This is a genomic window from Nocardia niigatensis NBRC 100131, from assembly GCF_000308655.1.
In the GTDB taxonomy this organism is placed as follows: Bacteria; Actinomycetota; Actinomycetes; order Mycobacteriales; family Mycobacteriaceae; genus Nocardia; species Nocardia niigatensis.
The window spans coordinates 1-55792 of record NZ_BAGC01000026.1; the positions used below are offsets into that span (position 1 = coordinate 1).

General features: G+C 69.4%; 58 protein-coding genes and 2 pseudogenes. 38 read left to right on the top strand and 22 right to left on the bottom strand.

Going from position 1 to position 55792, the window contains the following annotated elements:
- A pseudogene (locus ON33_RS43125) lies at positions 1-144 on the bottom strand (SAM-dependent methyltransferase); the annotation flags it as partial.
- Positions 145-206: 62 nt separating this feature from the next.
- A complete protein-coding gene (locus ON33_RS07100) occupies positions 207-1601 on the bottom strand; it encodes an alpha/beta hydrolase family protein (RefSeq protein ID WP_040856787.1) in 1395 nt (464 codons plus the stop codon).
- A 179-nt stretch (positions 1602-1780) separates the two neighbouring features.
- Here ON33_RS07100 and ON33_RS07105 point away from each other — a divergent pair, with 179 nt between their 5' ends.
- Positions 1781-3031 (top strand): serine hydrolase domain-containing protein, encoded by a 1251-nt coding sequence (locus tag ON33_RS07105; RefSeq protein WP_040856997.1) that lies wholly within the window; start codon positions 1781-1783, stop codon positions 3029-3031.
- A gap of 89 nt (positions 3032-3120) precedes the next feature.
- Positions 3121-6672: a DNA polymerase III subunit alpha gene (dnaE, locus tag ON33_RS07110; RefSeq protein ID WP_040856789.1), complete on the top strand. Its 3552-nt coding sequence runs from the start codon at positions 3121-3123 to the stop codon at positions 6670-6672.
- A gap of 98 nt (positions 6673-6770) precedes the next feature.
- Here the strand turns inward: dnaE and ON33_RS07115 are convergent, their stop codons facing one another.
- Positions 6771-6989 carry a hypothetical protein gene (locus ON33_RS07115; protein WP_040856790.1) on the bottom strand — a complete coding sequence of 73 codons (219 nt, stop codon included), beginning with the start codon at positions 6987-6989 and terminating at the stop codon, positions 6771-6773.
- Positions 6990-7075: 86 nt separating this feature from the next.
- Here ON33_RS07115 and ON33_RS07120 point away from each other — a divergent pair, with 86 nt between their 5' ends.
- Positions 7076-7513, top strand: coding sequence for a nitroreductase family deazaflavin-dependent oxidoreductase (locus ON33_RS07120; RefSeq protein WP_040856999.1), 438 nt, complete (start codon positions 7076-7078; stop codon positions 7511-7513).
- Between the two features lie 67 nt (positions 7514-7580).
- Positions 7581-8936: a threonine ammonia-lyase IlvA gene (gene ilvA, locus ON33_RS07125; RefSeq protein ID WP_051151738.1), complete on the top strand. Its 1356-nt coding sequence runs from the start codon at positions 7581-7583 to the stop codon at positions 8934-8936.
- A gap of 65 nt (positions 8937-9001) precedes the next feature.
- Here the strand turns inward: ilvA and ON33_RS07130 are convergent, their stop codons facing one another.
- Positions 9002-9676 (bottom strand): response regulator transcription factor, encoded by a 675-nt coding sequence (locus ON33_RS07130; protein WP_040856792.1) that lies wholly within the window; start codon positions 9674-9676, stop codon positions 9002-9004.
- A 206-nt stretch (positions 9677-9882) separates the two neighbouring features.
- Here ON33_RS07130 and ON33_RS07135 point away from each other — a divergent pair, with 206 nt between their 5' ends.
- Positions 9883-10155, top strand: coding sequence for a hypothetical protein (locus ON33_RS07135; RefSeq protein WP_040856793.1), 273 nt, complete (start codon positions 9883-9885; stop codon positions 10153-10155).
- 190 nt (positions 10156-10345) lie between these two features.
- On the opposite strand, the gene treY is transcribed toward ON33_RS07135, so the two are convergent.
- From treY to ON33_RS07150, 3 genes are read right to left on the bottom strand one after another with little or no spacing between them, the layout of a single operon-like run.
- Entirely contained in the window at positions 10346-12754 is a 2409-nt protein-coding gene (gene treY / locus ON33_RS07140) for a malto-oligosyltrehalose synthase (RefSeq protein WP_051151777.1), read from the bottom strand.
- An 11-nt stretch (positions 12755-12765) separates the two neighbouring features.
- A complete protein-coding gene (gene glgX / locus ON33_RS07145) occupies positions 12766-14877 on the bottom strand; it encodes a glycogen debranching protein GlgX (RefSeq protein ID WP_040856794.1) in 2112 nt (703 codons plus the stop codon).
- Between the two features lie 10 nt (positions 14878-14887).
- Entirely contained in the window at positions 14888-15859 is a 972-nt protein-coding gene (locus tag ON33_RS07150) for a bifunctional helix-turn-helix transcriptional regulator/GNAT family N-acetyltransferase (protein ID WP_051151739.1), read from the bottom strand.
- A 157-nt stretch (positions 15860-16016) separates the two neighbouring features.
- On the opposite strand from ON33_RS07150, the gene ON33_RS07155 reads away from it, so the two are divergent.
- Complete coding sequence (locus ON33_RS07155; RefSeq protein ID WP_040857003.1) at positions 16017-17279, top strand: adenosylmethionine--8-amino-7-oxononanoate transaminase; 1263 nt, start codon at positions 16017-16019, stop codon at positions 17277-17279.
- Positions 17280-17306: 27 nt separating this feature from the next.
- Here ON33_RS07155 and ON33_RS07160 read toward each other — a convergent pair whose 3' ends face one another.
- Positions 17307-17600, bottom strand: a complete 294-nt coding sequence (locus ON33_RS07160; RefSeq protein WP_051151741.1) for a hypothetical protein — start codon at positions 17598-17600, stop codon at positions 17307-17309.
- 105 nt (positions 17601-17705) lie between these two features.
- On the opposite strand from ON33_RS07160, the gene ON33_RS07165 reads away from it, so the two are divergent.
- From ON33_RS07165 to ON33_RS07190, 6 genes are all read left to right on the top strand, one after another.
- Positions 17706-18860 (top strand): 8-amino-7-oxononanoate synthase, encoded by a 1155-nt coding sequence (locus ON33_RS07165; RefSeq protein WP_040856795.1) that lies wholly within the window; start codon positions 17706-17708, stop codon positions 18858-18860.
- On the top strand, positions 18857-19546 hold the full coding sequence (bioD, locus tag ON33_RS07170) for a dethiobiotin synthase (RefSeq protein ID WP_245550330.1): 690 nt from the start codon (positions 18857-18859) through the stop codon (positions 19544-19546). The genes ON33_RS07165 and bioD overlap by 4 nt, the downstream gene beginning before the upstream one ends.
- A 96-nt stretch (positions 19547-19642) precedes the next feature.
- Complete coding sequence (locus tag ON33_RS07175) at positions 19643-20332, top strand: response regulator transcription factor (protein ID WP_245550332.1); 690 nt, start codon at positions 19643-19645, stop codon at positions 20330-20332.
- Complete coding sequence (locus ON33_RS07180) at positions 20329-21660, top strand: sensor histidine kinase (RefSeq protein WP_083868675.1); 1332 nt, start codon at positions 20329-20331, stop codon at positions 21658-21660. The genes ON33_RS07175 and ON33_RS07180 overlap by 4 nt, the downstream gene beginning before the upstream one ends.
- 30 nt (positions 21661-21690) lie before the next feature.
- A complete protein-coding gene (locus tag ON33_RS07185; RefSeq protein WP_040856798.1) occupies positions 21691-22158 on the top strand; it encodes an SRPBCC domain-containing protein in 468 nt (155 codons plus the stop codon).
- Between the two features lie 137 nt (positions 22159-22295).
- Entirely contained in the window at positions 22296-23444 is a 1149-nt protein-coding gene (locus tag ON33_RS07190; protein ID WP_040856799.1) for an alpha/beta fold hydrolase, read from the top strand.
- 73 nt (positions 23445-23517) lie between these two features.
- On the opposite strand, the gene ON33_RS07195 is transcribed toward ON33_RS07190, so the two are convergent.
- Positions 23518-24102 carry a TetR/AcrR family transcriptional regulator C-terminal domain-containing protein gene (locus ON33_RS07195; RefSeq protein WP_040856800.1) on the bottom strand — a complete coding sequence of 195 codons (585 nt, stop codon included), beginning with the start codon at positions 24100-24102 and terminating at the stop codon, positions 23518-23520.
- A 111-nt stretch (positions 24103-24213) separates the two neighbouring features.
- Between ON33_RS07195 and bioB the strand changes: the two genes are divergently transcribed.
- The 4 genes from bioB (at position 24214) to ON33_RS42210 (ending at position 26527) form a co-directional block, all read left to right on the top strand.
- Positions 24214-25251 (top strand): biotin synthase BioB, encoded by a 1038-nt coding sequence (gene bioB, locus ON33_RS07200; RefSeq protein ID WP_040856801.1) that lies wholly within the window; start codon positions 24214-24216, stop codon positions 25249-25251.
- Between the two features lie 96 nt (positions 25252-25347).
- The gene (gene bsaP, locus ON33_RS07205; protein WP_040857010.1) at positions 25348-25563 is read left to right on the top strand and encodes a biotin synthase auxiliary protein BsaP; all 216 of its coding nucleotides are present in this window, start codon (positions 25348-25350) and stop codon (positions 25561-25563) included.
- Positions 25563-26267: a DUF2567 domain-containing protein gene (locus ON33_RS07210; protein ID WP_063710952.1), complete on the top strand. Its 705-nt coding sequence runs from the start codon at positions 25563-25565 to the stop codon at positions 26265-26267. The genes bsaP and ON33_RS07210 overlap by 1 nt, the downstream gene beginning before the upstream one ends.
- An 89-nt stretch (positions 26268-26356) precedes the next feature.
- On the top strand, positions 26357-26527 hold the full coding sequence (locus tag ON33_RS42210) for a hypothetical protein (protein ID WP_169336785.1): 171 nt from the start codon (positions 26357-26359) through the stop codon (positions 26525-26527).
- A gap of 176 nt (positions 26528-26703) precedes the next feature.
- Here ON33_RS42210 and ON33_RS42680 read toward each other — a convergent pair whose 3' ends face one another.
- A complete protein-coding gene (locus ON33_RS42680) occupies positions 26704-27516 on the bottom strand; it encodes an alpha/beta fold hydrolase (protein WP_051151779.1) in 813 nt (270 codons plus the stop codon).
- A 564-nt stretch (positions 27517-28080) separates the two neighbouring features.
- Here ON33_RS42680 and ON33_RS07220 point away from each other — a divergent pair.
- Positions 28081-28911 carry a helix-turn-helix domain-containing protein gene (locus tag ON33_RS07220; protein WP_040857016.1) on the top strand — a complete coding sequence of 277 codons (831 nt, stop codon included), beginning with the start codon at positions 28081-28083 and terminating at the stop codon, positions 28909-28911.
- A gap of 56 nt (positions 28912-28967) precedes the next feature.
- Positions 28968-29966: a methyltransferase gene (locus tag ON33_RS07225; protein ID WP_040856802.1), complete on the top strand. Its 999-nt coding sequence runs from the start codon at positions 28968-28970 to the stop codon at positions 29964-29966.
- A gap of 51 nt (positions 29967-30017) precedes the next feature.
- On the opposite strand, the gene ON33_RS07230 is transcribed toward ON33_RS07225, so the two are convergent.
- Both ON33_RS07230 and ON33_RS07235 read right to left on the bottom strand, forming a co-directional pair.
- Positions 30018-30506 carry a nucleotidyltransferase domain-containing protein gene (locus ON33_RS07230; protein ID WP_040856803.1) on the bottom strand — a complete coding sequence of 163 codons (489 nt, stop codon included), beginning with the start codon at positions 30504-30506 and terminating at the stop codon, positions 30018-30020.
- Positions 30507-30547: 41 nt separating this feature from the next.
- Positions 30548-31306, bottom strand: coding sequence for an NUDIX hydrolase (locus ON33_RS07235; RefSeq protein WP_040856804.1), 759 nt, complete (start codon positions 31304-31306; stop codon positions 30548-30550).
- 76 nt (positions 31307-31382) lie between these two features.
- On the opposite strand from ON33_RS07235, the gene nadA reads away from it, so the two are divergent.
- From nadA to nadC, 3 genes are all read left to right on the top strand, one after another.
- The gene (gene nadA, locus ON33_RS07240; RefSeq protein WP_245550334.1) at positions 31383-32423 is read left to right on the top strand and encodes a quinolinate synthase NadA; all 1041 of its coding nucleotides are present in this window, start codon (positions 31383-31385) and stop codon (positions 32421-32423) included.
- 33 nt (positions 32424-32456) lie between these two features.
- Positions 32457-34211 (top strand): L-aspartate oxidase, encoded by a 1755-nt coding sequence (locus ON33_RS07245; protein WP_040856805.1) that lies wholly within the window; start codon positions 32457-32459, stop codon positions 34209-34211.
- 121 nt (positions 34212-34332) lie between these two features.
- Positions 34333-35193: a carboxylating nicotinate-nucleotide diphosphorylase gene (gene nadC / locus ON33_RS07250; RefSeq protein WP_040856806.1), complete on the top strand. Its 861-nt coding sequence runs from the start codon at positions 34333-34335 to the stop codon at positions 35191-35193.
- Positions 35194-35253: 60 nt separating this feature from the next.
- Here the strand turns inward: nadC and ON33_RS07255 are convergent, their stop codons facing one another.
- From ON33_RS07255 to ON33_RS07265, 3 genes are all read right to left on the bottom strand, one after another.
- Positions 35254-35436: a hypothetical protein gene (locus ON33_RS07255; protein ID WP_040856808.1), complete on the bottom strand. Its 183-nt coding sequence runs from the start codon at positions 35434-35436 to the stop codon at positions 35254-35256.
- Between the two features lie 84 nt (positions 35437-35520).
- Complete coding sequence (locus ON33_RS07260) at positions 35521-36006, bottom strand: tellurite resistance TerB family protein (protein ID WP_051151743.1); 486 nt, start codon at positions 36004-36006, stop codon at positions 35521-35523.
- A gap of 277 nt (positions 36007-36283) precedes the next feature.
- Positions 36284-37462 carry a winged helix DNA-binding domain-containing protein gene (locus ON33_RS07265; protein WP_040856810.1) on the bottom strand — a complete coding sequence of 393 codons (1179 nt, stop codon included), beginning with the start codon at positions 37460-37462 and terminating at the stop codon, positions 36284-36286.
- Between the two features lie 217 nt (positions 37463-37679).
- Between ON33_RS07265 and ON33_RS07270 the strand changes: the two genes are divergently transcribed.
- From ON33_RS07270 to ON33_RS07285, 4 genes are all read left to right on the top strand, one after another.
- Positions 37680-38543 (top strand): alpha/beta hydrolase family protein, encoded by an 864-nt coding sequence (locus tag ON33_RS07270; RefSeq protein ID WP_245550336.1) that lies wholly within the window; start codon positions 37680-37682, stop codon positions 38541-38543.
- Between the two features lie 115 nt (positions 38544-38658).
- Positions 38659-39603, top strand: coding sequence for an NAD-dependent epimerase/dehydratase family protein (locus ON33_RS07275; RefSeq protein WP_040856814.1), 945 nt, complete (start codon positions 38659-38661; stop codon positions 39601-39603).
- A 104-nt stretch (positions 39604-39707) separates the two neighbouring features.
- The gene (locus ON33_RS07280; RefSeq protein ID WP_040856816.1) at positions 39708-40574 is read left to right on the top strand and encodes an arylamine N-acetyltransferase family protein; all 867 of its coding nucleotides are present in this window, start codon (positions 39708-39710) and stop codon (positions 40572-40574) included.
- 267 nt (positions 40575-40841) lie between these two features.
- Positions 40842-42413 (top strand): protein kinase domain-containing protein, encoded by a 1572-nt coding sequence (locus ON33_RS07285; protein WP_040856818.1) that lies wholly within the window; start codon positions 40842-40844, stop codon positions 42411-42413.
- A 77-nt stretch (positions 42414-42490) separates the two neighbouring features.
- Here the strand turns inward: ON33_RS07285 and ON33_RS39415 are convergent, their stop codons facing one another.
- Entirely contained in the window at positions 42491-42823 is a 333-nt protein-coding gene (locus tag ON33_RS39415) for an MmyB family transcriptional regulator (RefSeq protein WP_051151744.1), read from the bottom strand.
- On the opposite strand from ON33_RS39415, the gene ON33_RS43930 reads away from it, so the two are divergent.
- The 8 genes and pseudogenes from ON33_RS43930 to hisH all read left to right on the top strand — a co-directional run bounded on the left by ON33_RS43930 (position 42807) and on the right by hisH (position 48710).
- Positions 42807-43355 (top strand): aldo/keto reductase, encoded by a 549-nt coding sequence (locus ON33_RS43930; protein WP_051151745.1) that lies wholly within the window; start codon positions 42807-42809, stop codon positions 43353-43355. The genes ON33_RS39415 and ON33_RS43930 overlap by 17 nt on opposite strands.
- A gap of 100 nt (positions 43356-43455) precedes the next feature.
- Positions 43456-43521 (top strand): annotated as a pseudogene (locus tag ON33_RS44355) (hypothetical protein); the annotation flags it as partial.
- A gap of 71 nt (positions 43522-43592) precedes the next feature.
- Entirely contained in the window at positions 43593-43889 is a 297-nt protein-coding gene (locus tag ON33_RS07295; RefSeq protein WP_040856820.1) for a DUF6412 domain-containing protein, read from the top strand.
- A 105-nt stretch (positions 43890-43994) separates the two neighbouring features.
- Positions 43995-44771 carry a membrane protein insertase YidC gene (yidC, locus tag ON33_RS07300; protein WP_040856821.1) on the top strand — a complete coding sequence of 259 codons (777 nt, stop codon included), beginning with the start codon at positions 43995-43997 and terminating at the stop codon, positions 44769-44771.
- Positions 44772-44966: 195 nt separating this feature from the next.
- Positions 44967-46304: a histidinol dehydrogenase gene (gene hisD, locus ON33_RS07305; RefSeq protein WP_040856823.1), complete on the top strand. Its 1338-nt coding sequence runs from the start codon at positions 44967-44969 to the stop codon at positions 46302-46304.
- A gap of 29 nt (positions 46305-46333) precedes the next feature.
- Positions 46334-47455, top strand: a complete 1122-nt coding sequence (locus tag ON33_RS07310; RefSeq protein ID WP_040857021.1) for a histidinol-phosphate transaminase — start codon at positions 46334-46336, stop codon at positions 47453-47455.
- Entirely contained in the window at positions 47452-48075 is a 624-nt protein-coding gene (gene hisB / locus ON33_RS07315; RefSeq protein ID WP_040856824.1) for an imidazoleglycerol-phosphate dehydratase HisB, read from the top strand. The genes ON33_RS07310 and hisB overlap by 4 nt, the downstream gene beginning before the upstream one ends.
- Entirely contained in the window at positions 48072-48710 is a 639-nt protein-coding gene (gene hisH / locus ON33_RS07320; protein ID WP_040856826.1) for an imidazole glycerol phosphate synthase subunit HisH, read from the top strand. Before hisB ends, hisH begins: the two co-directional genes overlap by 4 nt.
- Before the next feature lie 55 nt (positions 48711-48765).
- Here the strand turns inward: hisH and ON33_RS38015 are convergent, their stop codons facing one another.
- Positions 48766-49239 (bottom strand): nuclear transport factor 2 family protein, encoded by a 474-nt coding sequence (locus tag ON33_RS38015; RefSeq protein ID WP_051151746.1) that lies wholly within the window; start codon positions 49237-49239, stop codon positions 48766-48768.
- A gap of 99 nt (positions 49240-49338) precedes the next feature.
- Between ON33_RS38015 and ON33_RS07330 the strand changes: the two genes are divergently transcribed.
- Positions 49339-49794 carry a MarR family winged helix-turn-helix transcriptional regulator gene (locus tag ON33_RS07330; RefSeq protein WP_040856828.1) on the top strand — a complete coding sequence of 152 codons (456 nt, stop codon included), beginning with the start codon at positions 49339-49341 and terminating at the stop codon, positions 49792-49794.
- Positions 49795-49822: 28 nt separating this feature from the next.
- Here ON33_RS07330 and ON33_RS39425 read toward each other — a convergent pair whose 3' ends face one another.
- Positions 49823-50494 (bottom strand): LppP/LprE family lipoprotein, encoded by a 672-nt coding sequence (locus tag ON33_RS39425; protein ID WP_083868680.1) that lies wholly within the window; start codon positions 50492-50494, stop codon positions 49823-49825.
- Between the two features lie 159 nt (positions 50495-50653).
- Between ON33_RS39425 and priA the strand changes: the two genes are divergently transcribed.
- The 4 genes from priA to hisI are packed head-to-tail and all read left to right on the top strand — an operon-like array spanning position 50654 to position 53336.
- The gene (priA, locus tag ON33_RS07340; RefSeq protein ID WP_040856830.1) at positions 50654-51385 is read left to right on the top strand and encodes a bifunctional 1-(5-phosphoribosyl)-5-((5-phosphoribosylamino)methylideneamino)imidazole-4-carboxamide isomerase/phosphoribosylanthranilate isomerase PriA; all 732 of its coding nucleotides are present in this window, start codon (positions 50654-50656) and stop codon (positions 51383-51385) included.
- A 6-nt stretch (positions 51386-51391) separates the two neighbouring features.
- Positions 51392-52210 (top strand): inositol monophosphatase family protein, encoded by an 819-nt coding sequence (locus ON33_RS07345; protein WP_040856832.1) that lies wholly within the window; start codon positions 51392-51394, stop codon positions 52208-52210.
- Positions 52207-52980 (top strand): imidazole glycerol phosphate synthase subunit HisF, encoded by a 774-nt coding sequence (gene hisF / locus ON33_RS07350; protein ID WP_040856834.1) that lies wholly within the window; start codon positions 52207-52209, stop codon positions 52978-52980. The genes ON33_RS07345 and hisF overlap by 4 nt, the downstream gene beginning before the upstream one ends.
- Positions 52977-53336 (top strand): phosphoribosyl-AMP cyclohydrolase, encoded by a 360-nt coding sequence (gene hisI, locus ON33_RS07355; protein WP_040856836.1) that lies wholly within the window; start codon positions 52977-52979, stop codon positions 53334-53336. Before hisF ends, hisI begins: the two co-directional genes overlap by 4 nt.
- Here hisI and ON33_RS07360 read toward each other — a convergent pair.
- The 4 genes from ON33_RS07360 to ON33_RS07375 form a co-directional block, all read right to left on the bottom strand.
- Complete coding sequence (locus tag ON33_RS07360) at positions 53333-53839, bottom strand: MarR family winged helix-turn-helix transcriptional regulator (RefSeq protein ID WP_051151749.1); 507 nt, start codon at positions 53837-53839, stop codon at positions 53333-53335. The two genes, hisI and ON33_RS07360, sit on opposite strands and share 4 nt — an antisense overlap.
- Before the next feature lie 180 nt (positions 53840-54019).
- Positions 54020-54622, bottom strand: a complete 603-nt coding sequence (locus ON33_RS07365; protein ID WP_063710953.1) for a hypothetical protein — start codon at positions 54620-54622, stop codon at positions 54020-54022.
- A 99-nt stretch (positions 54623-54721) separates the two neighbouring features.
- Complete coding sequence (locus ON33_RS07370; RefSeq protein WP_040856837.1) at positions 54722-55177, bottom strand: peroxiredoxin; 456 nt, start codon at positions 55175-55177, stop codon at positions 54722-54724.
- Between the two features lie 132 nt (positions 55178-55309).
- Positions 55310-55615, bottom strand: a complete 306-nt coding sequence (locus ON33_RS07375; protein ID WP_040856839.1) for a hypothetical protein — start codon at positions 55613-55615, stop codon at positions 55310-55312.
- Positions 55616-55792 lie beyond the last annotated feature (177 nt).

Genomic DNA, 55792 nt, shown 5'->3' on the forward strand with positions numbered 1-55792 from the left:
CACATTGCGCCCGGATCCGAACCCGATCTCGACCACGCGTCCGTGCAGCCCGGCGCAGGCCAGCCGCCGCTCGGCGTCCATCTGCTTCGAACCACAGCACAGGTCGACCAGTCTCGGCAGTACCCGGTCTTCGTAAATTCCCACCCCACCACTCTGGCAATCGGAGCGCGCGACCGCCACTAATTCGGGCAATGTGGGTGAATCGGTCAGTGCGTCGGCGGGAAGCGCTGCGTCAGCCAGTCCGTCACGAAGGTCAGCACCTGCGGATCGATGGTGGTCTCGATGGTGGCGTACTCGTCGGGCGTGCCCTTGCCGGCGGGCTGCATCAGGTGATTCAGCCCGTCGAAGACGTGCACGGTCGCGTCCGGATCGGCGGCCAGCAGCGTGCGCGCCGGGCCCTCGCTCTGGGCCGCGGGCACCTGGAGATCCTTGCTGCCGTAGAAGGCCAGCACCGGCACCCGCAGCGCCGACAGCGCCGGCGCCGGGTCGTAGCCCGCCAGCGCCGCCATGTACGGCGTCACCAGCTGGTCGATGTCCGCGTCGGACAGCTTCTTGTCGGCGGGCAGGCCGTCGTTGTGCTGTCGCACATAGGTCTTGGCGGCCTCCAGATCGCCGGAACGCAGCAGCGTCGACAGTGTGGACGAGAAGGACACCTGCTTGTCGACCTCCTCGGGCGTCGCGCCCCGCGCGGCGAGGATCAGCCGGTTCTGTTCCAGCAGCACATCCGAACCCGGCACCGCCGGACCCGCCATCATGATCACGAACGCCACCCCGCTGCCGGGCCGCTCGGCGTACAGCGGGGCGAGGTACCCGCCCTCGCTGTGCCCGAGCAGGCCGATCCGCTTGGCGTCGATCTCCGGCCGCCCGCGCAGGAAGGCCATGCCGGCGCCGACGTCGTCGGTGAGATCCGTGTAGCTGGAGGTGTCCAGATTCCCGCCGGTCTTGCCGACGCCGCGCTTGTCGGTGCGCAGCACCGCGTACCCCGCGCGGGTCAGGGTGTCGGCCAGCAGCAGGAACGGCTTGTGGCCCACGATTTCCTCATTGCGGTCATTGGGCCCGCTGCCGTTGATCAGCACCACGGTCGGGAACGGCCCGCCGGAGTTCGGCTCGGTCAACGTCCCGGCGATGGTGATGCCCCCGCTGGGGAAGCTGACATCCTCGGACTTGTACGGGAACGGCGGCTTCGGCTCCTGCGGCCGCGGCGGGCCCTCGACCTTGCCGCGCGTCAGGTTCAGCGGAAACGTCTTGCCGGACTGGGTGAACCGCCCCGGGATGCTGTCGGAGCCCTTGTCGTACTTGCCCTGGAACGAGGGATCGCCGGGAATCTTGGTAATGGTCCAGGCCACGCCGTCGGCGTCGTTCTTCATCCCGCTCAGCGGGGCGGCGTCGACACCCTGCGCGGGAATGTCGATGGTGGCCTTGTCCTCGCTGGTGAAGCTGACCCCCACGGCCAGCGGGTGGTCGGGTACCTCGATGGTTCCGTGCCAGTCCCCGGTCACCCCGAGGGGCGCGGCCTGCGGCGGCTTCGACGACGAACATCCGGCCAGCACGAGTGCGATCACGACCAGCACCGCCGAAGCCAGCGACCACGACTTTCGCATTGCCACAGCCTACGCAGCGGCGGCCGGCTCACTCCGGGACTCGCTCTGATCTCGGAAAACCTCGAGTCGGTAACGCTCAGGTCACTACCCGGCCACCCGCAATAACCATGGAGCCAAACGGAATAACGCTCCAGGTGTCGTCATTGCCCGTGACACTGGTCACTCGTATTGTGGAATCTGTGAGCAATGACGCTTCCCCCTCGGGTCTCGTGGACCTGCCCGCTTCCGTGGGCGGATACGCGGCCGCCGAATTCGGTCCGCTGGTGCGCACTTTCGCGCGGATGGTAGGTGGTCACCCGGGCGCGGGAGGCGCGCTCACGGTGCACCTGCGCGGGGAACCACTGGTCGAGATCTGGACCGGGGACGCCGCGCCGCGCCGGTCCTGGGACGCCGACACCGGCGCCATCGTCTTCTCCGCCACCAAAGGCATTGCGGCCACGGTCATCCACCGGCTCGCCGACCGCGGCCTCATCGACTACGACGCCCCGGTCGCCCACTACTGGCCGGAATTCGCCGCCAACGGCAAGGGGCGGATCACGGTGCGGCACGTGCTGTCCCACCGCGCCGGGCTGTACGGGCTGCCCGCCATCGCCCGCGGCCTCGACGACGTGCTCGACCACCGCATGATGGAAGATCAACTGGCCGCCGCGAAACCCGATCATCTGCTGGGCAAGCCGACCTATCACGCGCTGACCTTCGGCTGGCTGGTGGCGGGCCTGGCCCGCGCGGTCACCGGCCGCGGTATGGCCGAGCTGTTCCGCACCGAGGTCGCCGAACCGCTGGGCGTCGAGGGCATCCACCTCGGGCGTCCGCCGGCCGGGTCGGCGACCACTGCCGCACTGCTGCACGGCAACAAGCTGTCGGCGGCCGGCTCCAGCTACGGCTCGCTGATGCTGGGCCGCGCCTACTCGCTGCCCGGCCCGCTGGGCGCCGTCGCCCGCGCCCTGTTCCTGCCCGGCCTGGACCAGCTGGTGGAGGGCGAGGATCCGCCCATCCTGCGCACCGAACTGGGCGCGGGCAACGGTGTGTGCACCGCGAACGGCCTGGCCACGGTGTACGGCGCGCTCGCCAACGACGGCATGCACGAGGGCCGTCGTTTCCTCTCGCCGGAGACCATCCGGGCGTTGCGTCACGTGGAGACATATCGGCTCGACCACGCCCTGTTCTACATCCCGATGATGTGGCACATGGGGTATCACTCGCTGCCCGTTCCGGGAGCCCACGCGGGCTTCGGGCACATCGGCCTGGGCGGATCGTTCGGCTGGGCCGAACCCCGCCTGGGACTCTCGGTCGGATTCGTCCACAATCGGCTCGGTATCGGGGCGATGAGTCTGGACCAGATCGCATCGGCATGGGTGCTGCCGCTGGTGGTGCGGGGCGCTTACGCGGCGCGCCGCACCACTACCCTCGCCCAGCCCGCGGCCGCCTGAGCACGACACGCAGGAGCCGCCACGCCGATCACCGGTGGCGCCTCCGCGTGGCTTCGGAACTAGTCGGTGGGGCCGCATAGTATGTCCGGGTGTCAGCCTCGTCGGGATCATTTGTCCATCTCCACAACCACACCGAGTACTCGATGCTCGACGGCGCGGCGAAGATCACGCCCTTGTTCAAAGAGGCGACCCGACTGGGCATGACCGCAGTCGGCATGTCCGACCACGGCAACATGTACGGCGCCTCCGAGTTCTACAACTCCGCCAAGAAACAGGGCATCAAGCCGATCATCGGTATCGAGGCTTACATCGCGCCGGAGTCGCGGTTCAACACCAAGCGCGTGCTGTGGGGCGACCCGTCGCAGAAGGGCGACGACGTCTCGGGTTCGGGTTCCTACACCCACATGACCATGGTCGCGGAGAACGCGACCGGTCTGCGCAATCTGTTCAAGCTGTCGAGCCTCGCCTCCATCGAAGGCCAGCTGGGCAAGTGGGCGCGGATGGACGCCGACATCATCGCCGAGCACGCCGAGGGCATCATCGCCACCACCGGCTGCCCGTCGGGCGAGGTGCAGACCCGCCTGCGCCTGGGCCACGAGCGCGAGGCCCTCGAGGCCGCGGCCAAGTGGCAGGAGATCTTCGGTCCCGAGAACTTCTTCCTCGAGATCATGGACCACGGCCTGTCCATCGAACGCCGGGTGCGCGAGGGCCTGCTGGAGGTCGGCAAGAAGCTGGGCATCCCGCCGCTCGCCACCAACGACTGCCACTACGTGCACGAGCACGACGCGGGCAATCACGAAGCGCTGCTGTGCATTCAGACCGGCAAGACGCTCTCGGACCCGACCCGCTTCAAGTTCGACGGCTCCGGCTACTACCTCAAGTCCGCCGAGGAGATGCGAGCCATCTGGGACGCGGAAGTCCCTGGCGCGTGCGACAACACGGTCCTGATCGGCGAACGCGTCCAGTCCTACGACGACGTCTGGGCGCACCGCGACCGGATGCCGATCTTCCCGGTTCCCGAGGGCTACACCCAGGCCACCTGGCTCGAGCACGAGGTCATGAAGGGCCTGGACCGCCGCTTCCCGAGCGGGCCGCCGCAGGAGTACATCACCCGCGCCAAGTACGAGCTCGGCGTCATCAACGAAATGGGTTTCCCCGCCTACTTCCTCGTCGTCGGTGACCTCATCACCTACGCCCGCTCGGTCGGCATCAATGTCGGCCCGGGCCGTGGTTCGGCGGCCGGCTCGCTGGTCGCCTACGCCATGGGCATCACGAACATCGACCCGATTCCGCACGGTCTGCTGTTCGAGCGCTTCCTCAACCCGGAGCGCGTGTCCATGCCCGATATCGATATCGACTTCGACGATCGCCGCCGCGGTGAAATGGTCCGCTACGCGACCGACAAGTGGGGCAGCGACCGCGTCGCCCAGGTGATCACCTTCGGTACGATTAAAACCAAAGCGGCACTGAAGGACTCGGCCCGCGTCCAGTTCGGCCAGCCCGGTTTCGCCATCGCGGACCAGATCTCGAAGGCGCTGCCGCCGCCGATCATGGCCAAGGACATTCCGCTCTCGGGCATCATGGACCCCGAGCACGAGCGGTACAAAGAGGCGGCCGAGGTCCGCGAGCTCATCAACACCAATCCGGACGTCAACAAGATCTACGAGACCGCCCGCGGTCTCGAAGGTCTGATCCGCAACGCCGGTGTGCACGCCTGTGCCGTCATCATGTCCAGCGAGCCGCTGACCGACGCGATCCCGGTGTGGAAGCGCGCGCAGGACGGCGCCATCATCACCGGCTGGGACTACCCGTCGTGTGAGGCCATCGGCCTGCTGAAGATGGACTTCCTGGGTCTGCGCAACCTGACGGTCATCGGTGACGCGCTGGTCAATATCAAGGCCAACCGCGGCATCGAACTCGACCTGGACACGCTGCCCCTGGAAGACCCCGCCACCTACGAGTTGCTCGCCCGCGGTGACACCCTCGGCGTGTTCCAGCTCGACGGTGGCGCCATGCGAGATCTGCTGCGCCGCATGGTCCCCACCGGCTTCGAGGACATCGTCGCCGTGCTCGCGCTCTACCGCCCCGGCCCCATGGGCATGAACGCGCACAACGACTACGCCGACCGCAAGAACGGGCGGCAAGAGGTCAAGCCCATTCACCCGGAGCTCGAGGAGCCCCTCGCGGACATCCTGCGCGATACCTACGGCCTGATCGTGTATCAGGAGCAGATCATGCAGATCGCGCAGAAGGTCGCCGGGTACTCCCTCGGCCGAGCCGACATTCTGCGCCGCGCCATGGGTAAGAAGAAGGCCGAAGTCCTCGAGGCCGAATTCGAAGGCTTCGAAAAGGGCATGCTGGAGAACGGTTTCACCAAGCCCGCCATCAAGGCGCTGTGGGACACGATTCTCCCGTTCGCCGGTTACGCGTTCAACAAGTCGCACGCCGCCGGATACGGCCTGGTGTCGTTCTGGACCGCGTACCTGAAGGCCAACTACCCCGCCGAGTACATGGCCGGTCTGCTCACCTCCGTCGGTGACGACAAGGACAAGGCTGCCGTCTATCTGGCCGACTGCCGCCGCCTGGGCATCCAGGTGCTGCCGCCCGACGTCAACGAGTCCGAACTCGAATTCGCCTCGGTGGGCAATGACATTCGCTTCGGCATGGGCGCCGTCCGCAACGTCGGCGCGAACGTGGTCGCCTCGATCATCGCGGCACGCAAGGAGAAGTCGAAGTTCACCGACTTCTCCGACTACCTCAACAAGATCGACGCCATCGCCTGCACCAAGAAGGTCACCGAATCCCTCATCAAGGCAGGCGCTTTCGACTCGCTCGGGCATCCGCGCAAGGGTTTGCTGCTGGTGCACTCCGATGCCATCGACGCGGTCATGTCGACCAAGAAGGCCGAGGCCATCGGCCAGTTCGACCTCTTCGGCGGCCTCGACGACGGCGACGACTCCCTCGCCAGCGTCTTCAATGTGAAGGTCCCCGACGAGGAATGGGAGACCAAGCACAAGCTCGCCCTGGAGCGAGAGATGCTGGGCCTCTATGTGTCCGGGCACCCGCTCAACGGCGTCGAGCACGTCCTGGCCGCCCAGTCCGACACCCAGATCCCCGCCATTCTCGAAGGCGACGTCAAGGACGGCGCGCAGGTCACCATCGGCGGCATCTTCGCCAATGTCACCCGCCGCGTGAACAAGAACGGCCTGCCCTGGGCCTCGGCCCAGCTCGAGGACCTCACCGGTGGTATCGAGGTGCTGTTCTTCCCACAGTCCTACTCGGTCTACGGCATGGATGTCACCGAGGACGCCATCGTCCTGGTGAAGGCCCGCGTCAGCGCCCGCGACGACCGCGTCTCGCTCATCGCCAACGACCTCGTGGTGCCGGACCTTTCGTCGATCGGCGTGGACAAGCCGCTGTCGGTGGTCATCCCGACACGCCTGTGCACGCCGGACAAGATCGGCGAGCTCAAGCGCGTGCTGTCCCGGCATCCGGGCACCGCCGACGTTCACATCAAGCACGTCGGCTCCCGGGATCGCACCACCATGCTCAAGGTGGCCGACAACCTGCGGGTCTCGACCTCCTCGGCCCTCATGGGTGACCTGAAGGCCCTCCTCGGACCGGGCTGCCTGGGGGTCTGACCTCGGTACCGGATACGCGTATGCCCCTCACTCCGGTGTGGGGCATACGTCGTTTCGGAGCCAGGTGGGATCGCCGAGAACCGCTTCAGCGGAACGGTTCAGCCGCGCGTCGCGCCGATGATCCAGCGCAGCGCCGCGATCACCGCCGCGCCGAGCACCGCGGCCTGCGCCGACCCGGTGACGAGGGCGAGCGTGAGACAGACCACCACACCGGAGAACAAGGCTTCCAGCTTGTAGACCGGCCATGCCGTCCCGGCGATGTCCACGGAAGCATGCGAGCGGAGCCGCTCGGTGTCCGTAGGGTGAACCACTGCCATACGGTAAGGGTAGTCGGTGAACCAAAGTTCGGGCAACCGAAACCTCTGTCGGGAACAACACGGCAACAGGGGTGGTTGTCGAGGTCATGCCACTTCACGGAGAGTACGAACCCAGCCCGTCCGACTGGTCGCGGGAGCAGGCCGAGCAGTACGAGAACTCCGGGGGCGCCGAGGCGCACACCCTGCGCGGCGTCCCGATCATTCTGGTGACCACCCGCGGCAACAAGTCCGGCAAGCTCCGTAAGACCCCGCTCATGCGGGTCGAGCACGAGGGCGAGTACGCGGCGGTCGCCTCGCTGGGCGGCGCGCCCAAGCACCCGGTCTGGTACTGGAACATCAAGGCCGACCCGCATGTGGAACTGCGCGATCGTGATGTGGTCAAGGACTACGACGCTCGCGAGGTCACCGGTGACGAGAAGGCCCTGTGGTGGAAGCGGGCCGTCGAAGTCTGGCCCGACTACGCCGAATATCAGAAGAAGACCGACCGGGAGATCCCGCTGTTCGTTCTCACGCCGCGCCCCTGAATCCGGCTTCGGCGCTTTTCTCGGCGCTGCCGCAGTCCCGCCGCGTGCGCCCAGCTAGCATGTTCGGGTGTCTGATCCGCTTGTAGTTGCCGAGAAAGTGTCCGGTCCGCTGCCCGAATTGACGGCGGACGAGATCGATGCGGCCGCGAAGCGAATTTCGGACATTATCGAGCCGACGCCGCTGCAACGGATTCCGCGGCTGTCGGCGCTGACCGGGGCCGAGGTCTACCTCAAGCGGGAGGATCTCACCGCGGTCCGCTCCTACAAGCTGCGCGGCGCCTACAACCTCATGACGCAGCTGACCGCCACCGAGAAGGCGGCGGGCGTGGTCACCGCGAGCGCGGGAAACCACGCGCAGGGCGTGGCCTTCGCGTGCAACGCCATGGGCGTCTCGGGCCGCATCTACGTGCCGACCACCACCCCGAAGCAGAAGCGCGACCGTATCCGGGTCCACGGCGGCGAATTCGTGGAGCTGATCGCCGTCGGCGACACCTATGACGCGGCCGCCGCGGCCGCCGCCGACGATGTGGCCCGCACCGGGGCGACCATGGTGCCGCCCTTCGACGATCCACGCACCGCGGCCGGTCAGGGCACCATCGCCGCCGAGTTCCTCGAGCAGCTCGGCAGCGAGCCCGATCTGGTGGTGGTTCCGGTGGGCGGGGGTGGCTGCCTGGCGGGCATCGCCACCTATCTGCGGGAACGTTCGCCGCACAGCGCGATTCTGGCGGTGGAGCCGTCGGGCGCGGCGTCCATGACGGCCGCGCTGGTGGCCGGTGGCCCGGTGACGCTGCCCGAGATCGATCCGTTCGTGGACGGCGCGGCCGTGCGCCGGGTCGGCGCGGTCGGCTATCAGGCGGTGGTGCGTTTCGGCGGCCAGGTCCGCTCGCACGCCTCGCTGCCTCTACTGACCAGCACCGAAACCCAATCGGGCGCAGGCTCTTTCCGCATGCTGCACGTGGACGAGGGCGCCATCTGCACCGCCATGCTGGAGCTGTACCAGAACGAGGGCATCGTCGCCGAGCCGGCGGGCGCGCTGGCGACGGCGGCGCTGCGTGAGATCGAGATCGAGCCGGGTTCGACGGTGGTGGTGCTGCTCTCGGGCGGCAACAACGACGTCTCCCGCTACGGCGAGGTCATCGAGCGCTCGCTGGTGCATCAGGGCCTGAAACACTATTTTCTGGTGGACTTCCCGCAGGAGCCCGGCGCGCTGCGCCGCTTCCTGGACGAGGTGCTGGGCCCCGATGACGACATCACCGTGTTCGAGTACGTCAAGCGCAACAACCGGGAAACCGGCGCCGCGCTGGTCGGTATCGAGCTGGGCACCCCGGCGGGGCTGGAGCCGCTGCTGAAGCGGATGGACGAGTCGCCGATCCAGTGCGAACGGCTGGACCCGAACTCACCCGCCTACCGGTATCTGACGTGACCGGTGGCCCGTGTGATCCGACCCCTCGTTCGGATCACACGGGTCCGGTTGCCCCGCTGGGGCTTTCAGGCGTGCAGGAGATATCCCGCCGCCGAGCTGTGGATGATCCGCGGCCGGCCGAGCTTGCGGTCCAGGCGCGTGATCACCTCGTCCACACCCGCGGTCGAGCCGGAATCGCTGCAGTGGGCGGCGATCTCGGCCGGGGTGACGAGGGTTCCGGCGCGCGCGGCCAGCAGTTCCAGTGCGCAGAATTCGCGGGTGGTCATGGTCAGCAGGATTCCGCCGCGCCGCACCCGCCGGCGTAATCGGTCCACCATCAGATCCCCGATGGTGAGCACCGAATGCTGCGACCGCCGCGGCGAGCACAGCGCCCGTACCCGGGCGGCGAGCTCACCCAGGGAGAACGGCTTGGCCAGATAGTCGTCCGCACCGCCGGCGTAGCCCTCGCGGCGTTCGGCGGGGCTGTCGCGGGCGGTGATCAGCAGCGCGGGTGTGCGGTCACCCGATTCCCGTTGCCGCCGAACCAGTTCCAGTCCGTCGCCGTCGGGGAGCCCGCGGTCCACGATGAGGCAGTCGTAGATCCGCACCCCGCACTGTGCGGCGGCGTCGGTGATGGTGCGGGTCAGATCGACGAGGAAGCCGGCCGCCCGCAGTCCGTCCGCGACCCGCTCGCCCAGCCGCTCGTCGTCCTCACAGACCAGGACACATACGCTGCGGGCGCTCACTCCATCGTCGGACATGCGGTCACCGTGCCACAGGGATCGTGAACGAATCGTGAGCGATCGCGGCATGCACGCGGGGCGTCAACAGTGCACGTGAGGGTACTTGTGAGGGCCCGCGCGGGGGTTGACGGCCGGCCTTCGATCACGACCGCCTGGACACCCTGCTCGGCAAGTGCCCGTTCGATGCCACGCACCTGCACGATTCGCTGAGCGTCGGCTTCCAGGTGCTGAACTACGCCCGCCTGGCCACCGGCTGGCGCAGTTCGCGGTTCTACTGGGATTCCTGGCGCAAACTGCTGCAGCCCGAGGACCAGGACAGCTACCTGGCCGCCACGGTTCCGGACCGGAAGGGCTACCGCCCGGCCGATATTCACCGTTGGTGCGAGCAGCGGCGGGGTCCGGTGCCGCCCGGTCTCATCGAGCCCGTCGACGAGGTCCCGGTGTCACGCACTGCCGGGGGCGACGAGGACGGCGGTCCGGAAAGGTCCGCCGCCTGACCGGCATGCGCCACGCTCAGCCGACCCGCGCCGGCCGGACCGTCCTGCCGATTGCGGGCCGGCCGTCACCGAGGACGGAGTCTTCGGTCCGCGGACCGCCGCCGCCATGAACCGGCAGGTCTATCGGGACGACGGCAGCGCTCGATCACCCTGTCGCACAGTCGCTTCGGAGCCGGTTTCTTCGTAGCGGTCAGCGCACCAGCAGCGCGACCGGCAGCCGGGCGAACAGCTTCTCCAGCCGGGCGCGCCCCGAGAAGGTGTGGCCGGTGAGCCGGTCGGTCCAATGTCCCTGCGGCAGGTCCAGTACCGTGTCCGCCCATCCGCCCGCCTCGTCGAGCCGGATGCTGTGGCGGGTGACGGCCACGATCACCTCGGGGGTCTCGCCGCTGCGGCCACGGGCATAGGAGAGCAGGTGCTGGGCGCGGTCGCCGGAGGCGAACAGCGGGATGTAGGCGCCGCCGACGAAGCAGTCCGGGCGTTCGCGGCGCAGCCACAGCGCGTATGCCACGATCCACATCTTGACCGCGCCGGTCGGATCGAGATCCGGTGTGCCGGTGAGGGATTGCAGCAGCAGCGAACGGTGGGTGAAGTCCACCGGGCGGCGGTTGTCGGGATCGACGAGCGCGTCCTCCCACAGCTCGCAGCCCTGATAGATGTCGGGGATGCCGGGTCCGCACAGTTGCAGCAGTTTCTGCGCCAGCGCGTCGGTCCAGGCGTGCCCGGCCAGATCGGCCACGAACTCGCCGAGTTCGGCGCCGACGGGCCCGTCGATGACGGCGTCGATCCAGCGGTGCACCGCCGTCTCGAACTCGATATCCGGTTCCTCCCAGGAGGATTGGGTGCCGGCCTCGCGCACCGCCTTCTCCGCGAACTGGTGCAGCCGCTCGCGCAGTCCGGGCACGGCCGCGGCCGGGCGGCCGTCGGCGGGCCACACCCCGAACATGTTCTGCAACAGGAACAGGGTGGTAGCGCCGTCGGGTCCGGGTGCGATCTCCTCCCAGGTGCTGACCGAGCGCGCCCAGATGTCGGGCACCTGTGAGAGCATGCCGATGCGGGCGCGCACGTCCTCGCCGCGCTTGGTGTCGTGGGTGGACAGCGTGGTCATGGTGGCCGGCCAGCGTTGTGCGCGTTCGGCATTGGCGAGATGGAACTCGATGGGCGAGCAGCCGAAGCGGGCCGGGTCGGCGCCCATCTCCTGTAGCGATACCAGTCGTGCGGCGCGGTAGAACATGGTGTCCTCCACGGCTTTCGCGCTCATGGCCCCGCCCACCTGATGGAAGCGGGTGGCGGCCTCGCCGCCGGTGGCCAGCGCGGTCACCAGCACCTGCAGCGGCGCGGTCAGCTCGGCATTGCGCCGCGCCACCTCCGCGACCACCGCGCCGACCATGCCTGCCAGCGGCGCGTAGTCGGTGCGGTAGACCGGCATGAACGACAGCACCTCGACCGCGGCATTGGTGAGCGCCATGGTGTCGAAGGCGTCGGCGTGCGCGTCGCGTTTGACCGCGGCGACCAGTCGCCGCACCTCGGGCACCAGCATGGTCTCGGCGACCGCGCGGCGGATCCGGTGTTCCTGCTCGGTGAACCAGGCCCGGTCGCTGCCGTGCCCGGTGAACTGCCGCGACAGGTCGGTGAGCTGCTTCTCGCCGTCGGGGTCGATGAGCACGCCGCCGATGTCGGCGAGGGCGTCGTAGCCGGTGGTGCCGTCGATGGGCAGGGTGGCATCGAGAGGTTCGCGATTCGAGAGCACCTTCTCGACCAGCAGCAGCCGCTGCGGCCCGATGAGCTGGCGCATCCGCCGCAGGTATTCGGCAGGCTGGGCCAGCCCGTCGGGATGATCCACGCGGACACCGTCGATGAGATCGTGCTCGCACCAGGCGGCCAGTTCGCGATGGGTGGCCTCGAAGGCCGCCGGGTCCTCCTGCCGGATGGCGGCCAGCCCGCCCACGGTGAAGTAGCGGCGATACCCGCACAGCCCGGATTTCCAGTTGACCAGCCGGTAGTGCTGCTTGTCGTGGATGCGCAGCGCGTTCTCGCCGTCGGTGCCGGGCGCGATGGGGAAGCGCATATCGTGCAGCGCCAGCATGGGTTCGGGTCCGGTACGGTCCACGGTCAGCGCCGCCGGATCGTTCTCCCCGGCCAGCACCGGCAGCGCGATGCGCCCGCCCGCGCCGTTGCCCGGCGTCCAGTCGATGTCGAACCAGTCGGCGTACTTGGACCCCTTGCCGTGCCGCAGCACGTCCCACCACCACTGGTTCTGCCGTGGATCGGCCACCGAGACGTGATTGGGCACCAGATCCACGATGAGTCCCATGCCGCGGCTGCGCACCTCGTCGGCGAGGGCCTTGAGCCCGGTCGGCCCGCCCAGCCCGGCCGACACCGTGGTCGGGTCGGTGACGTCGTAGCCGTGGGTGGAGCCGCGCGCCGCGGTCATGACGGGCGACAGGTACAGGTGCGAAATGCCCAGCTGCTGCAGGTATTCGGCGATCGTGCGCGCGTCGGCGAAGGTGAGCGCGTCGGGCCGCAGCTGCAGGCGGTAGGTGCTGCGCACGGGCGTCTGCCGTGCGATGGGTCCGGTGCGGTGTTCGGGCGAGCTGGTCATGGCGGTATCGATCATGCCGTACGGCGCAGTACGAGTAGACAGTGTGCGGGCACTTGCACCGTCGAGGCGGCGGGGTGGGCGGTGTCGGCGGCGGGCCGGCCCGTGGGTGTGGCGCAGTCCAGGGCCACCGACCAGGCATTACCGTGCCGGGTGTCGGGGAGGGTGAAATCCAGCGCTTGGTCGTGGGCGTTGAAGCACAGCAGGAACGAGTCGTCGGCGACGCGTTCCCCGCGTGGGCCCGGCTCGTTGATGCCGTCGCCGTTGAGGAACACCGCCAGTGAGCGGGCGAAGCCGGTCTCCCAGTGGGCGTCGGTCATGGCCGCGCCGCCGGGCGTGAACCAGGCGATGTCACCGAGCCCGTCGGGATCGGGCGTCGGATCGAAGAAGCGGCGCCGCCGGAACACCGGGTGCGCGGCGCGCAGCGCGACCGCGCGCCTGGTGAATTCGAGCAGATCGGCGTGTGTGTCCATGAACGTCCAGTCCATCCACGACAGCGGGGAATCCTGACAGTAGACATTGTTGTTGCCGCGCTGGGTGCGACCGAATTCGTCGCCGTGCAACAGCATCGGGGTGCCCTGGGAGAGCATCAGGGTGGCGAGCAGATTCCGGGATTGCCGCGCGCGCAGGGCCAGGATCTCCGGATCCTCGGTCGGGCCCTCGACGCCGCAGTTCCAGGAGCGGTTGTAATTCTCGCCGTCCTGATTTCTCTCGCCATTGGCGTCATTGTGTTTCTCGTTGTAGGACACCAGATCCGCCAGCGTGAATCCGTCGTGCGCGGTCACGAAATTGATGCTGGCACTGGGCCGGCGGCCGGTGACCTCGTACAGGTCCGAGGACCCGGTGAGCCGGGAGGCGAACTCGCCGAGCGTGGCCGGCTGCCCGCGCCAGTAATCCCGCACGGTGTCGCGGTATTTGCCGTTCCACTCGGTCCAGGCCACCGGGAAATTGCCGACCTGATATCCGCCCTCGCCGACGTCCCAGGGTTCGGCGATGAGCTTGACCTGGCTCACCACCGGATCCTGGTGCACCAGGTCGAAGAAGGTGGAAAGCCGGTCCACATCGTGCAATTCGCGGGCCAGGGTGGCCGCCAGGTCGAAGCGGAATCCGTCCACGCGCATGTCGAGGACCCAGTAGCGCAGCGAATCCATGATCAGCTGCAACGCGTGCGGGTGGCGCATGTTGAAGCTGTTGCCGGTGCCGGTGTAATCCATGTAATGCTGCGGATCATCGTCCACCAGGCGGTAATACGCGGCATTGTCGATGCCCCGGAAACTGATGGTCGGCCCGAATTCATTGCCCTCGGCGGTGTGGTTGTAGACCACGTCGAGGATCACTTCGATGCCGGCGGCGTGGAAGGCGCGCACCATGGCCTTGAATTCGGTGACCGCGGCGGCGGGGGCGGAGCCCGCGGCATAGCCCCGGTGCGGTGCGAAATAGCCGAAGCTGTTGTAGCCCCAGTAATTCCGCAGGCCCCGGTCCAGCAGAATGCGGTCGTCGAGGAATTGGTGTACCGGCATGAGTTCCACGGCCGTCACGCCCAGGCCCAGCAGGTGGTCGATGATCGCCGGATGCGCCATGCCCGCGAAGGTTCCGCGTAGTTCCGGCGGTACCGCGGGATGCGTGACGGTCATGCCCTTCACGTGCGCCTCGTAGATGACCGTCCGGTGGTACGGCCGTTTCGGCGCACGATCGTCGCCCCAGTCGAAGTACGGGTTGATCACCACCCCGGTCATGGTGTGCCCGAGCGAGTTCTGCCCGAAGTTGTAGGGCGCGGTGTCGGTTCCGAAGTCGCCTTCGAACGCCTTGCCGTAGGGGTCCAGCAGCAGCTTGCTGGGATCGCAGCGCAGTCCCTGCTTCGGATCGAAGCCCCCGTGCACCCGGAAACCGTACTGTTGCCCGGGCCCGATGCCGGGCAGATAGGCGTGCCAGACATAGCCGTCCACCTCGTCGAGCGGAATCCGGGTCTCGCGGTGCTCGGCATCGATCAGGCACAGTTCCACCCGTCGCGCCACCTCGGAGAACACCGAGAAGTTCGTGCCGGCGCCGTCGTAGGTCGCGCCCAGCGGATAGGCGGTTCCCGGCCAGACACCGACCGTGGTGGAGCGGGGAGTCGCGGGAGCCATGATCCAGACCCTAGCGGGCCGGATCGTCCTCCTGGCCGAGTCCCCGTCGCCAGGTCTGCCCGACCAGATCGACGCCGAAGCTGTGGTGTGGATTCGATTCCGCCAGTTCGAATCCGGCGCGCTGGTAGATGTGGCGAGCGGCGTGCAGCACGCTGTTGGTCCACAGCACCATCTGGGTGTAGCCGGCCTCGGTGGCGAAGCGCAGGCATGCGTCGACCAGCGCGCTGCCCACGCCGAGCCCGCGCGCGGTCGGTTCCACCAGCAGCAGCCGCAGCCGGGCGGTGGTGTCGTCCTCGCGCATGCAGTAGACACAGCCGACCGGCTCGCCCTCGTATTCGGCGATCCAGGCCCGTTCCCGTTGCGGGTCATGGGAACTCAGCCAGTTCGCGACGATGCCGGCGGCCAGGGCCTCGTACTCGGCGTTCCAGCCGAACTCCTCGGCGTAGAGCACGGCATTGCGGGCGATCACCCAGCCGTGGTCGCCGGGCCGGGGCGCGCGCAGGATCACCGCGGCGGGATCGGGCTCGGAGTCGGTGTCGAGGATCTGCTCGATGGTCCGCATGGCCCCGACGAGCCGGGTGCGGACGAGGGGGGAGTGTGGCACCAGCAACTCACCGATCTGCTCCTGGGTGCGCTGGTCCAGCACGGTGAAGGCCGCCCGGCCGATGTCGGTCAGTTCCACGACCTGCCGCCGCCCGTCGGCGTCGGACCGGCGGCGGGCCACCAGGCCCCGCTCCTCGAACCTGGCCAGGATGCGGCTCAGGTATCCGGCGTCGAGATCCAATGTCAGCCGTAGATCCACCACCTCGGCGGCCCCGAAATGGGCCAGCTCGAACAGGATTCGGGCCTCGGTGAGCGAGTATCCGGTGCCCAGCAGCTCGCCCCGCAGGACGCCGATGATGCGGGTGTAGCGCCGGTTGAAGGCGCGCACGGCGGCGATGTGCTGTGCCTCGACCGGGCGATCGGTCGTCTCGACGGTCATGCCGGCTCCAATCCTTTGACCGAGTCAAAGAATACGCCGGGGTGTCGGCCGGTTCCGGGGTTCGTGCTAACTTGAACGCTGTTCAAGCCCGCTCCTCGAAGGACTTCCCGTGGCATCGACCGAGCCTGTTGCGGCACCTGCGGAGCCCGTCGCGGCACTGCCCGCCGGCGAGATCACCGCGATCGACGCCGCCCACGTGTGGCATCCCTACGGCGGCTTCCCGGCGACCACCGCGCCGCTGGTGGTCGCCTCCGCGTCCGGCACCCGGCTCACCCTGGCCGACGGCCGGGAACTGGTGGACGGCATGAGCTCCTGGTGGGCCGCGGTGCACGGGTACCAGCACCCGGTGCTGGACGCCGCGCTGCTGGCGCAGTCGCGCAAGATGAGTCACGTCATGTTCGGCGGACTCACCCATGAGCCCGCGGCGCGGCTCTCGCAGCTGCTGGTCGAGGTCACCCCCGAGGGGCTGGACAAGGTCTTCCTCTGCGACTCCGGCTCGGTGTCGGTGGAGGTCGCGGTGAAGATGTGCCTGCAGTATCAGCGGGCGCTGGGCCGGCCGGAGAGGCACCGGCTGATGACGTGGCGAGGCGGCTACCACGGCGACACCTTCACCCCCATGAGCGTCTGCGATCCCGAGGGCGGCATGCACTCGCTGTGGACCGACGTGCTGGTTCCGCAGGTCTTCACGAGCCCGCCGCCGGAAGCCTATGAGCCGCAGTACGTCTCGGAGCTGGAGCGGACCCTCGCCGCGCACGCGCACGAATTGGCCGCGGTCATCGTGGAACCCGTGGTGCAGGGCGCGGGCGGCATGCGCTTCCATGATCCCCGCTACCTGGCCGAGCTGCGCCGCCTGTGCGACGAGCACGACGTGCTGCTGGTGTTCGACGAGATCGCCACCGGATTCGGCCGCACCGGAACGCTTTTCGCCGCCGAGCAAGCGGGTGTCCGCCCCGACGTCATGTGCGTCGGCAAGGCCATCACCGGCGGCTACATGAGTCTCGCCGCAGCCCTGTGCACCACCGAGATCGCCGAGACCATCAGCCGTTCCCACGGCGGTCTCATGCACGGCCCGACCTTCATGGGCAACCCCCTGGCCTGCGCGGTCGCGGTGGCCTCGATCGAACTGCTGCTCTCGCGCGACTGGCAGGGCGAGGTCCGCGCCATCCACGCCGGCCTGTCCGAGGGCCTGGCCCCCGCCCGCGCCCTCCCCGGCGTCGCCGACGTCCGCACCCGCGGCGCGATCGGCGTCATCGAACTGCACGACCCCGTCGACATGCGCAGAACCACCGACGCCGCAGTCGAATCCGGCGTCTGGCTCCGCCCCTTCCGCAACCTCATCTACTGCATGCCCCCCTTCATCAGCACCGCGGAGGACATCAACCGCATCACCGCCGCCATGCGCGCTGCCGCAGCCGCCTGACCGCCTATTTCACGGAACGGCGAACCGTCAACGGTTGGCCCGTCTTTCGCGCACTTTGTCTGAATTGTCACTGTCGGACAGGACTTCCCAGACTTTGAAAACGCAGTGATAGTCGTCGGACCAGCCGCGAGCGATCAGCATGAAGGTGTCGCCGTCGCGCAGAATGGTGCGGCGGCTGATCAACTTCGGGTGATCGGGCTGGAATTTCGAGACGAGGTCCGGGACCTTCGCGAGAGCTTGTTCGCGGGTTCCCACCACCTCGGTGAGGATCTTCGGACTCCAGGCCTTGCTGTCGCCGAAGCCGGTCGTCTGCTCGACCACTATTGCCCATCGTGGCATCGCGCAGCCTCCTTGCGACTTCCCAGCATAGCGCCGTGCACCGACACCCATGGCCCCCTGAACGGTGTTCAAGTATGCTTCCGAGCTGTGACTGCCGATCCCCTGAGCTGGCTCGACACCCGCGCCGCCGAGCGCGTGGACGCCGGGCTGCGCCGTGAACTGCGCCCCCGCACCTCCGACACGGCGGCCATCGACCTGGCCTCCAACGACTACCTCGGACTGGTCCGCCACCCCGAGGTGATCGAGGGAGCCATTTCCTCGGTGCGGTACTGGGGTGCGGGCGCGACCGGTTCACGCCTGGTCACCGGGACCACCGCCGAGCACGAACAGCTCGAGACCGAACTCGCCGAATTCGTCGGCGCGGAGGCCGGATTGGTGTTCGCCTCCGGCTACGCCGCCAATCTGGGCGCGGTCACCGCGCTGGCCGACCATGGCGCACTGGTGGTTTCGGACGCGGGCAGCCACGCCTCGCTGGTGGACGCGTGCCGGCTGTCGCGGGCGCGGGTGGAGATCGCCCCGCACTGCGATCCGGCGGCCGTGGACCGATTGCTGTCCGAACGCACCGAGGAACGGGCACTGGTCCTGACGGACTCGGTGTTCAGCGCCGACGGGAATCTCGCCCCGCTGACCGAACTGCACCGGGTGACCCGTGCCAATGGTGCGGTGCTCATCGTGGACGAGGCGCACGGGCTCGGCGTGCGCGGCGACGGCGGCCGCGGGCTGGTGCAGGAGTGCGGGCTGGCCGGGGAACCCGACCTGGTGATCACCGCGACCCTTTCCAAAGCCTTTGCCGCACAGGGCGGCGCGGTGCTGGCCAGTGGACGGGTGCGCGCGCATCTCATCGACGCCGCCCGCACCTTCATCTTCGACACCGGCCTGGCGCCCGCCGCCGTCGGCGCGGCCCGCGCGGCCCTGCGGCTGCTGCGCCACGATCCCGGGATGGCCCAGCGGGTGCTGGACCGCGCCGCCGACCTGGCCCGCATCGCCGGTGTCGGCCAACCGGATTCGGCCGTGGTGCCGGTCATCCTCGGCGATGCCCAGATCGCCTACGACGCCGCCCAGGCCTGCCGTGCCCGCGGTCTGAGCGTAGGCTGCTTCCGCCCACCCTCGGTCCCCGAGGGCACCTCGCGCCTGCGCCTGACCGCCCGTGCCGACCTCACCGAGGCCGAGCTCGACACCATCGCCACCGTGCTCGGCGAGGTACTGGCGGAAGCCCGTGGGCGAGAGGCGGTTTCGGCGTGAGCGCGCAGCTGCTGTTCGTCACCGGCACCTCCACCGACGTCGGCAAGACCGTCGTCACCGCGGCCCTGGCCGCCACCGCGCGCATGGCCGGGATCGAGGTCGCGGTGTGCAAGCCCGTGCAGACCGGCATGGCCCCCGGGGAACCGGGCGATCTGGCCGAGATCACCCGGCTGAGCGGAGTGACCCGGACGCTCGAACTGGCGCGGTACCCCGAGCCGCTGGCCCCCGACACCGCCGCGCGCCGCTGCGGGCAGCCGCTGCTGACGCTCGCGGAGACGGTGGCGGGGATCGAATCCTGCGCGGGCGCCGACCTCGTGCTGGTCGAGGGCGCGGGCGGCCTGCTGGTCCGGATGGGCGAGTTCACGCTGCTGGATCTGGCCCAGAAGATGAACGCGCCGGTGCTGCTGGTGGCGGCCGCCGGGCTGGGGACCCTCAATCACAGCGAGCTCACCACCCGCGCCCTGGCCGGTGCGGGCATCGAATGCGCGGGCCTGGTGATCGGATCCTGGCCTGCCGCACCGGATCTGGCGTCGGAGTGCAATCGCACCGATCTTCCCGCGGTGACCGGGGTGGAGCTGGTCGGGTCCGTCCCGGCCGGGGCGGGCGCCTGGGGTGGGCCGGAGTTCGCCGCGACCGCGTCGAGCTGGTTCGACGCGGGCTGGACCGGTCGGTATCTCCACCCCTGAGCCTGAGCCTCGGCGCGGCCGAGAGCTCACGAATTCCTAACGAGCCCCCTGCCACTGTGGGCGCATGGATGGGTCGGCTGCCGGGGTCGTGGCCGGATGACCGGTGCGAGTGCTGTAATTGCGCAGGTGCGGGTACTGGTGTGCGAGGACGACCGAAGCCTGGGCGACGAGGTGGCGGCGGGCCTGCGGGCCGCCGGATTCGCGGTGGATCTGGCCCGCGACTACGCCGACGCCGATCTGAAGATCTCGATCAACACCTATGACTGCCTGGTCGTCGACCGTGGCCTGCCCGACGGCGACGGCCTGGATCTGGTGCATGCCCATCGGGAATCCGGGCAGCGCACCCCGGTCGTCATGCTCACCGCCCGGGACGCCCTCGCCGACCGGCTGGACGGTTTCGCGCAGGGCGCCGACGACTACGTGGTGAAGCCCTTCGCCATGGACGAACTCGCGGCCCGGGTGAGCGCGCTGTGCCGCCGCCGGGAGCTGCCCGCGCCCACCCGCACCGTCGTCGGCACCCTCGTGGTGGACCGGCCGCGCCGCCGCGTCCACCGCGCGGGCACCCTGCTCACCTTGACTCCCAAGGAATTCGGCGTCCTCGAACTTCTCGCGGTGCGCGCCGGCACCGTCGTCACCCGCGCCGAACTCATCGAATGCTGCTGGGACGAAATGGCCGAACCCGCCTCCAATGTCGTCGACGTCGTGATCGCCCAGCTGCGTCGCAAACTCGGCGCCCCGCCCCTCATCGAAACCGTCCGCGGCGCCGGTTTCACCATCTCGCCATGAGCCTCCGGACGCGGCTCGCCGGAGTGCGCGCCGGGCTCTCCCGGCGGGTGCGGGCCCGGATCGGGGCGCGTCCGACGACGCCCGGCCGGCTGCGGCGGACCCGGTGGCTGCTGACCGGATTGTTCACCGCGCTGACCGCCCTCTGCCTGGTCGTGCTCGCCTCTCTCGCGGCCTCCATCGACGGGCATTCCCGGGAGAAGGCCCTGGACGCCGGCGTCGACCGGGTGGTGACGGGCCTGGCGCGCGAGGTGTACTGGAACGAGGACGGCGCCGTCGACCTGGACACCGTCCGCGGGGACGACGATCTCGCGAGCGGCCCCAGCGCCGTCGCCATCCTGGTCCGCGAACCGGACGGCGGATGGCGGGAACTGTTCGTGCACAGGCGATCCGGGCTGCCCGCGGACCTGACCGGGTACGCGCGGCGGGCCGCCGACGCCGAGGACACCCAGTGGCACAGCGCCACCGACCGCGACGGCCAGGCGGTGCGGCTCGCGGCCGCCCCGGCCTGGGACAACGACAACACGGTCGGCGCCATCGTCTTCGCGGGCGGCGACCCCGCGCCGGGGGCGAGCGACCACCGCAGTCTGGTTGTGGCCCTGTGGGGCGGCGGCCTGACCCTGGTGGCGCTGGCCGCCCTGGCCGGGCACCTGCTGTCCGGGGTGAGCATGCGCCCGGCGGTGCGCATGCTCGACCAGCAGGAGCGCTTCCTGTCCGAGGCCTCGCACGAATTGCGTACGCCCCTGGCCACTTTGCGGCTCTACCTGGATGCCGCGCTGCGCGATCCGGACGACACCCGGCGCGCGGTCACCGACGCCCGCGACCTCACCGACCGCATGGGCCGCATGGTGGCCGGACTGCTGGCCCGCACGCGCGCCGAAACCGGTGTGGGCGAACTGGATCGGCAGCGCCTGTTCCTGGATCAGCTGGTCGAGGGCGTGGTCGCGGAATGCGGTGGCGAGATCACCCTCATCGCGGAACCCACGGCGGTGCACGCGGATCCGGACCTGCTGGCGCTGGCGGTCCGCAATCTCATCGACAATGCCGTGGTCCACGGCGCCCCGCCCGTCGAGGTCAGGGTGGCGGCGGGGCAGGTGCTGGTGCGTGATCACGGGCCGGGGTTGGATCCCGCGCTGGCCGACCCCTTCCGGCGTGGCGCGGTCGGGGCGCGCGGGCATCATGGCATCGGCCTGTCGCTGGTGCGGTGGGTGGCGACCGTGCATTCCGGTTGGGTGACCCTGCGTCCCGCGCCGGGCGGTGGCACCCTGGCCACCCTCGCATTGCCGGTCGCGCCAGAGGACCCGCCGAGCGGATCGGCGGAGTGGTCGTGATCTTCGTCATATCGGGCGTAGGGTGGCGCCGTGCCTTCCACTCGAGTCGAGAAGTTCGTCGGTGCCCCCCGTCCGAGTGTCTTCCGGGCGCTCCTGGATGCGCATTCGGTACGAACGTGGATGGTCCCCAACGGCATGACCAGTCGCATCCATGAATTCGATCCCCGCGTCGGCGGGCGGTTCCGTATCTCGCTGACCTACGACCTGCACACCGAGGCCGGCAAGACGACGCCGCACACCGACACCTTCCACGGGGTCTTCGCCCGCGTCGTGCCCGACCGCGAGGTGGTGCAGACCGTCGAATTCGAAACGGACGACCCGGAATTGCTGGGCGAGATGACGGTGACCTACACCCTGGAAGACGCCCCGGGCGGCACCCGCGTGACCGCCAGTCACGAGAACCTCCCGCCGGGCCTGTCTCCCGACGAGAACGAGGTCGGCTTCCGCATGGCGCTGGCCAAACTCGCCGAGCACACGGAGCAGACCTCCGGTCACTGACGCCTCACCGACCTCTCGGCCTCGCCGCCCGGTGAGCCTGGATGCCGTCCGCTCATCGAGATGATCTGCGCGCTACCAGGAGACGACCGGCAGAACAAGCCTGGATGACGAGCCGGAAATTCGTACCCTTGATTGGTATGGCGCTGCCGGGTTTTCCGAATCCATCCGGGGTCGCCGACTACGACGATCGGCGGCGTCGCGCCCGCCTGCGCGGAACCCGTCTGGGTGCCCGCTGGGTGCACTGGCGGCGCACCCGGCTGCTGGTCGTGCGGTTTTCCCTGGTGCCGCTGATCGCATTGGGCGCCTTCGCCGAATACATGGGTTTGGACGTGCTGCCGGAGCAGGCGCGGCTCGCGCGTACCGCACCCGCGGTGCTGCCCATCGCGGGCCCGTCGGATTCGGCGGCGGGCGACACCGCCGTCTTCGATCTGGTCGGGCTGGGCGTGCTCGACGCCAGTGACACCGCCCGGGCGCTGCCGTCGCTGCGGCGGCTGGGATCGGTGTGGGCCGTTCGCTACGACAATGCCGGTATCGACACCAAGGTCATCTCGGATCTGATCGTGAAGGTCACCGACGCGGCCAAGGTGCCGAACGTGGTGCTGACCGGGCACAGCATGGGCGGGGTGATCGCGCTGGAGATCGCCAAGCACCTGCACCTGGACAGCAAGAAGCGGGTGCGGGCGGTGCTGCTGGACTGCACGCCGGTGGATCTGAACGCGGTCCGGCCCGAGAGCCGCGACCAGGGCGAGGAAATGCTGCGCTGGATGGGCTGGGTGCCCGGCGCGCGGGAGAGCAGGCTGCTGCGGCTGATCGTGGAAACGTATGCGCGCCACGAGAGTTTCGTCGGTGGCCGCTATGTGATCCGCGGCGACGAGTTCCGGGAGGCGGTGAAAAGCGTTCTGCGCGACAAGATCCTGAACACCGATGTCGCCAGCAACGGCCTGATCGAGGCCCAGTTCAAGGTGATCGTGGCCGGCGGCGCGGTGGACGATCTGCGGGCGCTGTCCAAACCCGCTGCGGGCAAACCACGTCCGGCCATCGTGTTCATCCGGCCGCACAATCCGTACGACGATCCGATCGTGGATGTCGAGTACTCGCACAGGGTGCTGATCGACCAGGTCGGCGGGGTGGACGGGACGCTGCTGGTGGTGACCACGCGAACCACCGCGCACGCCAATCCGATCGAGCGGCCGCAGGAGTACAACACGGTCATCGAACAGCAGGTGCTGCCATTCGTGCGGCAGGTGCAGGCCGACGAGGCCGCGGAGCTCTCGGTCGGGCGCTGACCCGGCGAGCTCTCCCAGGTCAGCGCACGGCGTCGTCGGCGGCCGCGGTTCGGCCCGCGGGGGACGCCCGATGTCAGCGTATGCGGGAACCCAGCAGGTGTCGGACGCCGCTGACGAAGAGCTGGAGGCCGAAGTCGAAGCGGGCGGTGGCGTCGGTGGTGTCGTAGAGGGGCGAATGTTCCTCCGCGAGTGCGCCCATGGAGTCCATCTGGATGCGCGACTGCTCGTCGACGGTCTGGCCGAGCACGTAGTAGAGCAGCGTGTAGGCCGCCAGGTCGGCCTCCTCGCGGGTCATGCCCGCGCGAATCGCGGCGCTGGCCAGGCGTTCCCGGCCCTTGCTGGTGGTGAGGCGGGAAGCGTAGGTGGCGGAGACCAATTCGGCGCCGTCGCGGTAGGCGAGCAGGCATTCGCGCAGCCGGTGCGCCAATTCGGTCATCTGCTTGGACCATTCGTCGGCGGCGACGGGCTCGTCCATGGGGCCGAGGATGCGGTCGGCGACCGCGCCGAGCAGGGCCTGCTTGTTGGGGAAGTGCCAGTACAGCGCACCCGGCTGGACGTGCAGTGAGGTGGCCAGCCGGCGCATGGTCAGATCCGCCAGACCGTACTGGTCGAGAATGGCGATGGCCCCGTCGACCACGTCCGTGCGATGGAGTTGCACTGAAAAACCCGACCCTCTCGTGTTCCGGCTCACGTTCCGGACTGCTAGCCTACCCTGAACACCGTTCAAGTTGCTCGGCCACACCGGTCGGATGAAGGGATTCGCGCGCACATGACTCAGGCAGCCGTCACCACCGATGCTGTGACCACAGCTGGCGATGACATTCTCGCCATCGCCCGCGAGCAGGTGCTCGAGCGCGGCGTCGGCCTGACCCAGGACCAGACCCTCGAGGTGCTGCGCCTCGGCGACGACCGGCTCGAGGAGCTGCTCGCCCTGGCGCACGACGTGCGCATGAAGTGGTGCGGCCCCGAGGTCGAGGTCGAGGGCATCATCTCGCTCAAGACCGGCGGTTGCCCGGAGGACTGCCACTTCTGTTCGCAGTCCGGCCTTTTCCAGTCCCCGGTGCGCGCGGCGTGGCTGGACATCCCCTCGCTGGTCGAGGCCGCCAAGCAGACCGCCAAGACCGGCGCCACCGAGTTCTGCATCGTGGCCGCGGTGCGCGGTCCGGACGAGCGGCTGATGGCGCAGGTCGCCGCGGGCGTGGAGGCCATCCGCAACGAGGTCGACATCCAGGTCGCCTGCTCGCTGGGCATGCTGAACCAGGAGCAGGTGGATCAGCTGGCGGCCATGGGCGTGCACCGCTACAACCACAACCTGGAGACCGCCCGCTCGCACTTCCCGAACGTGGTCACCACCCACACCTACGACGAGCGCTGGGAGACCCTGCGCATGGTGCGCGAGGCCGGCATGGAGGTCTGCTGCGGCGGCATCCTCGGTATGGGCGAAACCCTGGAGCAGCGTGCGGAATTCGCCGCGGACCTGGCCACGCTGGAGCCGGACGAGGTGCCGCTGAACTTCCTCAACCCGCGCCCGGGTACCCCGTTCGGTGACCTCGAGGTGCTCCCGGCCGCCGACGCGCTGCGGGCCGTCGCGGCGTTCCGTCTCGCGCTGCCGCGCACCATCCTGCGTTTCGCCGGCGGCCGCGAGATCACCCTCGGCGACCTGGGCGCCAAGCAGGGCATCCTGGGCGGCATCAACGCCGTCATCGTCGGCAACTACCTGACCACGCTGGGTCGCCCGGCCGAGTCCGATATCGATCTGCTCGGCGAGCTCAAGATGCCGATCAAGGCGCTCAACGAAACCCTCTGACACGGCGGGATTGCGCGAAGCCGGTACCGTAGCGGTACGGTCCGGCGCAGCACGCCCGTATCCCATTGAGACACGAAGGATCCGATCGAGGTGGTCGTGGACATCGAGGAGCGCTACAACCCGTTCACGGGGAAGCGAGTGGTTCCGGGTCTGGCGGATTCGGTACCCGCCGCAGCCGCACTGGGTTTGGAGCCGCCGCGCTTCTGTGAGCAGTGCGGCCGCCGCATGATCGTGCAGGTCAGTCCCGACGGCTGGTGGGCGAAATGCTCCCGCCACGGTGTCCTCGACTCCACGAGCCTGGAACACCGCTAGTGGCAGCCACACTCACCGCCGAGCCGGGCGGACTACGCGTCGACGTACTGATGCGGGAGGCCCGCGCGGCGGCGGTGGTGTTCACCGCCCTCGTGGCGGTGAGCGCCCTGGCCGGGGTGGCCTGGGCGTTTCTCGCTCCTCCGGAGCAGCTGCTGGTGGTGGAACCCGACCGGGGCACCGCCCTCACCGGCGAGAGCATGCATCGTTTCGACGCTCTCGCCATTTTCGTGCTGATCGGCATCGTGCTCGGTGTGCTCGGCACGGCCGCGGCCTGGCGCTGGCGGCGGGCGCGCGGACCCGTGCTGCTGTCGGGCATTCTGCTCGGCTCACTGGCCGGCGCCGTCCTGATGAAGGTGGTGGGTGAGGCCGTGGCCGAACGGGTCCACACCCGCCCGCAGCATCCCGCCGTCCACACGATCGTGGAATTCGCTCCGGCAGTGGAGGGTTGGGCCGCGCTGATCGCTCAGCCGCTGGCCGCGGCCGTGGTGGCGCTGCTGCTCACCGCGCTCAGCACCTCCGATGATCTCGGCACCGGCCATTTCCTCCCCTTCGGCGGCAACCGCCCCGAGTCGGCCGTCCTCGCCGTACCCCAGTACAGCTCCGCCATCACCTACGGCCCGTACCCCGGCGGCGCCCAGCAGGCGCCCGGACCGCGAGAACCCGTGGTGCCCTTCGACGCTCCCGATTCGCACCCCGAATCCTGACCCGGCTCCGGCAATATTCGCTGGAGCCCGGGCGTTCTACCCCCTACCGTGTTCGCGTCCACACGGATCCGATCACCCAGGGGGAACCCATGCAGCCCGCACCTGCCGACCGTGCCGACCCGGCACCGGCGGAACGCCCGGACCTGACCGCGTGGCGCCGGCGCCACGAACTCCGCAGATCCAATGCGTCCCAACCCATTCCGAGCGGCCGCCGCTACAAGCGCACCACCAAGCACCGCGACCGCTCCCAGGACCGCTGACCCTTCCACCGGTATCCCCGCTCGAGGAGGCGCTCGGCGTCGGCTTCGAAGGCCTCGGGGGTGAGGGTTCGAAGGTGAACGCGTCGGCCAGCGGCTGGTTGTGCCTCTTGTCACCACCATGGGCCCGTGCGCGAATCCCGGGTCGCGCCCAGCGCCGGTTCGATGCTCGGGTGCGCTCATGAGTCGTGAATCCTGGTGAAGGACAACAGGATTTCGGCGGTGCGCGGTGGATTCTCGACGAACGGGGAGTGCCCGGCGCCGGAGACGGTCTCGACCGTCGCGCCGGGAACGGTCCGGTATTCGTCGGTGGAGGTCGCGGTGCGCCAGCGGCGGTCCTGGTCGCCGAAGATCACCAGGAGCGGTTTACCGAGGTCGGAGAGGCGGTCCGGGAGGGTGCGCCGGGTGATGTAGTCGGTGCTGGCCGCCTCGGTCGCGGTGAGCGCGTGGTAGGTCATGCCGCGCAGGTCGTCGACGAACTGCTGGGGAATGGGGGAGGCGTCGCTGGCGAAGGCGCTGGTCAGCGCCTGACGCAGGAGGCCATCGGTGCGAACCTGCCAGATCAGGTCGCCGACACCGGGCGTGGTGAGCAGTTGGGACGCCGGGCTTTCCGAGGTGTCGTCGCCCATGGCGGGCCCGGCGTCGATCAGGGCCAGGCCGGTCACCAGATCGGGGCGCTGCTCGGCGACCGAGGTGGCGACCGCGCCGCCGGTCGAGTGGCCGACGACGAGCGCGTGCCGGATACCGAGCCGATCGAGTACACCCGCGACCCGATGTCCCTGCTGCGGAATCGAATACTCGTCGCCATCGGGCTTGGCGGATCCACCGTGGCCCAGCAGGTCGACGCGAATGACGTGATAGCCGGACAGCAGCGGCACCACCTGATCCCACCAGTGGGCGGAAGCCCCGAGACCGTGGATCAGCACCAGCGCGGGTTCATCGGCCGGGCCGTCCTGGCTGACATGGATGTCCTGACCATCGACGCTCACCATCGAATCGCCTGTGGCAGCGGCGCTCTGCGGTGCCGTCACCACCGCGCTGCCGAGGACTAGAAGCACGCTGGTGATGGCGGCCGCCGCCACGGGGCGTCGAAAGCCGCGCCTCCGGCCGCCCGGGCGGGCCTGCCGCGCCTGCGAATTACGGGCCCGCTGTGTTCGCGCACGGCCGGCGAGCCGAGGCGGTTCTGGTTGCGTTTGGCGGGAGGGCTGGTGTGGTTCTGGTTGCGTTTGGCGGGGGAGTTGGGGTGGTTCTGATTGCGCTTGGCCGGAGGGCTGGGTGGTTCTGGTTGCGTTTGGCGGGGGGAGTTGGGGCGGTCTTGCTTGCGCTTGGCCGGAGGGCTGGGGCGGTTTTGCTTGCGCATGGCGGGGGAGACGGTACCGCTTTGCTTGCGGAGGGTCCGGGAGACAGGCCTGCTCGTCGGCTGGTTGGTTGGGGAACCAGGTCTGCTCTGCTGGCGGCGGGCCGGGGAGTGCGGCGGAGGAATTCACGCCTTCACTGTCACCGTCGACCCACCCCGGCGGCTTGAACAAATGTTCCCCGGCCTCCACCATGAAGTCGTGCGCCCCACCGCACCAGAACCTGTCTGGGATGTCGTCTGCCCGTCGCGGCCCGGCCGGCTCCCGGGTATCCGCATGGCCGGGTTCCGTGATCACGGCGTGCATCCCGTTGATCAGCTGGCGCTGCCGCACCCCGATGTCACGCTGGTGTTCGAATTCGGGTCCGGCTCGGTCACCGTCGACGACGGCACGGGCAGCTGCCAGGGCAGCCTGGCCGGTGGGCTGTGGACCGGTTCCCGGCGCGTGCGCGGCGAGCGGGTCGAATGCGTGCAGGTGCGGTTGTCTCCGCTCATCGCGGGTCCGATCCTGGGCGTCCCCCTCACCGAATTGTCCGACGCCCTGGTGCCGTTGGAGGCCCTGTGGGGGCGGGAGTGCGAGCTGATCCGCGAACAGCTGGCCGAAACCCCGTCGTGGGAACGACGTTTCGACCTGATCGAGACATTGCTCGACCGCCGCTACGCTGCCGCTCCCTCGGCCGACCCCGAGGTGGTCTGGGCCTGGCGCCGCATCCGATCGGGTCGCGGCCTGGTCCGCGTCGACGCCCTCGCCGACGAGCTCGGCTGGACCCGCAAACGCCTGTGGTCCCGATTCCAGACCCAGCTCGGCCTGCCCCCCAAACGCGCCGCCACCCTGATCCGCTTCGACCACGCCGTCCACCGCCTCGCCGCCGGCGCCGACCCCGCCCGCGTCGCCGCCGAAACCGGCTACGCCGACCAATCCCACCTCCACCGGGACATCGTCGCCTTCTCCGGCATCACCCCCACAGCCGTAGCCGTAGCCTCCTGGCTCACCGTCGACGACATAGCCTGGCCCACCACCCCGCCCCACTGACCCCGGAAACGGACCCCGGCTCGCAGCCGGAAACACGCAGCGGCACAGTGGATCCCATGGGAGGTGCAGATGACATCGAATCGATCCGCCGCATGGCCGGGCTGGCCACGCCCATGGCGCTGCGCGTAGCGGTAACCCTGGGCCTACCGGATCAGCTTGCCGGGGAGGGCGTTCCGGTCGAGGAAGTGGCGCGCAGGGTTGGCGCCGACCCGGTCGCGCTCGGACTTCTGCTCGATCATCTGGTAACACTCGGAGTTGTCGAACAGGTCGGCTCTGGTTACCGCACAACGGATTTCGGTGCACACCTGAGAGCCGACGCCGACAATGGATTGACCGAGCTACTGGACCTGAACGCTGCCGGCGGCCGAGCCGAACTGGCATTCGTGGAGCTCGCACACAGCATCTCCGGCGGGGGAGCGGCCTACTCGCTCCGATACGGCCAGGACTTCTGGGCCGACCTGGCCGAGTATCCCGCACTGCGTGACTCTTTCGATCGCCAAATGACCTGGCGGATCCGCGAGCAGATTCCGCGGCTCGTCGCCGGGTTCGACTGGTCCCGGTTCGCCACGATCGTCGACGTGGGAGGCGGCCGGGGGAGTGTCCTCGCCGCCATCCTGGCGGCGAACCCGGGGATGCGAGGCCATCTGGTCGACCTGGAACCCACGGCCGCCGTGGCCGAAGGCGCCTTCGTGGCTCACGGTGTCCGGGACCGGGCGGAGGTCACGGCGGGCAGCTTCTTCGATCCGCTCCCGGCCGGGGCACAGGCCTATCTGCTGGTCGACATTCTGCACGACTGGGATGACACGCACGCTCACCGCATTCTGCAGCGGTGCGTCCAGGCTGCCGGTCCCGGTGGACGGTTGCTGGTCGTCGAACCGGTCGGGGATCGTTGGGCGGGAAGCGAATTCAATCTCGCGATGCTGGTTATGTACGGGGGCAGGGAACGCCGGATCGACGAGTTCCGCGCGCTCTGCGGACCACACGGACTGGTGCTGGACGCCGTTGTCGACCTGACCGGGCAGCGCTGTCTGCTGGAATTCCGGGTCGAGGGGTAGCGGCGACGCGGATCGGAAATTGCACGCGGTCCGATTTGCCAGGGTCAGCGGCTATCGGTGCGAATCCGGCACGGGGAAGCCGAATTTGGTTGCCATGGCCTGCACATCGGCGCGGTCCTCCGCTGCCGGCGGATACGCGGTCTTGAAGGTGAACATCCACCGCGCGGCGATGCAATCCACCTTCTCGCCGTCGATAATGCCTGTGCCGGTGAGGGATTCGGCGGTATATTCGATTCCGTACGCGACGTCACCGTCGGCGTCGTGCGCGAAGACATGGATATCGACCGACTGCTCCGCAGACCTGGTCATGACGTAGTTCCACGGCGTATCCCCGGGCCGGGGATCATCGAGATAGCCCATGCCGGTGAGTATTTCGCGCACCCGGTCGGCGGTATCGCGATGCACCGCGATATCCAGGTCGCCGTGCGGCCGCGTCTGTTCGCCCAGGAGCGCGTCCACGCACCAGCCGCCGTCGATCCAGATGGTGATACCCGCCCGGGCGCAGGTCCGGTGCAGGTCGAGCACATCGGCCGCTTCCATATCGGTCAGCGTAGGGCAGGCCGGCCGCCGTCGGGCCCGGTTCAGCTCGGCGGCCGCAGCGCGGCGAATTCGTCGGTCACCCGGATCACGGAGTCGCTGAAGCGGTAGACGGCGGCGGGCCGCCCGCCCGCGCGGCCGGGGGAGGCCGTCGCGCCCGTCGGCGTGATCACCTTGCGGCGGGTCAGCACTCGCTGCAGGTTGGTGGTATCGACGTCGTATCCCAGTGCCGCGCAGTAGATCTCGCGCAGTGTCGACATGGTGAAGGTGTCCGGCGCCAGTCCGAACGCGATATTCGTGTAGGAAAGCTTGGCGGCCAGCCGATTTCGCGCATGCCGGACGACCGTGCCGTGGTCGAAGGACATGGCGGGCAGATCCGACACCGGATGCCAGCGGGTGTCGGGCGGCAGTACCGGTTCCGCGGTGAGCGGGACCAGACCCAGGTAGGCCGAGGCGATCCGCCGATCTCCGGGCACCCGGTCGGGATCGCTGAACACCCACACCTGCTCCAGGTGCGTCAACTCCCGCACATCCACCTTCTCGGCGAGTTGCCGCGCCGCCGAGGCGTCGAGGTCCTCGTCGTCGCGCAGCCGGCCGCCGGGCAGTGACCAGGTCCCCTTGGCGGGGTCGAGCGCCCGCTCCCATACCAGCACCGCCAATTCCGTGCGCTGACCGGGCGGACACCGGTCCGGCGTCGCGCTGCGCGAGGTTATAACGCCTTCACCTGCACGGATGGTGTCAGGGAAGCGACGAACCTGGAACACGGCGGTGAGCGTTTCGTGGATGGTGCTACGATGGGCCACGTTTTCGATCCTAAGTCGAAAACCGGTTGGATGCGAATCGGCGAGGTTGCCGGCCGCATGAGAGAAGGAGCCAGCCATGGCTGCAGCACAGGGCGCGACGATGACGTTGACCGAGCGCATCGAGGACGGCCCGTCGGGATATACCGGCGTGGAGGCCACCCCCGAATGGGCGGCGGAGATCAAGCGGCTGGCGCGCGAGCGCAATGCCACCATCCTGGCGCACAACTACCAGCTGCCGGAGATCCAGGACATCGCCGACCATGTGGGCGACTCGCTGGCCCTGTCCCGGATCGCCGCGGAGGCGCCCGAGGACACCATCGTCTTCTGCGGCGTGCACTTCATGGCCGAGACCGCCAAGATCCTCAGCCCCGAGAAGACCGTGCTCATCCCGGATCAGCGCGCGGGCTGCTCGCTGGCCGACTCCATCACCGCCGAGGAGCTGCGCGACTGGAAGGCCGAGCACCCGGGCGCGCTGGTGGTGTCGTACGTGAACACCACCGCCGCCGTGAAGGCACTGACCGACATCTGCTGCACCTCCTCGAACGCCGTCGACGTGGTCGCCTCGATCGACCCCGACCGCGAGGTGCTTTTCCTGCCGGACCAGTTCCTGGGCGCGCACGTCAAGCGCGTCACCGGCCGCGAGAACATGCACATCTGGATGGGCGAGTGCCACGTGCACGCCGGCATCAACGGTGACGAGCTCAACGAGCAGGCCCGCACCCACCCCGACGCCGAACTGTTCGTGCACCCCGAATGCGGTTGCGCCACTTCGGCTCTCTACCTGGCGGGCGCCGGCGAGTTCCCGGCCGACCGGGTGCACATCCTGTCCACCGGCGGCATGATCGACGCCGCCAAGGCCGCGAAATCGAATCAGGTTCTGGTCGCCACCGAGGTCGGCATGCTGCACCAGCTGCGCAAGGCCGCCCCCGGCATCGACTTCCAGGCCGTCAACGAACGCGCCTCCTGCAAGTACATGAAGATGATCACCCCCGCCGCTCTGCTCCGCTGCCTGGTGGAGAACCGCGACGAGGTGCACGTCGACGCCGAAACCGCTGCCCTGGCCCGTAATTCGGTCCAGCGCATGATCGAGATCGGCAACCCCGGCGGAGGCGAATAGCCACGTCGTCCCCCGTCTGGGGAGGGATGAGCAATGGTGAATACTTCGATTTCCATCACCTGGGAAGCCGAGGCGGACCTCGTCGTCGTGGGTGGCGGGGTGGCCGGGCTGACGGCCGCGCGCACCGCGTCGCGGCAGGGGCTGCGGGTGCTGACCGTGAGCAAGGGCGGTCCCACCGACACCTCGACGCAGTACGCGCAGGGCGGGATCGCGGTGGTTGCGCCGCACGGGGATTCAGTGGAATCGCACGTGCACGACACCGTGATCGCCGGAGCCGGACTGTGCGACGCCGACGCGGTGCGGTCCATCGTGGAGGCCGGTCAGCAGGCGGTGGCCGCGCTGACCGACCTCGGGGCCGTCTTCGATCTCGGCCGGGACGGCGAGGTGTCGCGGACCCGCGAGGGCGGGCACAGCACGCGGCGGATCATCCACGCGGGCGGCGACGCCACCGGAGCCGAGGTGCAGCGCGCGCTGAACGCGGCCGGACTGCCGGTGATCTTCGGGGCCGCGGTGCTCGACATCGTGACCGGCCCGGAGGGCGTGCGCGGCGTGATCGTGGTGTCGGAGCGCGGTTTCGGCATCGTGCACACGCCCGCGGTGCTGCTCGCCACGGGCGGCCTCGGCCAGCTGTACGCGTGCAGCACCAATCCGTCCGGGGCCACCGCCGACGGCCTCGCACTCGCCCTGCGGGCCGGGGCGCTGGTGTCGGATCTCGAGTTCGTGCAGTTCCACCCGACCGTGCTGTTCACGCCCGGCGGCCTCGGCCGCCGTCCGCTGATCAGCGAGGCGGTGCGCGGCGAGGGCGCGATTCTCGTCGACTCCGCAGGCAATTCGGTGACGGCGGGCGTCCACCCGCGCGGCGATCTGGCCCCGCGCGACGTGGTCTCCCGCGCCATCGCGGCCCGCATGCACGAGCTCGGCACCGACCACGTGTACCTCGACGGCCGTTCGATCGACGGTTTCCCGCAACGTTTTCCGACCATCACCGCCTCCTGCCTGGCCGCGGGCATCGACCCCACCACGGATCTGATCCCGGTCGCGCCGGCCGCGCACTACCAGTGCGGCGGCATCCTCACCGACACCTCCGGCCGCGCCACCGTGCCCGGCCTCTACGCCGCCGGTGAGGTGGCCCGCACCGGCCTGCACGGCGCGAATCGCCTGGCCTCCAACAGCCTGCTCGAGGGCCTGGTGGTCGGCGAGCGCGCGGGCGCGGCGGCCGTGGAACGTCAGGGCGCGGCCCGCCCGATCGCCGAGGTCGGCCCGCTGCGCTTCGCCCGTGCGGATCGAAAGTTGTTGCAGGAGCTGATGACCGAGCACGCCGCTGTCGTCCGCGACGGCGACGGCCTGCGCGCCGCCGTCCTGCGCATGGTCGGCCTGGTCGCCGACAATGCCGCGCCCGACATCACCGTCGAATGGGCGCTCGACCGACCCGCGAGCGGTACATACGCGACGCACGAGCCGCCGGACGTGAATGGCGCAGCTGCTGGCCGCGCCAACGGTGAAGTGCCGGAGGGTGATTCGGCGGATGTGCAATCCGAGGCGGCCGCCGCGATCATCCGCGAGCTGGAGGACTCCGCGCTCACCCTGACGGCGCGGGCACTGCTGGTCGCGGCGGCGGCGCGCACCGAGAGCCGCGGTTGCCACACGCGGTCGGACTATCCGGAGCCGCGGGAGGAGTTGCGGCGCAGCACCGCGGTGCGGCTGGGGTCGGACGGGCGTCCGAAGCTGGTCACCGAGGGCGTCGAGCCGTTGCCGTGGGGCCGCGCCGTGATTCCGGCGGCCTCATGAGCCGCGATGCCGTCATGAGGAGCGGTGCCGTCATGAGGAGCGGTGCCGCGCCGAGGAGCCGCCTCGTCGGGAGCGACGTCGCCCGGGGTGCAGGACAAGTCATCGAACAAGGAGTGCAGCAATGACTCTCGACGCCGGACTCGACCGCGACGCGCTGGTCGCGCTCATCCGCACCGCTCTCGACGAGGATCTGCGGTACGGGCCCGATATCACCACGGTGGCCACGGTGCCCGCGGACGCGGTCGCCAAGGCGGACATGGCATCTCGCCAGCCGGGCACAGTGGCCGGGCTGGATGTCGGGCTGCTGGTGCTCGACGAAGTACTGGGCGCGGGCAATTACGAGGTAACCGGTCGCGTCGCGGACGGCACCCGGGTGCAGCCCGGTGATGTCGTGCTGAGCCTGACCGCGCCGACGCGCGGTTTGCTCACCGCCGAGCGCACTCTGCTGAACCTGGTGTGCCACTTGTCCGGAATCGCGACGGCCACCTCCCAGTGGGTGGACGCGGTGGCGGGCACCGAATGCCGGATTCGCGACAGCCGCAAGACGCTCCCGGGCCTGCGCGCCCTGCAGAAGTACGCGGTGCGGGTCGGCGGCGGCGTCAATCACCGCATGGGCCTGGGCGATGCCGCGCTCATCAAAGACAACCACGTGGTGGCCGCGGGCTCGGTGGTTGCCGCGCTGCGCGCCGTGCGGGAACTGAACCCGGACATCGAGTGTGAGGTCGAGGTGGACAGTCTGGAGCAGCTCGACGCCGTCCTCGCCGAGGACGTGGAACTGGTACTGCTGGACAACTTCCCGCTGTGGGCCACCCAGGCGGCCGTGCAGCGCCGCAACACCCGTTCGCCGCGCACCAAACTCGAGTCCTCGGGCGGACTTTCGCTGGACATGGCGGCCGACTACGCCCGCACCGGCGTCGACTATCTGGCCGTCGGCGCGCTCACTCATTCGGTCCGGGTCCTGGACCTGGGACTCGACATGTGAGAAACGCTCCTCCGTCGATTCGCCCCCGGTGTGCCCTGTCGCCGGGGGTGAATCCTCAGGTCAGCGCCGGTACACGGGCGGATCGACGAGCCAGCCGATGCCGCCGCAGCCGGTGCACAGAATGGCCGAACCCATGTCGGAATAGCCAGCGGCCCCGGTGCCTTCGCACCACGCGCAGTACCGCCAGCCCCGATTGGGATGGACGGTGTCGAGCAGAATATTGAGGAACCCTTGGATCGCCATGCAGAGTGAATCTCCTCGCTAGGCAGCAAACGCTCCAAGGATGCGGGACGCGTCCGGGCAATGTCCAGCAAAAGCCAGAGGGCTTTACAGACCGAATTCGTGCGGGTCCAAACGCAGAACCTGACAAGCCTCGCGAATCACCGTGAGTGCGTGTGCGCCGAGTTCGCCCTCGGCTTGCCCGACGATCAGACCGATCCGCACCACCGCGGCCGCCTGCTCGGGATGACCGGTCGCCTTGGCGATCTGCGCCATCACATAGGCGTGCCCGAAAGCCGGATCCATGATGAGCCGGGCGCAGTTGTCCTCGAACAGATTTCGCAGGTCCTCGGGGGAACGCAGGCGCAGGACCTCGTGCGCGCCGACCATCTGCGCCACCCGCATGCGCGCCGCGGGATCGATGCGCCCGTCGGTTGCGGACAGCACCGCGCACATGCCCAGCGCCGCATCCCGGAAGGCGTCGCCCCACAGGTCGTTTCGCGGCGGCGTGGGTACGGACCGCCCGTCGGGCGGCGCACCGGCCGAATCGATGTGCGGGGCAGCCGGGGAGACCAGCCGATTCGTGAACGCCATGACACACTCCGAAAACTCGCCGAACCCTGGGACCTCCCCGAGTCCCGGCCCGGATCGTGCGAACAACAATTCCGACAGTAACAGCCTGCCGCCCGGTAGGCCCGCAGAATTTCTCCGAATACTCGTGGGCAGCAACCTCACAGTAGTTTCCTGGCCACAGGCGCGGGGCGAATACCCTGCCACGCAATGAAATCGACATTCGATCGCAAACTCGCAACCGTCCTACGGCGCGGATCATGGGCCGGCGTGGCGGAATTCGCGGGAGTGTCGGCGAAGCTCAGGCGGTGAGCTCGCGCTCGAGCGGCGTCCGGAAGCGGGGGATGGGCCGGACATCGCCGTACCACGCCGCCAGGCGTTCGGCCTCCGCGGCGACGGCGCGCTCGGCGTCGGAACCCGCGTCCTCCAGCAGTCGCCACACGATCTCGCCGTCGGTCCGCTGCGCCCAGCCGCCGACGATGCGGCCGTCCCACCAGACCGTCGGTCCGACATTGCCATTGCGGTCGAACAGCGCGGGCTGATGCGGGCCGAGGTACCAGTCGCGGGACTGCCAGCCCATCAGGGTGGGGTCGAGGGCGGGCAGCAGCGCGGCCCAGGGCTCCGGGGCCGGCGTGGAGTCCAGGTCGTCGGCGAGGACCAGTCCGGTCTCGCCACCCAGGTCGACCTCGGCGGTGTCGACCAGGGCCAGCGCCTTGCGGACCTCGCCCAGCGTCCACCCGGTCCACCACTTGAGATCGCTCACCGGTGCGGGGCCGAAGGCGCGCAACCACTTCCGGACCAGCTCCGCCCGCGCCTGCTCCGCCGGCAGCGCCGGAATCCCGGCCGGCAGCCAGGATTCGATGGGCGCCCAGGTGTACTGGCTGCTGGCCCAGCTCCCATTGGGCCGCCCGCGCACGATCCGGCCCTCGCAGCCGAGTGTCACCAGCACCCAGGTGGTGATATTGGTCGGCTTGGAATAGGGCTTGCCCGGCGCGGTGTCGACCTGGGTCCGCAGCCGCGGCACCTCCCTGCTCAACTGGGCCCCGGTCGCGCTGCCCAGCGCCAGCAGCGCCGCGTGGGTCTCCGCCTCGACCTCGTCCCACCACGCCGTGATGCTCCCGGTCACCTCCCCGGACTGTTCGACGTAGCGCCCGTAGGTCTTGCGCTGCTTGTGCGCCAGCCCCTCCGCAACCGACGCCTGCAGCACCGGCACCAGATCGACCGGCGCCACGAACATGGTGCGCCGCATGGCCAGCATGCGCAGCAGCGTCCGATCGTCGTAGAGTGCCTTCTCCACGTGCCCGGGTTCGATGCCGATTCCGCGCGCCGCGACGGACAGGTACACGGTCGCGGGATCCGTGGCGTGCAGCACCACCATCGACCGCACGATCTGCTCGACCTCGTCGCCGCGCATCCCCGTGGCCAGCCGATGCCGCACCGCCAGCCGAGCCCGCCGCTCCGCGGCATCCATCGAACGCATGGTCGAATCCTAGCCTCCACCACCCGGATCCGGGCGCGCCCCGCCGCCGGGAAACGCCCGGCGTGGGTAACCAGCCGGGCCACGCGCACATGCGACGATGCCGGACGTGGCTGGCCGGTGGCGAGGGATGCGGGTGATCGGAGCGGTCGCGAGCGCGCTCGCGGCGACGGTGGTTGCGGCCCCGGTGGTTTCGAGCGCGCCGGCCGACGGTGTATCGATGCGCCCGGTGACCCTGACCGTCGACGGCGAGAACGCCACCGGCCGCGTCTACGAACCCGACGGCGGCGCACGGGGACTCATCGTGGCGGTGCACGGCCACGACGGCAGCGCCGGCGACTTCCCCGACTACCTGGCCTCGATCGTCCGGCAGACCGGCGCGGCCCTGGTCACCATGGATCAGCGTTCGGACACCGGCACCTGGAAGACCGGGGAGTGGAACGTCTGGGCGGGATGGCGGGACACCGTCGCCGCCACCCGGTGGTATCGCGGCGCACACCCCGGTATCGGGCCCACGGTGCTGTGGGGCTGGAGCCAGGGCGGCGTGACCAGCGGCCTGGCCGCCGCCTACGCCCCGCCCGGCACCTACGACTACTGGGTCGACACCTTCGGTCATGCCGGCGATGTCACCGCCTGGCTCGAATCCGGCCTGGCCGGACCGCGATTGCGGGCCGAGATCGAACGCGACGCGGGCGGCTGCACCCCGGTCACCTGCCCGCAGTCCTACCTCGACCGGTCGCCCGTGCTCATGACCAACCGCATCGACGTCAAGCGCGCGGTCCTGCTGCACGGCACGGCCGATGCGCAGGTGCCCTATACGCAGTCGCTCGAGATGCGCGCCGCGCTCACCCTTTCCGGCCACCCGGTGTCCATGTACACCGTGGTCAGCGGCCGCGATCTGGAGGGCCGCGTGGTGCCCGGCGCTCACGGCGTCAATCCGGTGTTCTTCGAATCCGGTTGTGTGGTCCAGCGATTGCTGCTCGGCAGCGAGCCGCTGGGTGGCGACCACGACTACCTGGTCGATGTGGCGGCCGGGGTGAACACCGCCCCGCCCGCGCCCCCGAACGCCAAATGCGCGGCCTGACCGCGATCACCTCGTACTGACCGCCCGTGCCGGACATCGACCGCGCGCCACCCCGACCCACCGCGGACACTACGCTCGGCATCGGAACAGGCGCGGCGAGACGGGATGAGGCGCAATGAAAGTCGTGGTGGCGGGAGCGACGGGAGCGATCGGACGGCCGCTGGTCACGGCGCTGCGGCAGGCCGGGCACCAGGTGTACGCACTCACCCGCGGCGGCCGCGGCGCCGAGGTCGCGCGCTCGCTCGGGGCCACCCCATTGGTCGCCAATGTCATGGACCGCTCGGACCTGATGCGCGCCACCGAGCGGCTCACCGCCGACGCGGTCATCCACGAGCTCACCTCCTACCGGTACTCGCCGCCGACGCACTATCACGCGCCGGGGCTGTTGCGCACCAACGCCTTACGCGAGATCGGCAGCAAGCACCTGGTCGAGCTGGCCCAGCGCACCGGGGCGCGCCGGTATCTCACCCAGTCGCTGATCGTCGGGTACGGCCTGCGCGACCACGGCCCGCGGCCGGTCACCGAGCAGGACCCGTTCGGCCGCATCCCCGGCGACGTCACCGACGGCATCATCGGCGCGCTGCACGAGGCCGAATCGAGTGCCTGGCGCGCGCCCGGCATCGACGGAATCGCCCTGCGCTACGGCCTCTTCTACGGTCCCGGCGCCTCGGAGAGCTTCGTGCGGGCGCTGCGGCTGCGCATGTTCCCGCTGCCCAGTTCCGGGACCGGATACATCGGCTTCGTCCACCTCGCCGACGCCGCCGCCGCGACCGTCGCCGCCCTCGAACGCGGCATGCCCGGTCAGGCCTACAACATCGTCGACGACGAGCCGATCACCTGGGACACCATGTTCGACGCCATGGCCGAGACCGTCGGCGCGCGGCCGCCGCGCCGGCTCCCGGCCCGCCTGGTCCGTATGGCCTCGCCGCTGGCGGCCGCCCAGATGCTGGACTTCTCCATTCGCGTCTCGAATGCCAAGGCGCGCGCCGAGCTGAGCTGGAAGCCGATGTACCCCAGCTATCGCGAGGGCCTGCCCACCCTGGCCGACGCGGCGCGGTGACCCCGGGCCGATATCGGGTGCCGGCCCGCCACCCGCTGTCGCCGGAACACTTTCCCGCCGAACACCGTTGATCATCGCGAACGCGGAGCGACAGGAAGGCAGCGATGACCACACCGGCGGACCCCTCGTACACCTGGCAGGGTGCGGACCTCGACCTGGACGCCTACCTGGCCCGGATCGGATTCACCGGCGAGCGCACGCCCACCCTGGCCACCCTGCGTGAACTGGTGCGCGCCCACACCACCACGATTCCGTTCGAGAATCTGGAGATCATTCTCGGCCGGGGCATCCCCCTGGAGCCGGAAGCGCTGCAGGACAAGCTGATCCGGCGGCGCCGCGGCGGCTACTGCTACGAGAACGTCGGCCTGTTCGCCGCCGCGCTGGAGCGGCTCGGCTTCGAGTTCACCGCCATGTCCGGCCGCGTCACCCGCGGCGCGACCAACCTGCGCCCGGCCACCCACGCGCTGTTGCGGGTGCGGGCCGTGGACGACGATCGGGTCTGGCTGTGCGACGTCGGCTTCGGCTGGGGTCCGCTCGAACCGGTCGAACTGGCCGCCGATCGCGGTGAATTCAGCGCGGGCGCATGGCGTTTCCAGCTGGAACGAACACGCGACGCGATCGGTGGCGATCTCTGGACGCTGTACCAGTTCGGCCGGGACGGCTGGGTGGACCGCCACACCTTCGTCACCACGCCGCAGTACCGCGTCGATTTCGCGGTGGGGAACCACTACGTGTCCACCTCGCCGCGCTCGCCGTTCACCATGCGGCCGTTCGTGCAGCGTTTCCACGCCGAGGCGCACCACCAGCTGGACGGCACCTCCTGGACCGCCAGTTATCCGGACGGTTCGGAGGAAGTGCGCGAACTGGAGGTCGCCGAGCTGCCGAAGGTGCTCGCGGAGGTCTTCGACATCGAGCTCGACGAGCCCGACGCGGTGCGCCTGACGCGCGCGGAGTGGGTGAAAGGTAGCTGAACGCCGTTTGTGTGCGGGAGCAAACGCGCACCAAACCGACTGGTCTATGTCTCGTCATAGATGCACTCCGACCAGCGAATTCGTGTGGGCAATCACGCGGCGGTCACACGATTGCGGCACAGATCTCACCGAGATCTCGCTCATATCTCACGCTGACGTCGGCGATCCGCGCGGCGCCCGCTACACTCGTGCGGGGAAACGCGCGGGCAACCGCGTTGTCACAGTCGTCTCGGAGAACTTCGGAGTAGTGCCATCGAAACCGGCCAAGTGATCGCAGGGCATTACCGCCTGGTCGAACGGATTGGTAGCGGCGGCACAGGTGTCGTCTGGCGAGCCGTGGATCAGCGGCTCGAACGTTCCGTGGCGGTCAAGCAGATCCTCACCCAGCCGAGCCTGTCGGATGCGGACAAGGACATCGTGCGGCAGCGTGCCGCGCGCGAGGCGCGCAACGCGGCCCGGTTCCAGCACCCGAACGCCATCGTCGTATTCGACATCACCGAGCACGAGGGTGACCCGTGCCTGGTGATGGAGTATCTGCCATCGCAGAGTCTGGCGGTGGTGCTGTCCGCGCAGGGCACGCTGCCGCTGCCGCAGGTCGCCCGCATCGGCGAACAGGTGGCATCCGCGCTCATCGCCGCGCATCGCGCCGGGATCGTCCACCGCGACGTCAAGCCCGGCAACATCCTGCTCGGCGACAACGGCGCGGTGAAGATCACCGACTTCGGCATCGCCAAGTCCAAGGGTGACGTCACCCTGACCGCCACCGGGCTCATCTCCGGCACCGCCGCCTACCTCGCCCCCGAGGTCGCGCGCGGCGCCGAGCCGACCCCGGCCGCGGACGTATTCGCCTTGGGCGCCACGCTCTTCCACGCTCTGGAAGGCGAACCGCCCTACGGCACCAACCCGAATCCGCTGGCGCTGCTGTACGCGGCCGCCAACGGCCAGATCAGCGAACCGCGCAATGCCGGACCGCTCAGCGATCTGCTGCTCAGCCTGCTCAGTTTCGAGCCGGAGGACCGGCCGAGCATGCTGGACGTGCGCGACATCATGGCCGAATTCGCCGAGGTGGGCCCGGATGCCGAGGCCACCCGGGTGCTGGCCGCCCGGCGCGCCGGCCCGGCCACCCCGTCGGCGGGCGCAGCACAGCGGCAGACCCGGCAGATGGAGCGCCGCGGATCGGCCAGTGCCGACATCCCGACCGGTGCCATGAGCCAGGCGCAGCTGCTGGAGACCCCGCCGCCGCGCCCGCCCATGAACGCCGGGCCGCCGACCCGCAATCACCCTGCGCCCGAATCGGATTCGGCGCCGGCCTCCAAGAAGAAGTTCGTCTGGATCGGACTCGCCGCGGTCGTCGTGATCGCCGGCGGCATCGTGTTCGGCCTGCTCGGCAACTCCGGATCGAGCGGCCCGTCGAGCGCGAGCGGGCAGACGACCTCCGCCAAGCCGTCGGTCACGGCCAGCGCCACCAAGGGCGCGCCCTCCGGGCTGGGTCAGACCAAGAGCACGTCGCCGGTCAGCGTGGGTACGGGCGCGGACGCCGTGGACAAGTTCTACGACGCCATCGTCTACAGCCGCTTCCAGGACGCGTGGAGCCGGCTCACCCCCGCCGCGCAGCAGGTGTACGGCAGTTCGACCGCGTTCCAGACCTACTGGACGCAGAATCCGATCCAGCGCTACTCGACCATCGAGGGCGCGCGGGGTTCGGACAGCACCAATGCCGATGGGTCGGTGGACATCTCACTGGCCAGCCTGACCACCAAGAACGGCAACAAGTCGGTGACGCTGCGGGTGATCGACCCGGGCAGCGGCAACCTGCTCATCGACAGTGACACCAAGTAGCAGCATTCGGCTGAAAGTACTGCGCCGCACCGGATCACCGGTGTGGCGCTGTTCTTTTCCGTAGCCCGCCCGGTCGTTCAACGGTGCTCGGCGTTCCCCGCCGCGACCGCGGCCAGCAGCCGCAGCGCGTCGGCGCTGGGAGAGCCAGGCTCGACGTGGTGGGCGACCATGGCCTGGTCGGAATCGTCGGGGAGCCGGAAGGTTTCGAAGCCGAGCTCCAGGCGGCCCACGATCGGATGCCGGTAGATATGGCCGCCGAAGGTCTTGTCCTCGAGCTCGTGCCGCTGCCACAGTTTCGCGAATTCCGGGGGCGGCGCGGGTTGCGGTTCGCCTGGGGCGGCCAGGACGACGCGGATTCCATCGCCACCATCCGCCGCTCCGTCGAGGACCGGCGTGAACTGGATCGACACCGCCGCGGTCTACGGGCTCGGCCACTCCGAAGAAGTAGTCGCGAAGGCGATCCACGCACTGCCCGAGGCCGATCGGCCGTTCGTCTTCACCAAGGCCGGACTGGTCTGCGACGAGAACGACCGCGCCGCCGCGCCCAAGCGCATCATGGCCGCCGCCGGCGTCCGCCGCGAGCTCGAGGACTCGCTGCGCCGGCTGAACGTCGAGCGCATCGACCTCTACCAGGTGCACTGGCCCGACACCGGTGCCGCCCTGGACTTCTCGGCCCCGGACGGGGTGGAGCCCGCCGTGGCGACCCCGCTCGAGAAGTACTGGCAGACCATGGCCGACCTCGTCGAAGAGGGCAAGGTCCGCGCCATCGGACTGTCCAATCACGATGTGCCGCAACTGGGGATCGCCGAGGCCGTCGCCCATGTCGACGCCAGCCGGTCGCAGTTCTCGCTGATCAAGCGGGAAGCGGCCGGCGAATTGGCCTGGGCGGCAGCGCATCACACGGCGGCATCGTCTACCAGCCGCAGCACTCCGGCCTGCTGACCGGCGCTTTCTCCGCCGAGCGGGTCGCGAACCTGCCGGACGACGACTGGCGCAGGGCTTCCCGGAGTTCACCACCGAGCTCGACCGCAACCTCGCGCTGGTGGAGGCGCTGCGCCCGATCGCCGCGGCCCACGGCACCACCGTCGGATCGGTGGCCATCGCCTGGACGCTGACCCGGCCCGGTGTCACCGGCGCCATCGTCGGCGCCCGCCGCCCCGAGCAGGTAGGGTCGGGCGCATGGGTACGCGGATTCGATCGACGGCGCTGCTGGTGGGCGCGCTCGTGGTCTCCGCGTGGGCGGTGCTGTATCTGGCCGCCGCCACCCCTGATTCGCTGCTCGTCCTCGGTGCCGCCGCGCTGGTCGCGGTGACCGCGGCGGTGCTGTCGGCGCGCGGTCCGCTGCTCGCGGCCACCACCCACGTCGGTCCCGCGGAATCCGCCGGACGGCGGCGTCGCGGCGCCTTCCTGCGGCAGAGCAATCCCGACGCCCCGGGCCGCCCGCGCCCGCGCGCACCCGGAGCCCTCGCGGCCTGACCGCGCCCGCGCGACCTGACCGGTCGGGCGCCGTCGGGTTCTTCGCCGTCCCGAATCCCCCTTCGCCCGCACGCGTGTGCGGGCAGTGCGCAGCGAGGTGCTCCCGTGCTCGATTTCATCTACTACCCCGTGTCCGCCGTGTTGTGGTTGTGGCACACCGCCTTCGCGTCGGTGCTCGGCGCGACCAGTGGCCTGGCCTGGGTGCTGGCCATCGTGTTCCTGGTCATGACCCTGCGGGCGCTGCTGATCCGCCCGTTCATCGCGCAGCTGAAGTTCTCCCGGGCGCTGGCCGAGATGCAGCCCAAACTGCAGGAGATCAAGCGCAAGCACGCGGGCGACCGCGAGCAGCAGGCGCTGGCCATGCAGGAGCTGCAGAAGGAGTCCGGCGTCAACGTCCTGACCGGATTCCTGCCGATCATCGGCCAGACGGTGGTCTTCATCGGCCTCTATCACGTGCTGCGGTCCTTCCAGCCCGGTCACACCGAGAACTACGTCTTCAATGCCGGGCAGGTGCAGTCCTTCCTGGATGCCAAACTGTTCGGCGCGCCGCTGGAAGCCACCCTGTCCACGGCGGGTTCGTCGTTCGGAACCGTTGCCGCCGTGGCGATTCCGCTCATGATCATCGCCGCGATCGCCACCCACTTCACGGCCCGCGCCGCCGTCGCCCGCCAGCCGGAACCGGCCGAGGGCGCGGCGGGCTCGCAGGTGCGGATCATGAACACGCTCTCGCAATGGGTGTTCCCCGCGGGCGCTCTGCTGGTCGGGCCCGTCATGCCGATCGCCATCCTGCTGTACTTCGTCACCCAGAACGCGTGGACCTTCGCCCAGCAACATCTGGTGGCCGCCCGCTTCGGCCCGGAGGCCGCCCGCGACACGGTCTGAGCGCGGCCGCCGCCCGCCCGCCATAACCGCCGGTCCGGCGCATGTTCGCGGGTCGCGGGCCCCGAACGCGCGCGCGGGCTCGGCCGCGACGTAAAGCGCTGGCGGTGACCCGATAGGCTGGTAGCTGGTCGCAAGCGGTTTCGGCCGCATCGCGAACCCCTGGACAACCAGCACAGACAAGGACTGCACAGCGCTATGACTAGCCGCATCGAGCTCGCCCGCGTGGATCTGCGCGGACGTACTCCCACTGCTGCCGAACTGCGCGCGGCGCTGCCGCGTGGGGGCGTCGACGTGGACTCGGTGCTGCATCATGTCCGGCCGGTCGTGGAGGCCATCCGGGACCGGGGCGTCGAGGCCGCGCTGGAATTCAGCGAGAAGTTCGACGGTGTGCGGCCCGCCTCCGTGCGCGTGCCCGCCGCCGAACTGGACAGGGCCCTCGCCGAGCTGGACCCGGCCGTGCGCGCCGCCCTCGAGGTCGCCATCGAGCGCACCCGCAAGGTGCACAACGATCAGCGCCGCACCGACAAGACCACCCAGGTGGTGCCCGGCGGCACCGTGACCGAGCGGTGGGTGCCGGTCGAGCGGGTCGGCCTGTACGTGCCGGGCGGCAACGCCGTCTACCCGTCCTCGGTCGTCATGAACGTGGTGCCCGCCCAGGCCGCGGGCGTGGAGTCGCTGGTCGTGGCCTCGCCGCCGCAGGCGCAGTTCGGTGGCCTGCCGCACCCGACCATCCTGGCCGCCGCCCGGCTGCTGGGCGTCGAGGAGGTGTGGGCGGTCGGCGGTGCGCAGGCCGTGGCGCTGCTGTCCTACGGCGGCGCCGACACCGACGGCGCGCAGCTGGAACCGGTCGACCTGATCACCGGCCCGGGCAATATCTACGTGACCGCCGCCAAGCGGCTGTGCCGCGGCCTGGTCGGCATCGACGCCGAGGCCGGGCCCACCGAGATCGCCATCCTCGCCGATGCCACCGCCGACCCGGTGCACGTGGCCGCCGACCTCATCTCGCAGGCCGAGCACGACGTGCTGGCCGCCAGCGTGCTGGTGACCGACAGCGTCGAGCTCGCCGACGCCGTGGACGCGGCGCTGACCGCGCAGCTGACCGTGGTCAAGCACCACGACCGGGTCGCGGAAGCGCTGTCCGGCAAGCAGTCCGGCACCGTGCTGGTCGACGACATCGCCCAGGGCCTGCGCGTGGTCAACGCCTACGCGGCCGAGCACCTGGAGATCCAGACCGCCGATGCCGCCGCCGTCGCGGCCCGGGTGCGTTCGGCCGGAGCGGTTTTCGTCGGCGCTTGGTCGCCGGTCTCGCTGGGCGACTACTGTGCCGGCTCCAACCACGTGCTGCCCACCGCCGGATGCGCCCGGCACTCTTCGGGTTTGAGCGTGCAGACCTTCCTGCGCGGCATCCACGTCGTCGAGTACTCGGAGGCGGCGCTGAAGGACGTCTCCGGGCATGTGGTCGCGCTGGCCAATGCCGAGGACCTGCCCGCACACGGCCAGGCCGTGCAGGCGCGATTCGGAGAGCTGCGGTGAGCGCCCAGGCCGGCCTGGAAGAAGGCGCCGTGACCGTTCCTGGATCCAGCATCTCGCTCGATGATCTGCCGCTGCGGGAGAACCTGCGCGGTAAAAGCCCGTATGGCGCACCGCAATTGACCGTGCCGGTACAGCTGAACACCAACGAGAACCCGCACCCGCCGAGCAAGGCCCTCGTCGACGATGTCGCAGAATCCGTGCGCGCGGCGGCCGCCGACCTGCACCGGTACCCGGATCGCGACGCGGTCCAACTGCGCAGCGATCTGGCCGCCTACCTGACCCGGCAGACCGGTGTCGCGGTGGGCGTGGCGAACGTGTGGGCCGCCAACGGCTCCAACGAGATCCTGCAGCAGCTGCTGCAGGCCTTCGCCGGACCCGGCCGCAGCGCACTGGGTTTCGTGCCCTCGTACTCGATGCACCCGATCATCTCCGAGGGCATCGACACCGAGTGGATCGAGGCCAAGCGCAATGGCGACTTCTCCCTCGACATCGACTTCGCGGTGCTCACCGTGGGGGAGAAGAATCCCGACGTGGTGTTCGTGACCAGCCCCAATAACCCGACGGGCCACAGCATTCCGATCGCGGACCTGGAACGGATCCTCGAGGCCGCGCCCGGCATCGTGGTGGTGGACGAGGCGTACGGCGAGTTCTCCTCCGCCCCCAGCGCGATCGGCCTGATCGACAAGTACCCCACCAAGCTGGTGGTCAGCCGCACCATGTCGAAGGCGTTCGCCTTCGCCGGCGGCCGGCTCGGTTACCTGGTGGCCGCGCCCGCGGTCGTCGACGCCATGCTGCTGGTGCGCCTGCCCTACCACCTGTCCGTGGTCACCCAGGCCGCCGCGCGGGCGGCGCTGCGGCACGCGGACGAGACCCTGGGCAGCGTCCACGAATTGGCCGCCCAGCGCGATCGCGTCATGTCGGCGCTCGACGAGATGGGCTACGACGTCATCCCGTCCGACGCCAACTTCGTGCTGTTCGGCCGCTTCGCCGACGCGCCGCGCGCCTGGCAGCACTACCTCGACGAGGGCGTGCTCATCCGCGATGTCGGCATCCCCGGCTACCTGCGCGCCACCATCGGCCTGGCTGCCGAGAACGACGAATTCCTGCGCGTCAGCGCGAAACTGGCGTCCGAGGAGCTGATCGCCCGATGACTACCCCCGACCGCATCGCCCGGGTCGAGCGCACCACCCGCGAATCCAGCATCGTGGTGGAGCTCAACCTGGACGGCTCCGGCAAGACCGACATCTCCACCGGCGTCCCCTTCTACGACCACATGCTGACCGCCTTCGGCCAGCACGGCAGCTTCGACCTCACCGTCCAGGCCAAGGGCGACATCGAGATCGAGGCCCACCACACCGTCGAGGACACCGCCATCGTCATCGGCCAGGCGCTGGGTCAGGCGCTGGGCGACAAGAAGGGCATCCGCCGCTTCGGCGACTGCTTCATCCCCATGGACGAGACTCTCGCGCACGCCGTCGTCGACGTGTCCGGGCGGCCGTACTGCATGCACACCGGGGAGCCGGATCACATGCTGCACACCATCATTCCGAGCGTCGCGCCGACCGCGTCCTATTCGACCGTGATCAACCGGCACGTGTTCGAGTCCATCGCGCTCAACGCCCGCATCGCCCTGCATGTGCGCGTGCTCTACGGCCGCGACCAGCACCACATCACCGAGGCCGAGTACAAGGCCGTCGCCCGGGCGCTGCGCGCGGCGGTCGAATACGACCCGCGCGTCTCCGGCGTCCCCTCCACCAAGGGCTCGCTATGACCAAGAGGATCGCGCTGCTGGACTACGGCTCCGGCAACCTGCACTCGGCGAGCCGCGCTCTGGCCCGCACGGGCGCCGACGTCACCATCACCGCCGACCCCGAGATCGCGCTCAACGCGGACGGTCTCGTGGTTCCCGGGGTCGGCGCGTACGCCGCCTGCATGGCCGGCCTGCTGTCCGTGCGCGGCGACCGCATCATCGGCAGGCGGCTCTCCGGCGGCCGCCCGGTGCTCGGCATCTGCGTCGGCATGCAGATCCTGTTCGAGCGCGGTGTCGAATTCGGCGTCGAGACCGAGGGCTGCGGCGAATGGCCCGGCACGGTCGAGCGCCTGGACGCGCCGATTCTGCCGCACATGGGCTGGAACACGGTCAAGGCTCCCGACGACAGTGTCCTGTTCGCGGGCATGGACGCCGACACCCGCTTCTACTTCGTGCACTCCTATGCCGCCCAGCACTGGGCCTGGACCGAGGACGACGGCTCCCAGATCGCCCCGGCCAAGCTGACCTGGGCCGAGCACGGCGTCCCGTTCCTCGCCGCGGTGGAGAACGGGCCGTTGAGCGCCACCCAGTTCCACCCGGAGAAGTCCGGCGACGCGGGCGCTCAGCTGCTGCGCAACTGGATCGACTCGATCTGATCGATCGGCCCCGAACGACCGAAACCCCCGCCACCGGCGGGGGTTTCGCTCTTTTTCAGGCCGCGGCGGGCTGCGGCCGGGTGCCGACCGACCAGACCGGGTTGGAGGCGACGCTCGAGAACCGCCAGCCCTCGGTGGTGCGGACGGCGTCGAAGCGGTAGACCTCGCCCAGGGTGAGGCGAGGCTGCGCGCCGAGGCTCGGGTCCTGGGCAGGACCCCAGGCGAAGATGACCACGAGATTGGCGCGAACCGTGGCGGTGTCGCCATCCAGATCGACGAGTATCCCGCTGATGACGTGCTGGATTCGCCTGTCGGGGAAGTGGTTTCGACTGGCCTGGGTGACCAGTGCGCGGCGGCCGACGGCCAGACCGCCGGGCGTGCGCGCGGTGGCATCGGCGGTGTAGAGGGCGGCGAGTTCGTCCCAGTCGCCCTCGTCGAGGGCGCGCCCGAGGCGGTGGACGAGTTCGGTGATCTCGAATTTGTCGGCCAGATCCCGGATCTGCCGGGTGCTGGTGTCGATCGCGTTCATGGCTACGGTCTTTCGACGAGATTGTTGGTAAGTCCAACGTTGGTGAAGCCAATGTAGCCGATCGTGGGTCTCCCCAACAAGTGTTGGTAGATTCCCCGCATGGACACCGCGCCCGCAGGCGCCTCCGGCCGGCTCCGCGCCCTCCCCACCCGCCTCATCGGCCAGGTCGCCCTCATCGCCAACCGCTGCACCGAGAAAGCCCTGGAGCAGACAGGCTCCCGCCGCTACCACTACGCCCTGCTCGCCACTCTCGACGAACAGGGCCCGCTGAGCCAGGCCGAAGCGGGCCGCCGTACCGGCATCGACCGCAGCGACGTCGTGGCCGCGGTCAACGATCTGGCCGACCGCGGCCTGCTACACCGCACCCCGGATCCGGCCGACCGCCGCCGCAACACCCTCACCCTGACTCCCGCCGGGCGGGCCCACCTCGCCGACCTCGACGAACGACTGGAAGCCGCGCAGCGGCAACTACTCCCGGGCTTCACCGCCGCCGAACGCGCCAATTTCGTCCTGACGCTGAACCGGATCCTCGAGTCCCAGACCCGGGACAGCTGATCGAAACCGGTCGGCGCTCAGACGACGGTCAGCACTTGGTCGAGCCGGGCGTCTCGCCCGTCGAGGTGACCTCGGGCGGCCGCCCGATCATCTGCACCTTGCTTCCGTCCCAATGGAATTGGACGCAGTAGTAGGTGCCGTCGGCGCAGGCGTTGCAGCTGCCCGGGATCTTGTAGCGCAGGCCCACGGTGTCGTCGGTGGTGCGACCCGGATCCGGTGCGATGAAGGTGTTCCAATTCGATTCCGCCGTACCGACATAACCGCCCTGATGGAACAGCAGTACCTGCATCGGCGAGCTGCTCGTCGCGCCCTGGATGGTGATCAGGTAGGCCGACAGTGTCGAGCAGATGTCATTGACGGACGTCTTCTCTCCCACGGCGGGCACGTCCCACTTCCACGTGTCTCCCGACCCCGAGCGGATGGGCGTCAGGGTCGCGGCCGCGTTCCGGATCGCCGCCGAATCGGGTCGGCACGCCTGCCCTCCCGCGCCGTCGGCTGTGGTCCGCGGCGCCCTACCCGGGTTGCTCGTCGTAATCTCGGCGGGTGGCTGCTGCGCTGAGCTCGCCGCTGTGACCACCGCGGTCTGTGTGGTCGTCCCCGCTGTACTCGGCTGCGCGACCGTCCCGCCATCGCCGCCGCCACACCCCGCCAGGGCGGCGACCATGACGAGCACTCCCATCCCGATGCCCACGTTCCGCACGACGAGCTCCCTCCAGTTCGACCTCGGCCTGCCCTCAGCGTGACAGCAAGCCTGCGATCGCACCACGGAAATCCCTACCGTCGAGTTCCGCGGTCACCGGCGCCCGATACGGTTCACCCTGCGGTCGGTGTGACGTCGGGCAACCACTACGCTTACCCCGTGAGTCTTGTGCTGCTACCTGCCGTCGATGTCGCCAATGGTGAGGCCGTGCGCCTGGTTCAGGGGGAGGCGGGCAGCGAAACCAATTACGGTTCGCCGCGGGACGCCGCGCTGGCGTGGCAGCAGGCCGGAGCCGAGTGGGTGCATCTGGTGGATCTGGACGCCGCGTTCGGCAAGGGCTCCAATCGTGAACTGCTGGCCGGTGTCATCGGCGAACTGGATGTGAAGGTCGAGCTGTCGGGCGGTATCCGCGACGACGAGTCCCTGAAGGCCGCGCTGGCCACCGGGTGCGCGCGCGTCAACCTCGGCACCGCCGCGATCGAGAACCCGGAGTGGTGCGCGCGCGCCATCGGCGAGTACGGCGACAAGATCGCCGTCGGCATGGACGTGAAGCTCATCGACGGCGAGTGGCGGCTGCGCGGACGCGGCTGGGTCACCGACGGCGGCGACCTGTGGGAGGTGCTCGAGCGCCTCGAGCGCGACGGCTGCTCGCGGTACGTGGTCACCGACGTCTCCAAGGACGGCACCCTGACCGGCCCGAACCTGGATCTGCTGAGCCAGGTCGCCAATGCCTGCGAGGCCCCGGTCATCGCCTCCGGCGGCATCTCCGTCCTCGACGACCTGCGGGCCATCGCCACGCTGACCGAGGAGGGCGTCGAGGGCGCGATCATCGGCAAGGCCCTGTACGCGGGCCGGTTCACGCTGCCCGAAGCCCTGGCCGCGGTGCGATAGCCGCCCATGGCCGCCGAACTCGCCGAACTGCTCGGCACCGCCGGCGCGGTGCTCGACTCCGCCGCACCGCGTTTCGTCGAGGGCATCGGGGCGCCGAGCGCGGTCGAGAAGGGACGCAACGACTTCGCCACCGAACTCGACCTGGAACTCGAACGCACCATCTCCCAGCGTCTGAGTGAGCGCACCGGAATCCCGGTGCACGGCGAGGAATTCGGCGGCCCGAAGCTGACCTCGGGCACCGCCTGGGTGCTCGACCCGATCGACGGCACCTTCAACTACTCGGCTGGCAGTCCCATGTGCGGCATGCTGCTCTCGCTGGTGCGCGACGGCGTCCCCGTCATCGGCCTGACCTGGCTGCCCATCCTGGGCCAGCGCTACGCGGCCGTCGCCGGCGGCCCGCTGTTGCTCAACGGCACCCCGCTGCCGCGGCTGGCGCCCGCCAAGCTGGCCACCGCCATGATCAGCTTCGGCAGCTTCAATATCGATGGGGCGGGCCGCATTCCGGGCATCTTCCGCTTCAACCTGCTGGGTGCGCTGAGCCGGCTCTCCGGTCGGCAGCGCATGTACGGCTCGACCGGCATCGACCTGGCCTACACCGCCTCCGGAATTCTGGGCGGCGCCGTGGTGTTCGGACATCATCCGTGGGACAACGCGGCGGGCGTGGTACTGGTCCGGGCCGCGGGCGGGGTGGTCACCGACCTGCTGGGCAAGGACTGGACCATCGAATCCGGTTCGGTGCTGGCCGCCGCCCCCGGCGTGCACGAGGAACTACTGGACCTGATCGCGGACACCGCCGATCGGGTCCGAGGAGAGGCAGAGCAATGAGTTTGGCCGTACGCGTGATTCCGTGCCTGGATGTGGACGCCGGGCGCGTGGTCAAGGGCGTCAACTTCGAAAACCTCAGGGACGCGGGCGATCCCGTCGAACTCGCGGCCGCCTACGACGCCCAGGGCGCCGACGAGCTGACCTTCCTCGACGTCACCGCCTCCACCGGCGACCGCGGCACCATGATCGACGTGGTCACCCGGACCGCCGAGCAGATCTTCATCCCGCTCACCGTCGGCGGCGGCGTGCGCACCGTCGAGGACGTGGACCGGCTGCTGCGCGCCGGCGCGGACAAGGTGTCGGTGAACACCGCCGCCATCGCCCGCCCCGAGGTGCTGCGCGAGATGTCGGAGCGTTTCGGCTCGCAGTGCATCGTGCTGTCGGTCGACGCCCGCACCGTGCCCGAGGGCCAGGACCCGACTCAGTCCGGCTGGGAGGTCACCACCCACGGCGGCAAGCGCGGCACCGGCATCGACGCCGTCGAATGGGCCGTGCGCGGAGCCGAATTGGGCGTCGGCGAGATCCTGCTCAACTCCATGGACGCCGACGGCACCAAGGCCGGTTTCGACCTGACCATGATCCGCGCGGTGCGCGCCGCGGTCTCGGTGCCGGTCATCGCCTCCGGCGGCGCGGGCAAGGTCGAGGACTTCGCCCCGGCCGTGCGGTCGGGTGCGGACGCGGTGCTGGCCGCCAGCGTCTTCCACTTCGGCGACCTCACCATCGGTCAGGTCAAGGACGCCATGCGCGCGGAAGGAATCACCGTCCGATGAGCACCCTGGATCCCGCGATCGCGGCTCGCCTCAAGCGCAACTCCGACGGCCTGTTCGCCGCCATCGCGCAGGAGAAGAGCACCGGCGATGTGCTCATGATGGCGTGGATGGACGATGAGGCGCTGGCCCGGACCCTGGAAACCCGCAAGGGCACCTACTATTCGCGCTCGCGGCAGCAGTACTGGGTCAAGGGCGAGACCTCCGGCCACACCCAGTACGTGCACGAGGTACGGCTGGACTGCGACGGCGACACCGTGCTGCTCGTCGTCGACCAGGAGGGTGCGGCCTGCCACACCGGTACCCACACCTGCTTCGACACCGATGTGCTGCTGTCGCAGGGTGATTCGCTGCTCTAGTCGGTGTCCGGTGAGCTGACGTCCAGATGCGAGATCGGCCGCCCGGAGCGGCCGAGCCCGCGGGCCATGCCCTTGTCCAGCTGGGCCACCAGCGTCTCGCCCAATGTGAGCAGCTGCATGATCTGCTCGGCGTCCAGTCCGTCGAACACCAGGCCGCGCACGCATTCCAGATACCCGGGCGCGGCCTCGGTGATCTTCTGATATCCGGCGTCGGTCAGCACCGCCTGCGCCCCGCGACGTCCGGCAATGGTGACGCGCTCGGCCCAGCCCAGCCGTTCGAGTTTGGACACCACATGCGAGAGCCGCGATAGCGATGCGTTTGCTTTTTGCGCGAGCTCACTGAGCTGCAATCGGTGACCTGGTTCTTCGGAGAGCAGAGTCATTACGAAGTATTCGAAATGGGTAATCCCGGACTCGCGTTGCAGCTGGGTATCCAACGCGGCGGGAAGTCTGGTCGTGAGCGCGACAAGCGTACGCCAAGCTCGCTGTTCCATGGGATTCATCCACCTGGTCACCGTGCTCGCCCTCTCGTGCAGCCGAGTGACGTGTTGTGCCGGCCGATGGGAGAGTCTGCGATACAGCATCGAACGAGTCACTCGCTCGTCAAAGTTTGCCACGATTTCGCTCGCCAGTCACGGTGTTGCTGAATGACGTGACATCGATCACGGGTGTCCCGAGTGGATTCAGTTCGTGCCGAGTTCGGGAGGATTTGCCGGTGTTCCGGGCTCTACGCGAGGCTTTTCCGATTCGGTCCGGCCGGCCTGCCGGTGTTCGGCGCGGTACCGCCGGAATCGCCTGCGCAGCAAGACGAATGCCACCAGCAGCAACAGCACCGCGGCCACGATCGCGCCCGCCAGCGCGGCGCCGCGGAATCCCGGCGCATCGACATCGAGAATGCGCTCACCGGCGTGTGCGGCATTGGAGTTGCCCCACACAATGGTCAGCGTCAATAAATTCGGGATGACGGTGACGAGTGCCAGCACGGCCGCGCCGCCGGCGATGAACCGACCACCTCGTTTGCGCCAGCCGAGTCCCGCCGCCAGCGTCAGAAACAGCGGTAGCGCGGTGCACAGCAGACCCATCAGCAGGCCGTACCAGATGCCTTTCGCGAAACTCCCGCTCACGCTTTCGCCGATGCGCTGCGCCCACCACCGTGGCAGGAACGCCGCCAGGATCAAATACGCCAGCCACAGCACCACCGCGGCCACCACACCGATGATGATGCGATTGCGCCACGTGACGAAGGTTGAAGGCTTTCGCTCCTGCTCGGTGCCGGGCGTAGTCATGCGCCCAGCGTATGTCCGAATTGTCGGCGAGCGCAGGAACCACGCTGTGGTGGGTGCGGGGGAGCCGCCCGGCCGATCAGCGCTCGCGGAGGAAACTGATCAGCGCTCGCGCAGGAACCTCAGCGCCTCGTCGGCGTGCACGTTCGCGCGCATCTCGCTGTTGATGATCTTGGCGACGGTCCGGTCCGGATCGATGACGAAGGTGGTCCGCTTCACCGGCACCAGCGCGCCCAGCAGGCCCCGCTTCACGCCGAACTCGGCGGCCACCTCGGCTCCGGGATCGGACAGCACCGGATAGCTCAGGCCCTGCTTCTCCGCGAACCCGGACTGCACCTCGACCGAATCCGCGCTGATGCCCACGCAGTTGGCCCCGGCGGCCTTGAATTCGGTTGCCAGATCCCGGAAGTGGCAGGCCTCGGCCGTGCACACCGGCGTATTCGCCGCGGGATAGAAGAACAACACCACGGGCCCGTCCGCGAGCAGTGATTCGAGTGACCGCACGGTCCCCGACTGATCCGCGAGTTCGAAATTGGGCGCGATCTGACCAACCTTCATACCCGCACCCTACCCCTAATTCATCGCGCACGAGCTATCTGAAATTGCCTGGGGTTCCGGGGGATTGCCCCGGAGCCCCCAACCACCCCGACACCGGGCGCCGGTCCGCGCTCACCCGCCGCGATGCTCGGCTCACACGCCGAGCATCGCGGCGACCTCCGGGTTCTTGATATCCATGACGTCGAGGATGCCGTGGGCGCGCAGGAACGGCTCGAGCTCCCGGATGCGGTCGCTGTGCTCGGCGTACTCGTCCGGGAAGCTGCGCCGATCCAGCGCCTCCAGGGCCTTCACGTAGGTCACGAACGAGGCGATGGCGGAGGATCTCCCGCCCGGGTTCATATTCATCATCCGCGGCACCTGGCCGGGCATCACGCCCGGAGCCAGCTGCGGAGGCGCGTGCCGGGGGGCCTCCGGTGCCATCGGTTGCGAGGGGTACATCTGTGTTGAACTCCTCTCGAAAATGGGGATAACCGCGTGCGACCTCTCCATCCCGCTGCCGGAGCGGTGACGACGATCCCGCCGGTGGGGACCGCCGCGAGTGCAGTGATGACCGCTTCGGGTATTCGCCACGGCCGCCCGTTCGGCTGGGCGGGGAACGCGATTTAGATGGCGCCG

Bases quoted from the DNA above. Each gene is read 5' to 3' on its own strand.
- ON33_RS07375 (WP_040856839.1), bottom strand. From the start codon at position 55,615: ATGTACCCCTCGCAACCGATGGCACCGGAGGCCCCCCGGCACGCGCCT.
- ON33_RS07365 (WP_063710953.1), bottom strand. From the start codon at position 54,622: ATGACTACGCCCGGCACCGAGCAGGAGCGAAAGCCTTCAACCTTCGTC.
- ON33_RS07295 (WP_040856820.1), top strand. From the start codon at position 43,593: ATGGGTACGCGGATTCGATCGACGGCGCTGCTGGTGGGCGCGCTCGTG.
- ON33_RS07260 (WP_051151743.1), bottom strand. From the start codon at position 36,006: ATGGCGTTCACGAATCGGCTGGTCTCCCCGGCTGCCCCGCACATCGAT.
- ON33_RS07245 (WP_040856805.1), top strand. From the start codon at position 32,457: ATGGTGAATACTTCGATTTCCATCACCTGGGAAGCCGAGGCGGACCTC.
- bioB (WP_040856801.1), top strand. From the start codon at position 24,214: ATGACTCAGGCAGCCGTCACCACCGATGCTGTGACCACAGCTGGCGAT.
- ON33_RS07175 (WP_245550332.1), top strand. From the start codon at position 19,643: ATGACCGGTGCGAGTGCTGTAATTGCGCAGGTGCGGGTACTGGTGTGC.
- hisF (WP_040856834.1), top strand. From the start codon at position 52,207: ATGAGTTTGGCCGTACGCGTGATTCCGTGCCTGGATGTGGACGCCGGG.
- hisI (WP_040856836.1), top strand. From the start codon at position 52,977: ATGAGCACCCTGGATCCCGCGATCGCGGCTCGCCTCAAGCGCAACTCC.
- ON33_RS07360 (WP_051151749.1), bottom strand. From the start codon at position 53,839: ATGAATCCCATGGAACAGCGAGCTTGGCGTACGCTTGTCGCGCTCACG.
- ON33_RS07115 (WP_040856790.1), bottom strand. From the start codon at position 6,989: ATGGCAGTGGTTCACCCTACGGACACCGAGCGGCTCCGCTCGCATGCT.
- nadA (WP_245550334.1), top strand. From the start codon at position 31,383: ATGGCTGCAGCACAGGGCGCGACGATGACGTTGACCGAGCGCATCGAG.
- ON33_RS42680 (WP_051151779.1), bottom strand. From the start codon at position 27,516: ATGGTGAGCGTCGATGGTCAGGACATCCATGTCAGCCAGGACGGCCCG.
- ON33_RS07130 (WP_040856792.1), bottom strand. From the start codon at position 9,676: ATGTCCGACGATGGAGTGAGCGCCCGCAGCGTATGTGTCCTGGTCTGT.
- ON33_RS07225 (WP_040856802.1), top strand. From the start codon at position 28,968: ATGGGAGGTGCAGATGACATCGAATCGATCCGCCGCATGGCCGGGCTG.
- ON33_RS07265 (WP_040856810.1), bottom strand. From the start codon at position 37,462: ATGCGTTCGATGGATGCCGCGGAGCGGCGGGCTCGGCTGGCGGTGCGG.
- ON33_RS07180 (WP_083868675.1), top strand. From the start codon at position 20,329: ATGAGCCTCCGGACGCGGCTCGCCGGAGTGCGCGCCGGGCTCTCCCGG.
- ON33_RS07275 (WP_040856814.1), top strand. From the start codon at position 38,659: ATGAAAGTCGTGGTGGCGGGAGCGACGGGAGCGATCGGACGGCCGCTG.
- ON33_RS07345 (WP_040856832.1), top strand. From the start codon at position 51,392: ATGGCCGCCGAACTCGCCGAACTGCTCGGCACCGCCGGCGCGGTGCTC.
- ON33_RS07280 (WP_040856816.1), top strand. From the start codon at position 39,708: ATGACCACACCGGCGGACCCCTCGTACACCTGGCAGGGTGCGGACCTC.
- ON33_RS07255 (WP_040856808.1), bottom strand. From the start codon at position 35,436: ATGGCGATCCAAGGGTTCCTCAATATTCTGCTCGACACCGTCCATCCC.
- hisD (WP_040856823.1), top strand. From the start codon at position 44,967: ATGACTAGCCGCATCGAGCTCGCCCGCGTGGATCTGCGCGGACGTACT.
- ON33_RS07330 (WP_040856828.1), top strand. From the start codon at position 49,339: ATGGACACCGCGCCCGCAGGCGCCTCCGGCCGGCTCCGCGCCCTCCCC.
- ON33_RS07120 (WP_040856999.1), top strand. From the start codon at position 7,076: ATGCCACTTCACGGAGAGTACGAACCCAGCCCGTCCGACTGGTCGCGG.
- glgX (WP_040856794.1), bottom strand. From the start codon at position 14,877: ATGGCTCCCGCGACTCCCCGCTCCACCACGGTCGGTGTCTGGCCGGGA.
- ON33_RS07370 (WP_040856837.1), bottom strand. From the start codon at position 55,177: ATGAAGGTTGGTCAGATCGCGCCCAATTTCGAACTCGCGGATCAGTCG.
- ON33_RS07270 (WP_245550336.1), top strand. From the start codon at position 37,680: ATGCGCCCGGTGACCCTGACCGTCGACGGCGAGAACGCCACCGGCCGC.
- ON33_RS07230 (WP_040856803.1), bottom strand. From the start codon at position 30,506: ATGGAAGCGGCCGATGTGCTCGACCTGCACCGGACCTGCGCCCGGGCG.
- treY (WP_051151777.1), bottom strand. From the start codon at position 12,754: ATGACCAGCTCGCCCGAACACCGCACCGGACCCATCGCACGGCAGACG.
- hisH (WP_040856826.1), top strand. From the start codon at position 48,072: ATGACCAAGAGGATCGCGCTGCTGGACTACGGCTCCGGCAACCTGCAC.
- ON33_RS42210 (WP_169336785.1), top strand. From the start codon at position 26,357: ATGCAGCCCGCACCTGCCGACCGTGCCGACCCGGCACCGGCGGAACGC.
- ON33_RS38015 (WP_051151746.1), bottom strand. From the start codon at position 49,239: ATGAACGCGATCGACACCAGCACCCGGCAGATCCGGGATCTGGCCGAC.
- hisB (WP_040856824.1), top strand. From the start codon at position 47,452: ATGACTACCCCCGACCGCATCGCCCGGGTCGAGCGCACCACCCGCGAA.
- ON33_RS07190 (WP_040856799.1), top strand. From the start codon at position 22,296: ATGGCGCTGCCGGGTTTTCCGAATCCATCCGGGGTCGCCGACTACGAC.
- ON33_RS07100 (WP_040856787.1), bottom strand. From the start codon at position 1,601: ATGCGAAAGTCGTGGTCGCTGGCTTCGGCGGTGCTGGTCGTGATCGCA.
- ON33_RS07150 (WP_051151739.1), bottom strand. From the start codon at position 15,859: ATGACCGTCGAGACGACCGATCGCCCGGTCGAGGCACAGCACATCGCC.
- nadC (WP_040856806.1), top strand. From the start codon at position 34,333: ATGACTCTCGACGCCGGACTCGACCGCGACGCGCTGGTCGCGCTCATC.